Raw genomic sequence first — 54679 nt, 5'->3', positions numbered from 1 at the left:
TCGGCGACCTGACGGGTTTCGTCTGCAGCCAGAACTGGTTCGGCTTCGACCCGTTCGACGCATCGGCGAATTCGCAGGCGGTGTTCTGGTCGCCCGCCGACTGGGCCTGGACCGGTGGCCTGATGGACGCGCTGCTGCCCACGCTGTACTTCGGCCGGCCCATCGTCGGCTTCAACGGCCGCTTCGCGCCGCAGACCGCGTTCGAGCTGATGCAGCGCCACGGCGTCACCCACACCTTCCTCTTCCCCACCGCGCTCAAGGCCATGATGAAAGCCTTCCCGACGCCGCGCGAACAGTTCACGCTGAAGCTCGAAGCCATCATGAGTGCGGGCGAGGCGGTGGGCGACGCGGTGTTCGCCTACTGCCGCGAGCAGCTGGGCGTGACCGTCAACGAGATGTTCGGCCAGACCGAGATCAACTACATCGTCGGCAACTGCGCGCGCCTGTACCCCGCGAAGCCGGGCAGCATGGGCAAGGGCTACCCGGGCCACCGCGTGGCGGTGATCGACGAGGAGGGCCGCGAGTGCCCGGTCGGCGTGCCTGGCGATGTGGCGGTGCACCGGCTCGACATCCATGGCGACCCGGACCCGATCTTCTTTCTGGGCTACTGGAAGAACGATGCCGCCACAAAGGCCAAGTTCACTGGGGAAGAGACCAACTCATGGTGCCGCACCGGCGACCTTGCGGTGCGCGACGCCGACGGCTACCTCTGGTACCAGGGCCGAAGCGACGACGTGTTCAAGGCTGCGGGCTACCGTATCGGCCCCAGCGAGATCGAGAACTGTCTGGTCAAGCATCCCGCCGTGGCCAATGCCGCGGTGGTGCCCAAGCCCGATGCCGAGCGCGGTGCGGTCGTCAAGGCCTACGTGGTGCTGACCCCGGGCACCACCGGAGACGAGCCGCTGATTGCCAGCCTGCAGGCCCACGTCAAGGGCAAGCTCGCGCCCTACGAGTACCCCAAGGAGATCGAATTCGTCGACGCCCTGCCCATGACCACCACCGGCAAGGTGCAGCGCCGCGTGCTGCGCCTGCAGGAGGAGGAACGCGCGCGGGAACGTGCAGGACAGCGTGGGCTTTGATTCGCTTCTAAACTCGCCGGCTGTCTCGCGTTTCCATCCTTTCCAGAACCATTCATGAAACACGTCACCCTCGGCCAGAGCGGCCTGTCTGTCACCCCCATCTGCCTGGGCACCATGACCTTCGGCGAGCAGGTGAACGAGGCCGATGCCCACGCCATCCTCGACCGCTCGCTCGCCCGCGGCGTCAACTTCATCGACGCCGCCGAGATGTACTCGGTGCCGGCCAGGGCCGAGACCTGCGGCTCCACCGAAACCATCATCGGGAACTGGTTCGCGAAGAACCCCGGCGCCCGGAAGAAGGTGGTGCTGGCCACCAAGGTGGCCGGTCCGGCGCGCGGCATGCCCTGGATACGCGGCGAAGTCAGCAAGGCCGGGATCATCGAAGCCTGCGAGGGCAGCCTCAAGCGCCTGCAGACCGACGTGATCGACCTCTACCAGATCCACTGGCCCGCGCGCAATACGCCGGTGTTCGGTGCGATCTACTTCGACGCGGCCAAGGACAAAGCCATGCCGTCCATCGAGGTGCAGCTTGAAGCGCTGGCCGAGCTGGTCAAGGCCGGCAAGGTGCGCGCCATCGGCCTGTCCAACGAGTCGCCCTACGGCGTACACGAGTTCGTGCGCATCGCCGAGCAGATGGGCCTGCCGCGCGTGGCGACGGTGCAGAACCCGTATTGCCTGATCAACCGCGCCTACGAGAACGGGCTGGACGAAACCTGCCACCGCCTGGGCGTGTCGCTGCTGGCGTACTCGCCGCTGGGTTTCGGTCTGCTGACCGGCAAGTACGACGAGACCGGTCTGGTCGGCGATCAAGGCCGCATGGCGCTGTACGACAGCATGAAGGCGCAGCGCTGGGGCCGGCCTGAGGCGCTGGTCGCCGCGAAACGCTACAACGCGCTGGCGCGCGAACACGGCCTGACGCCGGCCCAGCTGGCGCTGGCCTTCTGCTACCACCACCCCAAGGTGGCCAGCACCATCATCGGCGTGACCTCGATGGCGCAGCTGGAGCAGTGCCTGGACGCGTGGGATACGACGCTGTCGCCTGAGCTGATCAAGGCCATCGACGCGATCCGCTGGGAGTTGCGCGACCCGGCCCAGTGATGGCGAAGAAGAGTCACGTCAGCGAAACGCCCGCCACCGCCTGGCTCAAGGCGCATGGCGTGGTGTTCACCGAGCATCCTTACGAGTACCCGGAGCACGGCGGCGCGCAGCACAGTGCGGCGGTGCTGGGTTTCGACCCGTTCGCGGTGGTCAAGACGCTGATCATGCAGGACGAGGCGGCGAAGCCGCTGGCCATCCTGATGCACGGCAACCGCACCGTCTCCACCAAGAACCTGGCGCGGCAGATCGGCGCCAAGTCGGTCGAGCCCTGCAAGCCCGAGGTGGCCAACCGCCACAGTGGCTACCTGGTGGGCGGTACCTCGCCGTTCGGCCTGAAGCGCGACATGCCGGTCTTCGTCGAGTCGACCGTGCTCGAGTTGCCGAAGATCTGGATCAACGGCGGTCGGCGTGGCTTTCTGGTCGGCATCGATCCCGCCGTGCTCGCGGGGCCGCTGGGCGCGAAGCCGGTGCAGTGCGCGCTGGCAGAATAGTCGCCCGCGCCGCCGCCGTGCGGCGTCAACAAGGACGTCGAACGTGGAATTCCTGACCCCCGCCATCGCCACCGTCGTGGCCTACCTGATCGGATCGCTGTCGTTTGCCGTGGTCGTCAGCCGCCTTATGGGGCTGCAAGACCCCCGCACCTATGGCAGCAAGAACCCTGGCGCCACCAACGTGCTGCGCTCGGGCAGCAAGAAGGCGGCCATCCTCACGCTGCTGCTGGACGCGCTCAAGGGCTGGGTGCCGGTGGTGGCCGTGAAATGGTGGGGCGAGGCCTGGGGCCTGGGCGATGGCACGGTAGCCCTGGTCGGGCTGGCGGCCTTCCTGGGCCACCTCTGGCCGGTGTTCTTCCGTTTCGTGGGCGGCAAGGGCGTGGCCACCGCGGCCGGCGTGATCATCGGCTTCAACCCCTGGCTGGGGCTGGCATCGCTGCTGACCTGGGTGATCGTGGCCTATGCGTTCCGCTATTCGTCGCTGGCGTCCATGGTCACAGCCATCTTCGCGCCCGCGTTCTTCCTGTTCGGCAACCACGTGGCCTGGACCGCCCCGTCGACCCAGGTGCTGGCGCTGGCAGTCATGGCTCTGCTGCTGATCTGGCGGCACGCGGAGAACATCAACCGCCTGCTTGCAGGCAAGGAAAGCAAGCTGGGAGCCAAGAAATCATGAGCCACGACACCACCCGAGACATTCAGCGCCACGGCATGGCCGCGCGCTACAGCGAAGCGGCCGTGTTCAACGGCGTGGTCTATCTCGCCGGCATGGTGCCGGAATGCGAGGCCACCGACATCCGCAGCCAGACCGCCGACGTGCTGGCACAGGTCGAGCAACGGCTCAAGGAAGCAGGCAGCGACAAGTCGCGCATCCTGCGCACGCAGATCTACCTGACCGACATCCGCGAGATCGGGGTCATGAACGAGGTCTGGGACGCCTGGGTGGTGCCGGGCACCGCGCCACCGCGGGCGACGGTGCAGGCCGCGCTGGCCGATCCGGCCTGGAAGATCGAGATCGTCGTGACCGCTGCGCAGGTCTAGAAACGTTTCTCCAGCGTCAGCTGGTCGTTGTTCTTCTGCATCTGGAAGCGGTTGAGAAAGCTGTTGCCCAGCAGCACGAAGGGCATGGGCTGTGGCGAGACCACGGCGTCCACGTCGTAGGCCACGACATCGCCCACCCGCACCGAGGCCAGACGGATCAGGTAGCCGGTGGACAGGCCATTGGCGGTGCTCATCTGGATGCGCCGCCCGTGGTCGTACTTCAGGTTGATGCGCTGCGCCTCAGCGGCCCCCAGGGCCACCGTGGTGGCGCCCGTGTCCACCATGAACTTCACCGACTTGCCGTTGATCTGGCCGTCGGGGAGAAAGTGGCCGCTGGAGTCGGCGGTCAGCACGATGCGCTGCCCCCCGCCGTCCGAGCGCCCTTTGCCCACGCTCACCGGTGCCGCGCCCACCTGCAGCACATGCCGCTGCCCCTGGATGTCCACAGTGGCCGAGTCGCCGTCCACCGACAGCAGCTTCACGCCCTGGTGGGTCTGTCCCGCAGCCAGGAACTTCGGTGCAGCGCCGTCGACCACGAGCAAGGCCTTCTGCCCGGACACGCCAGACAGTGCCACCTGTGGAGAGGTCTGGGCAATTGCCTGACCCGCGAGCAGGGCCAGGAGCAGGGCGGTCGACACGGCGTGAAAGGCTGGCTTCATCGACATGTGTCCCTGTGAGGTGTGTGTCACCGGCCGCTGCCGACCGCCGAATAGATGTCGGTGTGGCGGTTGTTCAGGAAGGAGCGAAGCTTGACAGGCGCGCTCTTGCAGTTGTCGGTGTTGCGCGCTGCATCGTTGCCGGCCCGCGTTTGAAGGGACTGCTCCAGCAAGGCAACGATGTCACTGACGCCATCGGTGCGCTCGCGCGTGGTGGTGTACTTCTCGATCAGCCGGTCGGCGGTGCCGATCACGACCGCGTGCTGCTGGCGCCACTCGCTGTAGACCTGCTCGATGCCGGCCACATGCGTGGCTGCGTTGGTCTTGCAGAACTCGATGCCTTTGCGCATGCCCAGATCAAGCCCCGCGATCTTGAGCGCCGCCATCAGGCGGTCCTTTTCCTCGGGGGTCTTGAAGCGCTTGTCCAGAGGCTGGGTCAAATCGACTGGGGCGCTGTTGCCAGCCTTCGGCGCCTGCAGCGGCTGGCTGCCGGGACCACATTCGCTGTCCTGGAAAACCGTGGTGCCATCCGGGCCCTTGCACTTGAACACGCCGGCGATGGCCGGACCGCCGAGCACAAGTTGGAGCGCCAGGACCAGCGCCGGGACAGGACGGAAGAGGCTGCGCATGGGACGAGGGTGCCGGTGCCGCTCAGTCGCGGAAGTTGTTGAAGCCCAGCGGCAGTTCCTTGAGCTCACTGCGGATCAGGGCCATCGCAGCCTGCAGGTCGTCGCGCTTGGCGCCGGTCACGCGCACCGCGTCGCCCTGGATCGCGGCCTGCACCTTCATCTTGCTGTTCTTGATGGTCTGCTGGATCTTCTTGGCGTCTTCGCTGGCGATGCCATTGCGCACCTTGATGACCTGCTTGACTTTGTCACCGCCGATCTTCTCGACCTTGCCGATGTCCAGGAAGCGCACGTCGACGTTGCGCTTGGTCATCTTGTTGCGCAGGATGTCCTCAACCTGCTGGAGCTGGAAGTCGGCGTCGCCGAACAAGGTGATTTCCTTGTCCTTCTCCTTGAGCTCGATGCCGGCGCTGGTGCCCTTGAAATCGAAGCGCGTGCCAATCTCCTTGGCCACCTGGTCGACCGCGTTTTTCACTTCCACGAAATCGGCTTCAAGAACGGTGTCGAAAGAGGGCATGAGTGGTACTCCCGGATGCGTGAATGAGACAATCCGTGGATGTTAGTCGAGAACAATGTCGCCCTCCAGCCGATGAACACCTTCGGCATCGCCGCGCGTGCGCAACGCCTCGTTCGTCTGCGCTCCGTCGATGACCTGCTGGGTCTCATGGCCAGTGCCGACTGGCAGCAGCCGTCGGCGGAACACCCGGTGTTCGTTCTGGGCGGCGGGAGCAACCTGGTGCTGACCGGCGACCTCAAGGCCCTGGTGCTCAAGGTGGAGATTGGTGGGCGGCGGCTGGTCGAAGAAACGGACAAGGGCTGGCTGGTGGAGGCCGGCGGCGGAGAGGGCTGGCACGACTTCGTGCACTGGACGCTGGAGCAGGGCTGGCCGGGGCTGGAGAACATGGCGCTGATCCCGGGGACGGTGGGGGCCGCGCCGGTGCAGAACATTGGCGCCTATGGCGTCGAGCTGCAGGACCGGTTCCACTCGCTGGACGCGATGGACCTGGAGACCGGGCGGATGTTTTCGCTGGATGCGGCCCAGTGCGGTTTCGGTTACCGCGATTCGGTGTTCAAACACGCGCCCTCTGACGAGCGCAGCTTGGGACTGAAAGGCCGGGCACTCATCGCACGGGTGCGCTTCTGGTTGCCCAAACCCTGGAAGCCGGTGCTGGGCTACCTGGACCTGGAACGCAAGATGGACGAGACGGGCATCCGCCAGCCCGATGCGCGCCAGATCTTCGACTGGGTGGTCGCCATCCGCCGCGCCAAGCTGCCCGACCCGGCCGTCATCGGTAACGCCGGCAGCTTCTTCAAGAACCCGACGGTGACGCCCGAGCAGTGTGCCGACATCATCGCGCGCGATCCGAAAGTGGTGCACTACCCTATGGACGACGGCAGCATCAAGCTGGCCGCCGGCTGGCTGATCGACGCCTGCGGCTGGAAGGGCAAGACCATGGGCCATGCGGGGGTGTACGAGAAGCAGGCGCTGGTGCTGGTCAACAAGGGCGACGCCGAGCATCCCTGCACCGGCGGCGAGGTGATGACCCTGGCCAAGGCCATCCAGACCAGTGTCTACGAGCGCTTTGGCATCCGGCTGGAGCCGGAGCCGGTCGTCATCTGACGCCAAGCGAAAGCGGCGCAACACCCGGGTGGGCGCTGCGCCGCTCATGTCCCCCGGTGGCCTGCGGCCACCTCCTCCTTTACTTCGCTCTGCAGCACCCACCCGGGCGCCGCACCGCTTTCACTTCCCGCCTTCGAGCTTGAAGATCTCGGACGTGCCATCGCCCATCGACAGCAGGCCGGTGTGGGCGTAGATGCCCAGCTTGGCTCGCGTGTCGGTGATGTCCAGGTTGCGCATGGTCAGCTGGCCGATACGGTCCAGCGGACTGAACGGGGCGTCCTCCACCTTCTCCATCGACAGACGCTCGGGCGCATAGGTCAGGTTGGGCGACTCGGTGTTGAGGATGGAGTAGTCGTTGCCGCGGCGCAGTTCCAGCGTCACTTCGCCGGTCACGGCGCGGGCCACCCAGCGCTGGGCGGTTTCGCGCAGCATGATGGACTGCGGGTCGAACCAGCGGCCCTGGTACAGCAGACGACCGAGCTTGAGGCCGTTGATGCGGTACTGCTCAATCGTGTCTTCGTTGTGGATGCCGGTGACCAGTCGCTCGTAGGCGATGTGCAGCAGCGCCATGCCGGGGGCTTCGTAGATGCCGCGGCTCTTGGCTTCGATGATGCGGTTCTCGATCTGGTCGCTCATGCCCAGGCCGTGGCGGCCACCGATCTCGTTGGCCCTGAGGAACAGCTCGACCGGCGAGGCGAAGGTCTGGCCGTTGAGGGCGACCGGCTGGCCTTCCTCGAAGCGGATCGTGACTTCCTCGGCCTTGACTTCGACCTCGGGCTTCCAGAACGCCACGCCCATGATGGGGTTGACGATGCGGATACCGGAGTTCAGGTGTTCCAGGTCCTTGGCTTCGTGCGTTGCACCGAGCATGTTGCTGTCGGTGCTGTAGGCCTTCTCGACCGACATCTTGTAGTCGAAGCCGTTGGCGATCAGGAACTCGCTCATTTCCTTGCGGCCGCCCAGCTCGTCGATGAAACGCTGGTCCAGCCAGGGCTTGTAGATCTTCAGGCTCGGGTTGGTCAGCAGGCCGTAGCGGTAGAAACGCTCGATGTCGTTGCCCTTGAAGGTCGAGCCGTCGCCCCAGATGTGGACGTCGTCTTCCTTCATGGCGGCCACCAGCATGGTGCCGGTCACCGCGCGGCCCAGCGGGGTGGTGTTGAAGTAGGTGATGCCGCCAGTGCTGATGTGGAAGGCGCCGCACTGGATGGCGGCAATGCCTTCGTGCGCCAGCTGCAGGCGGCAGTCCACCAGGCGGGCTTTTTCAGCGCCGTAGGCCATGGCCTTGCGCGGGATCTCTTCGTAGTCGCTCTCGTCGGGCTGGCCGAGGTTGGCGGTGTAGGCGTAGGGCAGGGCGCCCTTCTGCTTCATCCACAGCAGGGCGGCGGAGGTGTCCAGGCCGCCGGAGAAGGCGATGCCGACTTTCTGCTGGGCGGGCAGGTTCTGAAGAATGGTGGCCATGTGTGTGCTCTCTTGGGGATCGGCTGCGGATCAACCGAAATGGCAGATGTAGTGGTAGGTCTCGGTCACGCGAATCTCGAAGCTGCTGTTGCCGGGCACGCTGAACCTGTCGCCCGGGCCGGACTTGATCCAGGCGTCGGTGCCGGCCAGCTTGTATTCGCAGCCACCGGCCACGCATTCCATGATCTCGGGCGCGCCGGTGTTGAAGGTCAGGGTGGCGGGCAACACCACGCCGACCGACTTCTTGGTGCCGTCGGGAAAGGTGATGCCATGGCTGACGCACTTGCCGTCGAAGTAGACATTGGCCTGGGTGGTGACGGCAACGCCGTCGATGCGCGAGGTGGTCATGAGGAAGATCCGGAAAAAGAAACGGGCGCCGAACGGCGCCCGGGCAACCCGCGATTTTAGTGGACCGCGCTCAGCACGCCTGCCGTGTCGCCGGCTGGACGAATCAGCCGGTATTCTGTCCAGCTCGCCCCAACCAAGGCACCAGCGCATGAACAACACCATCGTGATCATCGGCTCCGGCCACATGGGCGCCGGCATTGCCGCCATCTTCAGTGCCGCTGGCCACCCCGTGGTGCTGCTCGGCCGCGATGTGCCCAAACTGCAAACGCGCTTGCCTGTCATCGACGCATTGGCCGTCACACTGCCAGCGGCCCAGCCGTCTGGCTCTTTGGTGGCCGCCGATGTAGCCACCTGGAACGACTGGGACGGCGTGGCACTGGTCATCGAAACCATCAGCGAAGACCTGGCCGCCAAGCGCGCCCTGTTGGCCGAACTCGACCACCGCGTGCCATCGCACATCCCCATCGGCAGCAACAGCTCCGGGCATGGCATCGACGAGATGACTGAAGGTCTGGGCAGCACCGAGCGCATGCTCAACGTGCACTATTCCATGCCCGCGCACATCGTGCCCATGGTGGAAGTGGCACTGGGTTCCAGGACGAGCCTGCCGCTGGCCGAAGGCGTGTGCCGCCTCATCCAGGCCACCGGCAAGAAGACCACGCTCATCAAGCAGTACATCCCCGGCCTGCTCATCACGCGCCTGCAACATGCGCTGATGCGCGAAGCCCTGTCGCTGGTGGACCAGGGCATCGTCACCCCGCAAGACATCGACGACGCGGTTCGCTTCGGCTTCGGTTTCCGCTTCGCCGCGCTCGGCCCCATGGCGCAGAAGGAAATGTCCGGCTGGGACACCCACGTCGCCTCCGGCGCGTCGGTCTACCCCAGCCTGTCCAACATCGACACGCCGCCGGCCTGCGTGGCTGATCTCGTGAAACAGGGGCGCACCGGCATGAAGAGCGGGGCGGGGTTTGCGGACTGGACGCCGGAGGAAGTCTCGGCGTTCAAGCGGCGGTACGAAGAGCGCCTGCAGGCGGCGTTTGCTGTGTTGTCGGTCGCGCCGGATTGAGGGCGCCCGAACAGTTGTTCGGCGAAAATTTGGTGTGTTTCTGAAAACCGACCGCATTAAAGTCGAGTTTTCGCGGCGCGACAAAAGACATCTACAGGGGGGTGTATGACAGCTACAAAAAACATACTGGAACTGGATCTCAGCACCAAGTTGCAGATCACGATTAACAACGAGCGCCCCATCGTTCTTGTTGATCTGACGATGGCGTTGCTGGGCGTCAGTCAGCAGTTTGAGAGATTCATTGAGTCGGAGACAGATGAACAGCATCAGCTTGGCAGCGAGCTCTACATCAAGGAGGTTCGTTCAGGGTCGGTGATCGTTGAACTCGTTGCTCAGGTTGCACCAGTAGTCCCGTTGCTCTGGGCGGGAGGGAGTCTCAAAGAGTGGGTTGACTATGCAAAGTCCACCCTCGAATGGTTGACAGGGAAGCTCAAAGATCCGCCGAAGGAGGTTAGCAAGCAGGACTTGAAGCAGTGGCACAACATTCTCGAACCTGTTGCTAAGGACAACGGGTCACAAATGAACTTTTCCGTCTCAGACGGAGGTGTGGTCATCAACCAGTACTTCGTGAACTCTGTTGAAGCCAACGCAGCGCAGAACCGTATCTCGCGCGAGCTTGAGAGGATGGAGGAGCCTGACGATCATGTGCAGCGCAAACGAGTCATGACCTGGCATCAAACACGATTTGTTGAAGATCCTCTGTCGGGGGACAAAGCGGTGATCGAGAGCATCTCGAAAAGGCCGATCAAGGTTTTGTTTGAAAACAATGCAGTTAAACGAGCCATGCTCAATGGCGATCCACGTCTTGGAAAACCGTGGCACGAGCTCGCTTACGTGGTTGACGTTCGTGTGCAAACGATAAACGGTGTTCCCAAGGCCTACACGATCCTCGACTTGCACGAGGAAGAAACGTTTGACCCGGCAGAGTAAGTTATGCAGGAGTTTATTTTTACCGTTCGGGTGATGGGATCATTGCTCTTGGGTTCGGGTGCTGCGGTGTGTATTTACTTTGGCCTTTTTGGGCTCATTGGTCGACTGGTTGGTCCAAGTTTGGGATTGGTTTTTTTTGCAGCACCAATCAGTTTGGTTGCCGCCATTTACCTTGCCGGAAAAACGGCAGGGTTTTTTTGGAGGGCATGTGACTTGTGGGAGCGCCGACTTTCAGAGAGAAAGTCGGTTTTGTAGGTTGCAAAGGCGTTCGTCCTTTGGGGATCGACCGCCTTGGGGCAATCACGCGCTGCGCGCGCGCCCTCCTTTTTCCGCCCAAGTCCGCGTCCACCGCACCTGCATCTTCCTCATCACGCCCAGCATCAGCAGCGAGAACACGGCCAGCACGATGAAGCCGGTGAGGAAGCTGTCGGTGTTCTGTTTGGACTGGCCCATGAGCATGGGCACCAGGCCGCCGCCGAGGGCGCCGATCTCGCCGATCATGGAGCCGGCCACGGCGGTGGAGGTGGGCCAGCGCAGCGGCACCAGCTGAAACAGCGCACCGTTGCCGGCGCCCAGCGCGGCAAAGCAGACGATGAGCAGCAGCGTGGTGAGCACGATGGACTGGGACGACAGGCCCACGCCCACCAGCGCCACGGCCACCACCACCAGCACCACGGTCAGGGTGTTGACACCACCCCAGTGGTCCGAAATCCAGCCGCCGAACACGCGCACTGCGGCGCCCATGAAGGCGGCGAGCATGGTGAGCTGGCCGGCCTGCACCTTGCTCACGCCGAACTGGTCGTAGTAGTAGGTGGGCAGAAAGGTGGTGATGCCGATGAAGCCACCGAAGGTGACGACGTAGATCAGGCTGAACACCCAGCCGTCTTTTTCCAGCAGGCAGGCCAGGTGGTCCTTGAGGTTGGCGTGTTCGTCGCGGTCGGGCGGCTCCTTGGCCATGAACAGCACCACCAGCATGGGCACGAAGGAGGCGAGGGCGGCGAAGCCGTACACCGTCTGCCAGCCGAACTTCTGCGCCAGCGGTGGTGCGAGCAGCGCGGCCACGGCCGTGCCCACGTTGCCCGCACCGACCAGGCCCATGGCCAGGCCTTTGTACTTGGGCGGGTACCAGCCCGCACCCAGCGACATGGCGACGCCGAAGCTGGCACCGGCCACGCCGAGCAACAGGGCCATCTTCAGCAGGTCGTCGTAGCTGTGCACGAAGAAGTAGCCGAAGGCCATGGTCAGGGTGATCAGGCTCAGCTCGACCAGCGTGGCGGTCTTGCGGCCCACGTACTGCGCCAGCAGGCCCAGGGGGAAACGCATGATGGCGCCGGCCACGATGGGGATGGACAGCAGCAGGCCCTTCTGTGCGGCGGTGAGGTTGAACTCCTCGCTGATGAAGGGCGCCATGGCGCCGTTCATCACCCAGATGACGAAGGAGAACATCAGGTAGAAGAAGGCGGCGAACAGCGTGGGCGTGTGGCCACTTTGGAGGAACGAGCGGAATCCGGCCATGGTGGTGGTCTGGTGTGGGCAGTCGGGGAAGGAAATCACTGCATCCGCGGGTCGCCGGCGCTGGCGTGTGCGGAAGCGGTGGTGCCGGGCAGCCGCTGGCGCGGCGGGCACTGAGGGGGAAGGCCTTCGTCAGCCTTCGACGTGGGGTCTTGCAAGCTCTGTGCCCGCGGCTGCCCCGACCCGATGCACCAGACTGGTGAGATTGGCGCAGACAAAAGGGGCATGCGCCGCCGCATGCCCCTTCTTGGTCACTTGCCAAACGCCGCCGCGGCGCTACGCCATGCGCATGTCGAAGGCGTTCAGGGTCATGGCCACCAGGCTGTAGTAGCCCACGATGCCGACCAGCTCGACCATGCCGCGCACACCCAGTTCGCGCACGCCTTCTTCATAGGGACCGTCACCGATGCGGTTGCTCTCCAGCAGCTCCTCCGCCAGGGCGTGGATCATCTCCAGCCTTGCGGTGGCCAGGCGCACCGGACGCTGTTCGCGGATGGCCGCGATCTGGTCGGCCGACAGGCCCGCCTGCTCGGCGATGGGCTCGTGGATCTGCTGTTCACCGATGCAGCGGAAGCGGGCCGCCACGATCAGGATCAGCATCTCGGATTCCACCAGCGCGAACCCGGTCTGGTAGCGGCAGAAAGCGCCGAGCTTCTCGGCGTGCGAGGCGAGCTCGGGGCTGTGCATCCAGGCCAGGAACGGGCCACTGAGGTTGCCGCGGGTGGCCATGATGGACTGGTACACCGCCTGCTGCGGAGGGTCCAGCCGGTTAACGTCCGGCAGGGGAAGGCGTGATTTCATGCGTCAGGTGGTGGAGGCGGTGAAGTTGAACGATTTGACGATGGGGCGCCACTTGTCGAGGTCGGCCTTGAGCCGGGTGGCGAGGTCGCCGGGGATTGTCCACCGCAGCTCCAGGCCGCGTTCCTCCATGGCCTTGATCAGCGCCGGGTTGGCCAGGGCCGACTTGAGCGCGGCGTTCAGCGCCTCCACCCGCGCAGGCGGTGTGCCGGCCGGGAGGAAGAAGCCGAACCAGTCGTCGAGCACGACCTCCTTGAAGCCCTGTTCCAGAAACGTGGCCACCGTGGGGGCAAAGCGGCTGCGCTTCTCGCCGGTGGTGGCCAGCAGGCGGCACTTGCCACCGGCCACGAAGGGGAGGAAGTCGCCCAGGGGCGCGCACACCGCAGCGATCTGGCCACCGACCATGTCCTGGATCGCAGGCAGGGTGCCGCGAAAGGGCACGTGGGTGAGCTCAGCGCCGGCCGAGCGGGCGGCCATGCTGCCGGCGAAGTGCGGCGTGGAGCCCGCGGCGGGGGAACCGAAATTGGCCGCGCCGGGGTTCTGCTTGCACCACTTGAAGAAGTCGGCCATGGTGGTGACGCTGGCCGGCACCATGGGGCCGACCGCGAACGCCAGGTCGAACACCCCGCCCATGGACACCGGAACGAAGTCGGCCACCGGGTCGTAGGGCAGCTTGGGGTAGGTGTGGGGAAAGATGCCCATCATGGGCATGGGCGTCATCAGGATGGTGTTGCCGTCCGCGGCGGCGGCCTTCACCGTGGACACGGCGATCTGGCTGGCAGCCCCCACCTTGTTCTCGACCAGCACGGTGCGCGCATAGCCCGGCGCGATGGCTTCGGCCACCCGTCGCGCGAACAAGTCGACCAGGGTGCCGGGCGGTGGGCCGACGACGATCTTCGCCAGCTCCGACGGCGCTGCGGCGCCCTGCGCCCGCGCCCAGGGCAGGCCACTGGCCGAAGCCAGTGCGGCCGCGCTCAGCTGCAGGCAGCGTCGGCGGGAAAAGGTGTGAGGCTGTGTCATGGTGGTCTCCGTTGGCATTGTGGTGAAACAGGGGCTACAGCGATTGCGAGAGAAAGGCGCCCACGGTTTCCGTGAACGCCAGGGGGCATTGCACGTTGCCGATGTGGCCGGTCTCGGGCAACGTGGCCAGCGTGGCGGCGGGCAGGCGCTCGGCCATCAGCCGGGCCAGAGACGGCGGGGCGGCCGCGTCCAGCTCGCCGGCCACCACCAGGGTGGGGGCGGTGATGCGGTGCAACCGGTCCAGGTGGTCCAGCCGCTGGATGGCGCCGATGGCCGCGGCGTAGCCGGCGAGCGGGGTGGAGGCGATCTGTGCCGCAACCCATTGAAGCGTCATGGGTGCCGACGCCGAGAAGGCTGGCGGGAACCAGCGCCCCAGGATGGACGGCACCTGGGCCGCCATGCCTTCGTCGTTGGCCTGCTGCAGGCGGGAGGCCCAGAGGTCTCGGACGGCGGGTTCGGTGCGGGCGCTGGTGTGCGCCAGCACCAGCGCGCGGGTGCGTTCGGGCCAGGCCAGCGCAAAGGCCTGCGCGACCATGCCGCCCAGCGAGAGCCCGACGAGAGCCGCCTGGTCCACGCCCAGGGAGTCCAGCACCTGCCGGACTTCCGCGGCGTACTCATGCAGGGTGGTCACCTCGGGCAGCACCGGGCTGCGCCCGTGGCCGGGCAGATCGACGCAGACCACCTGGAAACGGCTGGACCACGCGGGCAGCTGCGGTCGCCAGAGGGCGCTGTGGGTTGCCAGGGGGTGCAGCAGCACGACCACGGGCGCGCCGTCGGGCCCGTGCACGCTGTGGAACAGGCGGGCGGTGCTCACTCGACCGCCCCGGTGCGCCAGCGGCCCAATCCGATGCCGGTGTACCAGGCCGGCACGGCCTTGTAGTACAGCGTGTCGAAAGCGGCGCCGTCGGCCACGCCGTGCGCGATCAGCCAGGTGCGCACTTCTTCTGCGCCGTTGCCCGCCGCGTGCACCTGGTGGGTGGCGTGGTCCAGCAGGCGGGCCTCGTCGCCCGCGGCCAGCAGGCGCAGGAACTCGCGGTCGAAGGCCTCGTTCACCAGGCCCATGCGGGGGGTGGCGATGTCGTGGCTGAGTCCGCCGGTGGCCAGCACCGACACCCGTTCACAACCGCCATAGCTGCGCAGCGCCTGGCCGAGCAGGCGGCCCCACTGCAGCGCGCGCCGCATCGGCGGCAGCGGGGGCTGCACGCAGTTGATCAGCACCGGCACCACCACCACCTCGCGGGCGATGCCGGCCAGGTGCAGGGGCGCGAGGGTGCCGTGGTCCAGCGTCAGTTCCATCGAGAAGGCGGGGTCGAACCCGCCTTCCAGCGCGCTGGTGATGAGGTGGCCGCCCAGCTGCACGTCGCCCCGCAGTTCGTGCGGATCGATCTTGAGCCAGTGCTCGACCGGCGACTTCCAGCTGGCGGCGGCACCGATACAGACCGCCGGCAGGTTGTCGAGGAAGAAGTTGTGGACGTGGTCGTCCGAGACCACGACCACCGCGTCCGGGCGGGCCTGGCGGATCTCTTCGCCCACCTGGCGAAAGCCGGCAAAGATGCGCTCGCGGTCTTCGTCCGGGATGGCGCCGGGGAAGTTGATCATCACCGGCGTGTGGCTGGTGGCGTGCACCGAGACGATCTCAGCCATGGTCCGGCTCCCCGGCCAGGGCCTGGCCCGCCGCGCGCAGAGAGGCCACGAAGGTGGCCTCGGGTATCTGCAGGCCCAGGCAGTGCGCGCGCAGCAGCAGCGGGTTGACGCCGGCGAGGTACATGGCGCCGATGTCGTTGTCGCGGATGGCGGCCTTCATGCCATCGGCCAGCGGGATGTGGGCCATGTAGGCGTCGGGGTCGGCCTTGTAGCGCTGCAGGTCGCTGTGAATGTGGTGGATGTCGTAGAGCACGCGGTTCATCCAGTAGGCCTCGGCCGACGGCATGGTCTGGCGCCAGTTGCTCTGCGTCATGTGTTGCCTCGCTGGCGCAGCTGGCGTACGAGCCAGTCCACGATGGTCGGCAGGGTGGTGGGGGTCAGGCCCATGTGCCCGCCGGGGAACATGCGCACCGACTTGGGCCAGCCGTGGTCGAGCAGCAGGTGGATGTCGGCCACCGGGCACTGCTTGTCCTCCTTGCCGTTGACCAGCAGCAGCGGTGCGCAGGGTCGGTCCAGCAGGCCCTGGTCGAGCAGCGAGAGCCGGCCGAAGCCGGCGACGTACTCGTCGTCGTTGGTGGCGCCCAGCATGCGGCTGCGGGTTTCGACCAGCTCCATCAGGTAGCTGTCCGGGTAGCGCGAGGCCTGCACCCAGGACGGCTGGAACATGTGGTGCACGCCGCCGCCCCAGTTGACCGCGCCGGCCAGGCCGTCGGGCAGCAGGTGCGCCAGTTTGGTGGCCCAGTAGCCGCCGAAGGAGCGGCCCAGAACAGCGGGCCGGGCACCGTCGAGATCGGCCTGCGCAGCGATCCACTGCAGCGCGGTGATGAACTGGCGCTCGGCGTCCGGCACGCCCTTGACGGGCGACTCGCCGGTGCCGGCGTTGTCCATGGCCACTGTGGCCACGCCCTGGGCCAGCAGGGCGTCGGATGCGGCGGTCATCTGCTCCTTGCAGGCGTCCACGCCGCCCCACATCAGCACCACGGGCGGTCGGGTTGCGCCGGCCGGGCGGCGCACCAGCACCACCACCTGCGATCCCTCGCCGTCGCGGCCAGCGAAGGGAATCGCCACCCGTTCGATGGGTTCGCGCCAGTGGCGGCTGCCGGACAGGTAGGTCTCGCGCTCGGCCACCGCGCAGCGCTCCTTGGCGGGGTGGTTGGGGCAGGGGAACCGGCCCATGAAGAACAGTCCGCTGGCCTTCTGGTACAGGGCGGCCGCCCGCGCGCTGTCACCGGCGGCTTCGGCGCGCACGGCCTCGGCGCGCCACTGCTCGCCCAGCGCGTACCAGTAGCCACCCCAGGTGGCGCCGTCGAGTCCAGGCAGTCCGTCGATGAAGCCGGGGCCGTCGTCCAGGTCCAGCGCGTTCATCGGGTGGAAGCGCGCGCGCAGGCGCTGGTGCATCCACTGCTTGGACTCTTCAAGGGTCTTGGGGCGGTCGGCGATCTCGGCGACCGGTGCGGCTGGGCTCAAGGCGGGAACTCCGGTGAAGGGCGGTGGCGGGAAGGTGTGGGACGGATCGTAGGAAAAAGGGCGCCGCCTTGTTGTTCTGTCCGTGTAGCGCCATTTGACTGGGCCTGCGATGCGTTTTGCCTCGGCCGGCGACAGGCCCGCTGCCGCATTGACGCCCCTCGTGCGCCCCACGCCTAATGCCCTTCAGGGCCTCCATTCGGGGGGCCGCAGCCACTTTTTTTTGCATCCACCTCACGCACACCATGGGCACCTCCTCCTCACGCAGGGCATTGATCGTCGGCGGCGGCATCGCGGGCATGTCCACCGCCATCACGCTCGGCAAGATCGGCATGGCAGTGGACCTCATCGACCTGGACCCGCAATGGCGGGTGTACGGCGCGGGCATCTCGATCACCGGGCCCACTCTGCGCGCTTTCGGGGCGCTGGGCATTCTGGATGCCGTGCGGCGCGAAGGCTTCACCGGCGACGGCATCCAGGTCTGCGACGCGCAGGGCGTGCCCTCGCACGTGGTGCCCACACCCATCGTGGCCGACGGCGATGTGCCGGGCTCGGGCGGGATCATGCGGCCGGTGCTGCACCGCATCCTGTCCGAGAAGACCCTGGCCAGCGGCGCGCAGGTGCGCCTGGGCCTGACGGTGGACGCGCTGCATTCGGACGCCGAGGGCGTGACGGCCCTGATGTCCGACGGGACATCGCACCGTTACGACCTGGTGGTGGGCGCGGACGGCGTGTTCTCCAAGGTCCGGCGCCTGCTGTTTCCCGAGGCGCCCGGGCCGGTCTACACCGGCCAGTGCGTCTGGCGCGTGACCGTGCCGCGCCCGCCCGAGGTGGAGCGCCGCATGTTCTTTCTGGGCGGGCCGGTGAAGGTGGGTCTGACACCGGTGTCGCGCGACGAGATGTACATGTTCTTGCTTGAGACGGGGCCCAAGCGCCCCTCCATGCCGGACGAGCAGTTGCCGGGCGAACTGCAGCGCCTGCTGGCGGGTTACGGCGGCGTGCTGCGGGACGTGCGCGAGGGCCTGAATCCGTCGTCCCATGTGGTGCTCCGGCCGCTGGAGGGATTTCTGCTGCCCCGGCCCTGGGAGAAGGGGCGGGCCATTCTGATCGGCGACGCGGCCCACCCCACCACGCCGCACCTGGCCTCGGGCGCGGGCATGGCGGTGGAGGACGCCCTGGTGCTGGGCGAAGAACTGGCGCGGCACGCCACGGTGGAGGCGGCCTTCGCCGGCTTCATGAACCGGCGCTACGAGCGCTGCCGCCTGGTGGTGGAGAACTCGCTGGAGATCGGGCGGCGCGAGCAGTCTCGTGCGCCGATGCACGCGCAGGCTGAGCTGGTGGAACGCTCGCTGCGGATCCTGGCCGAGCCGATCTGAGGAACGTCCCCGTTCAGTGCGGCCCCGCCGGTCCCAGCGCCGCCAGCTCCTGGGCGCGGCGGAACTCGCGCGGTCCGGTGCCGAACTCGGCCTTGAAGGCGCGGCTGAAGTGCGAGACGTTGCTGAAGCCCCAGGCGTAGGCGATTTCGCCGATCGAGCGCGAGCGCATCGCGGGCGTCATCAGGTCGCGGCGGCACAGGGCCAGGCGCTGTTTCCACACCGACTTCATCAGCGTGTGGCCGCCCTGCTCGTCGAAGAGTTCGTACACATGGCGCGGCGACAGGCCGACACCCTGGGCGATGGACAGCGCGCTGAGCTGGCTGTCCCAGAGGTGGTCGCGCACATAGGCCAGGATGCGCTGGCGGTGCAGCGCCTGCAGGCGCGAGGAGGAGGCGCCCGTCTCGTCCTGCAGCGTGCGCAGTGCCGGCGCCAGCAGGTGCGGCAAGGCCTCCGCGATGTTGTCGGCGGTCTCCTCGCCGATGTCGGGCGACATCGCGAACAGCTGGTCCATCAACCCGGTGAACAGCGCGGCGGACTTCACGTCGGGGCGGATGGCGCGGGCGGTGAGCATGTCCCAGTGGGGCAGCACCGTGCGCAGCGCCTGGGGCTCCAGGTACACCGAGTGCACCTCGCTGTCGGTGGTCTGGATGTGGAAGGGCCGGGCCGGATCGATCAGGAAGAAGTCGCCGGCTTCGACGCGGCTCTCGCGCCCGCCCTGCGTCACCACCGCCGCCCCCTGCCGGTGGCAGGACACCAGCAGCCGGGATTCGCTGGCGTGGCGGGTGCGGGTGGATGCCGTGGAATGGGCCGAGAACCGCAGCGCCGCAAAGCGCAACCTGCGTCCGAAGTAGCCCCGCACCTCCGCCGTCAACGGCGTGGCCGGGGGGCTGCTGATGGCCAGGTGCATGGCGAAGGTGGAGCGCATCTCCTGCTGGAACAGCTCGGCCCTGAGGCGTTCAGGGGTTGCGTCCATCGTGAAATGGCAGGCCTTGCCGGGCGTGGCGTGGGCGGTTGGCATGTTGTCTCCGTCTCGTTGTTCTGCGGCTCTTGTGTGCCGGTAGGGCATTAGAGCCGATCAGAAAAACCAGACGGAGCGGTGGGTTGTACCCTGCCTCAGGCGGCTTTTTCGACGTGCGCCTGGCGCGTGTAGAGGAAGTCGATCACGGCCTTGCGGTAGTGCTGGTACTGCGGGTCGTCGGCCAGGGCCACGCGGTTGCGCGGGCGCGGCAGTTCCACGCTCAGCACCTCGCCGATGGTGGCGGCGGGCCCATTGGTCATCATCACGATCTTGTCGGACAGCAGCACCGCCTCGTCCACATCGTGCGTGACCATGACCACGGTGGCCTGGGTCTTGGCGACGATCTCCAGCAGCTCGTCCTGCAGCTTGGCGCGGGTCAGGGCGTCGAGCGCGCCGAAGGGCTCGTCCATCAGCAGCACCTTGGGCTCCATCGACAGGGCGCGGGCGATGCCCACGCGCTGCTTCATGCCGCCCGAGATTTCGCCCGGGCGCTTCTGCGCGGCGGCGGTCAGGCCCACCAGGGCCAGCGCATCGTTGGTGCGTGCCTTCAGCTGGGCCTTGCTTTCGGTGCCTGCGAACACGCGCTCGACCGCCAGGTAGATGTTCTCGAAGCAGGTCAGCCAGGGCAGCAGCGAGTGGTTCTGGAACACCACGGCGCGCTCGGGGCCGGGGCCGGCGATTTCCTTGTCGGCGCAGAGCAGCACGCCATTGGTGGGCGTGGTCAGACCGGCGATCAGGTTGAGCAGTGTGGACTTGCCGCAGCCCGAGTGGCCGATCAGCGCCACGAACTCGCCCTTGGCCACCGTGAGGTTGATGTCGCGCAGCGCAGGGAAGTTGCCCTTCTTGGTCTTGAAGGTCTGCTCGACGCCCTGGATGTCGATGTACTTCGTGTGGACAGCGGTGTTCATGCCTTCACCTCTTCATAGGTAAACAGGGAAGCCAGCTTGATGAGCGCGAACTCCAGCAGCAGGCCGACGATGCCGATCACGAAGATGGCGATGATGATGCTGGACACGTTGAGGTTGTTCCACTCGTCCCAGACCCAGAAGCCGATGCCCACGCCGCCGGTCAGCATCTCCGCCGCCACGATCACCAGCCAGGCCGTGCCCACGGCCAGGCGCACGCCGGTCAGGAGGTAGGGCAGCACGGCGGGGAACAGGATCTTGGTGAAGATCTTCCATTCGCTGAGGTTGAGCACGCGGGCCACATTCATGTAGTCCTGCGGCACGCGCTGCACGCCCACCGCGGTGTTGATGACCATGGGCCAGATCGAGCAGATGAAGATGGTCCAGATGGCGGCCGGGTTGGCGCCCTTGAACACCAGCAGGCCGATCGGCAGCCAGGCCAGCGGCGAGACCGGGCGCAGCAGGCTGATGAGCGGGTTGAACATGCGGCCGAGGAACACCGAGCGGCCGATGGCAAAGCCGGCCGGGATGCCGACCAGCGCCGCCATGCCGAAGCCGATGGCCACGCGCTGCAGCGAGGCCAGCACGTTCCAGCCCACGCCCTGGTCGTTGGGGCCGTTGCTGTAGAACGGGTCGGAGAACACCTGCACCGCCTGCGCCCAGGTCTCGGCCGGTTTGGGGATGCCGCTGTTGGAGGTGGACGCGATCGCTTGCCAGATCAGCACGAGCACCGCCAGACCCAGCACCGGCGGCAGCACGGCCATCCAGAAGCTGCGCAGATCGACCGCAGGCTTTTTCGGAGCGGGGGACGCTGCGGCGGGCTTGGCTTGCGAGGCGGTCATGGCTTTGGCGATGGGCGAGGTGGTGGGGCTGGCGGCGGGCGGGGCCGAAGCCTCCAGCGGCATGTGAAAAACAGCGGCAACCATGGTGGTTCTCCTTGTGAAGGGTCAGGCCTTGATGGCGAAGCCGTCGGCGTACTTGGCCGGGTCCTTGCCGTCCCAGGCGATGCCGTCCATCAGCTTGCTGCTGCGCATCGGGTCCTTGGGCACGCTGATGCCCATGGCGCTGGCGACCGACTTGTACAGATCGATCTGGTTGACCTGCTTGGCGATGGCGAGGTAGTCGGGGTGGCTCTTGATCAGGCCCCAGCGCTTGTGCTGGGTGAGGAACCACATGCCGTCGGACAGGTACGGGAAGTTGACCTTGCCGTCGTTGAAGAACTTCATGTGGTTCGGGTCGTCCCAGGTCTTGCCCAGGCCGTTCTGGTAGCGGCCCAGGATGCGCTGGTTGATCGCGTCGACGCCGGTGTTGATGTAGGCCTTCTGTGCCACGGTCTCGGCCATCTTCAGCTTGTTCTGCAGGCCGGCGTCGATCCACTTGCTGGCTTCGAGCACGGCCATCATCACGGCGCGTGTGGTGTTGGGGTACTTCTTGGTGAACTCGGCCGTGGTGCCCAGCACCTTCTCGGGGTGGTCTTTCCAGAGGTCCTGCGTGGTGTTGGCCGTGATGCCGATGCCGTCCATGATGGCGCGGTGGTTCCAGGGCTCGCCCACACAGAAGCCGTCCATGTTGCCCACCCGCATGTTGGCCACCATCTGCGGCGGCGGCACAGTGATCAGCTTGGCGCCCGAGAGCGGGTTGATGCCGGCGGCGGCCAGCCAGTAGTGCATCCACATGGCGTGGGTGCCGGTCGGGAAGGTGCCCGCGAAGGTGTACTCGCGCTTGTTGGCGGCCATGAACTTGGCCAGGGACGGGCCGTCCACCGCGCCCTTGTCGGCCAGCGCCTTGGACAGCGTGATCGCCTGGCCGTTGTTGTTCAGGCTCATGAGCACGGCCATGTCCTTCTTGGGGCCGGCCGTGCCCATGTGCACGCCGTAGACCAGGCCGTAGAGCACGTGGGCGAAGTCGAGTTCGCCGTTGACCAGCTTGTCGCGTACGCCGGCCCAGCTCGCTTCCTTGGTGGGCACGATGGTCACGCCGTACTTCTTGTCAAAGCCCAGCACGCTGGCCATCACCACGCTGGCGCAGTCGGTCAGCGGGATGAAGCCGATCTTGACCTCGGTCTTCTCCGGTGCGTCGGAGCCGGCGGCCCAGACGCCGCTGTGGCCCAGGGTGGAGAAGAAGGTGGCGGCGGCCGCACCCTTCTTGATGAAGTCGCGGCGCGAGCCACTGTCGGCGGCGGGCGCGGCGGCGGTCTCGGGTGTCGTGGCGCGGTGGTCGTTCATGCTCAACTCCTGTGAAGAAAAAAACCGAAAACTGAAGCCGGAAAAACAAAACGGCGCCCATTCCAGGCCCCCCTGTCGGGGGCGAGAAATGGACGCCGTTGTCCTGAGTGTCCTGAGACTGCCGGGAGGGTGTGCCGCCATTGGCACGTCCCGTTGACCATCCTTCAGCACGGACCGTGCCAGCCTGGGTGTCTGCGCTTTGGTGACCGCCTAAGTTGTTGAATTGGCTGTATTTTTCCGGTGGTGGTGGTGGGTAGAAGGGCCGCAGAGGGCGCCGGGGAAGGCTTCAAACTGGTGCGCTGTTGTGGTGCGGCACAGCTTTTGTGCGCCGCAGCAGGGCGGCTCAGCGCAGGCCCGGCGGCAGGATCTCGGCCATGGCCAGCACCGCCTGCGCCACGTCCACCAGGCGCCGGTTCTGGTTCATCGCCATCTGGCGCAGGGTCTTGTGCGCCTCGTGTTCGCTGAGCTGGCGGTGCGCCATCAGCAGGCCCTTGGCGCGCTCGACGATCTTGCGTTCATTCAGGCTGGCGCGGACCATGTCCAGCTCGTCGCCCATCTGCTGCAGGCGCAGCGCCTGCTCGTGCACCAGTTCGAGGATCGAGCGCTCGACCTGCGGGCCGTAGGCCTGCACCGGGTGCGCCAGATTCACCGGTGGCGCGGGGGCGGCCTGTCCCTCGTCGAAGAAGTCGCCGTGTTCGGGCAGGTCTTCGCCCAGGGATTCGGCGCGCTGCCACTTCTGGAAGTCGGCCAGGTCGCGGTCGGCGGCGGCCAGGCGCTGGCGGCACAGGGCCTCCAGCTCGGCGGCCAGTGCGTCCTCCACCGTCTTCATGGTGTCCATGCGGGCGGTGCAGGCGTCGAACCAGATCTGGCTCAGTCCGGTGTCCAGCGGACCGCCGGGCAGCGAGGTGGCCAGGATGCGGCGCAGCCGTTCCAGCGAGGCCTGCGTGTCGTGCCGCTGCACGGCGGCCCAGGCCTCGCGCAGCGGCTCGCTGGCGAAGTCGGCGAACACCTGCAGGCAGCGTTCCTGCGAATCGATCAGGTGCAGCAGGCGCTGCTGGCCGTCGGCCTGCGCGCAGCCCGCCGCAAACAGGGCCGAGCCGGTGGCGCGCTCTTGGCCGGCGAACTCCTTGCCCTGGATGAAGTTGAATAGCGCCACCAGGCGGCGCGAGATGTCGGGGTCCGACGCGCTGTCGGCGGCCTCGAACACCACCGCCAGCAGGCCGTTGATCAGGCGGATGAAACCGGTCGTGGCGCGGGCCGCGCTCCATTGCTGCGTCTGCACCCGCTGGCGCAGCAGGGGCAGGGCGTCCAGGCCCTGCAGCACGTAGGCGATGCGGCTGAAAAGGCGGGCGCCGTTGCCGGCGCGCGGGGTCTCGGTGTCCAGGGTGTCGAAGGCGGCGCGCACCTCGGCCTGCAACTCGTCGCAGCGCGCCACCTGCGCCAGCCGCTCGTCAGCCCAGTGCTGGCCCTGCGAGGCCAGGTAGAGGTTGGACAGGCCGCGCTCGCGCTGCAGCGCGTGGATGAAACGGCCGGTGGCGTTGACCAGGGCGCTGGTCAGCGCGAGCTGTTGCAGGCCGGCGATTTCACAGCGCTTGGCGGCAATGAGGAAACAGAAGGCCGATTTCATGCCCCGGGGTGGCAGCAACATTCGTGCCGCCGCGCGGTGTGTGGAATGCACCGACTGGTGGGTGAAACGGCGCCGCCCGTCAGCCCGGCGTGCCGCAGCCGGACGACGGCGGGGGATTCGGGTCCAATTCCGGGTTCGTACGTTTTTGGAAGCAGAGGGTGTCCATGGTGTGGTTGAAGCAAGGTGTGGCGTGGGCGGTGTTGTCCGCGGGTCTTCTGACCGCCTGTGGTGGTGGCCAGCCAGACCAGGAGGGCAGTGCCCGGCAGGAGGCAGCAGGCACAGACGTGGTCGCCAAGGCAGCGTCTTCAACCAGCGGCGCAGAGGCGGTGCCTGTCTCCTTCGAGGCGGCAGGCGTGCGCAAGGCCGATGCGGGCCGGGTGGCGGTCTTCCGCTTCTACAACACCGGCACGGGCGCGCACTTCTACACCACGAGCATCAACGAGCGCGAGGCGGTGTACCGCACCGCGCCACAGATGAGTCCAGAGGGGGAGGCCTTTTACGCCGCCGGCGCCGCAGGGGCAGGGCTGAGCCCGGTCCACCGCTTTTTCAATACCCAGACCGGCGTCCACTTCTACACCATCAGCGAGGCCGAGCGGGCCAATGTCGCGGCCAACCTGCCTCAGTTCACCTATGAGGGCGTCGCGTACCACGCCAGCCAGACGCCGGCGGCCGGGTTCACGCCGCTCTACCGCTTCCTCGTGGTGCAGCAAGGGGTGCACTTCTACACCGCCAGCGAAGAGGAAAGCCTGCGCGTGCAGGCCACCATGGCGGCGACGCACCGCTACGAAGGCGTCGGGTATTACGTGATGACCTCGGCCTGCGCCAGCCCGCCATGCGGCCCGACCGGCCCCAACCGGCCCCGGGTCTTCATTTCCTTGCATGGCAACAACCAGCTGGCCGACAACGCCGCGCTGGACGCACAGTGGACCTACGTGCGCCAGAACGCGCATGGTATCTGGGGCAACAACGCCAACATCTCGGATGCCCAGAGTGCCAGCCTCATCCGCAAGATGACCACGCGCAACCTGATCACCGAATTCCCGGTGCCTTCGGGCACGTCCGCGTGGCTGCCGCTCAGCGCATTCAACAACCTCCAGGTGCTCTACCCGGACATGGACCAGAGCCTCAACCCCGAGGCCATCGCTTTCTACACCAGCGACACCAGCCGCTGGAACGTTCGCTCCGTGGCCCAGGCCGAAGCGATCTACACCGACCCCACCGCGCCAGCGACACGCCGCTACGGGGCCGTCTACACCGGCTGGCAGCCGCAGAACTTCGACCCCACAAACCCCAGGTACATCTACGCCAACGCCAACGCGCTGCTGGCCTTCCGCAGCAGCAAGGGCACCTTCATCGAGTGTCCGCTGGGCGCCTGCACCAGCGGGAAGCTCGGCGAGGCGTTCCGCCGGGCGATCCGTGAGACCCACGTGCGCGGCCGGCCCTTCATCTGGTTTGCCAGCAACAGCGGCTCTCCCGGTTGGCTGGCCGCCTTCCAGGCGACCTACAACGCGATTGCGGCCGAAGGCCTGTGGCGGTCCGAGGACGTGATCGCCATCGTGAACTACAGCGGCAGGTATCCCACGGTTCCGGAGTCGCTGGGCGGTGGCGTCGCCGCCGACACGTCGATGGGCCTGGCCTACTGGGCGCTCCAGCAGCGCGCCGCCGCTACCCCCTGACCACGCCGTGCCCGGGTGGCGACCGAGGTCGGGCTCAGGCCGGCGTCATGCCGTGCCGTTGTTTGAGTTCCGCGGTCTGCGGGCTGGCCAGGAACGCCAGGAAGCCTTGCACCGCTCCGGTCTGCGCACTCACCGTGGCGCGCGCCGCCGAGAAGGTGGTGACGATCTGCACCGCTTCGGGCAGGCCGCCGATCACGTCGATGCCCTGAACCCCCGTCATTTCGCTGAGCTGCTGGAAGCCCAGCGCAACCTCGCCCTTGGCAACCAGCGAACCCACCGAGGTGCCCGGCGGCGGCGTGACGATGCGTGGCGCGATCTCCTGCGCAATGCCCCAGCGCTCGAACAGCTTCGCCAGCTGCACGCCGCTGGGGCCGGTCGAGTAGCCCAGCGTGGGCGCGGCCAGCACGGCGGCCCGGAGCGCGGCTTCGGTGGAGATGTCGGGTCGCGGGGTGCCGGCCGGCACGGCGACCGCCACGGCCGAATGGACCATGTCGGTTCGGCTGTCCCCGGCCACTTGGCCGCTGGCGGCCAGCTTCTCGATGGCGTCCGAGGCCAGGGCCACGATGTCGAAGGCCTCGCCGGCCACGACGCGCTTGGCCGCGTCGACGCCGCCGACCGAGGTGACGGCCACCGCCACCTCCGGGTGCTGCGCCGAATACGCGGCCACCAGGTCGGCCAGCAGGGCCTTGGTGGCCATGGAAGAGATCAGGGTCAGGGTGGTGGTCGGCATGGCGGCAGAGGGCGGGTGGACGGAGCCCGCCAGCGTATCAAAGCCGCCGCCGCCTGGCCCCTGGCGGCACGTTCTTTCTGATATCAGGCCGCGGCATGGATCGGCGCCGCCGCCGCAGCGACCGGGGGCGTGGCCGGCACCAGCTGCGCGCGCACCGACACCACCCCGCCGACCATGATCAGCGCCGGTGGCCGCACCTGGTGGCGCAGCGCCAGCGCGGGCAGTTCGGCCAGCGTGCCGGTGATGCAGCGTTCGTCCGGCAGGGTGGCCTTCTCGACCAGCGCGGCCGGCGTCTGCGGCGACAGGCCATGGGCGATCAGCTGACGGCAGATCTCGGGCAGGTTGTTCACGCCCATGTAGAGCACCACGGTCTGGCGCGGGCGCGCGAGCATGGCCCAGTCCATGTCCAGCCCCTGGCCGTCGCGCAGGTGGCCGGTGGCCAGCACCAGCGAGCAGGCGTGGTCGCGGTGGGTGAGCGGAATGCCGACCGAGGCCGCCGCGCCCTGCGCGGCCGTGAGGCCGGGCACCACGGTGAACGGGATGCCCTCGGCGGCCAGGGCCTGCGCCTCTTCGCCGCCGCGGCCGAAGATGTATCCGTCGCCGCCTTTGAGCCGCAGCAGCGAGCGCCCGCTGCGCGCCAGCTGCACCATGAGTTCGATGATCGAGGCCTGGGGCAGGGTGTGGCGCGAGCTTTCCTTGCCCACATAGATGCGCTCGGCGTCGGGGCTCAGGTGCTCCAGCACCGCCGGGCTGACCAGGTGGTCGTACAGCACCAGCCGCGCCGCCTGCAGCGCTTTCACCGCCTTCACCGTCAGCAGATCCGGGTCGCCCGGGCCCGCGCCCACCAGCGTCACTGTGCCCGGAGGCGCTGCGCAGCCATCGGTGGCGGTGGTGCGCGCGGGGGTGATCAGGTTGACCAGGTTCATGACTCGCTCCGTCGTGGGGTGGGGACCCGGCTGCACCGCCGGGCCGTCCGTTGTTGTGAAGCCCATTGTTCGGACGCCACGCGCAGCCGTCCTTGAACCAGTTCAAGGACAAGGCCTGCGGCCGGGCAGAGCATGTGCCTGCTCGCACCGGCCATGGACAGCAGCCTGGCGAGCGGGCACAGCGCCCTTGCAGGGACGGCCACTTCAAACGCTGATCCACGACGGAGAGAGAACACCATGAGATCCCGCACCACGATTCGCCTGACGATGCTGGCGATGGCGGCACTGATCGGCACCGGCGCGTTCGCGCAGGCGCCTGCAGACAAGAAGCTCAGCCCGGCGGAAGCCAACTACCAGGCGGGTGGCTCGCCCCTGGCGGGCGAGCCGATGTACCAGTCGACCAACCCCAAGGCCCCGCCGATGACGCAGGCCGAGTTCGACGTCGCGCGCAAGATCTACTTCGAGCGCTGCGCCGGTTGCCACGGCGTGCTGCGCAAGGGCGCCACCGGCAAGCCGCTGACGCCCGACATCACCCAGAGCAAGGGCACGGACTACCTCAAGGTCTTCATCGCCTACGGCTCGCCGGCCGGCATGCCCAACTGGCAGACCAGCGGCGAGATGAGCGAGAAGGAAGTGGACCTGATGGCGCGCTACATCCAGCACGACGCGCCCACGCCGCCCGAATACAGCCTGGACGACATGAAGGCGACCTGGAAGGTCATCGTCCCGCCGGAGAAGCGGCCGACGAAGAAGATGAACAACTACAACATCACCAACATCTTCAGCACCACGCTGCGGGACACCGGTGAGGTGGCGCTGATCGATGGCGACACCAAGCAGATCATCAACATCGTCAAGACCGGCTACGCGGTGCACATCTCGCGCCTGTCGGCCTCGGGGCGCTACCTGTTCGTGATCGGCCGCGACGCCAAGATCAACATGATCGACCTGTGGATGGAGAAGCCCGACAACGTGGCCGAGATCCGCACCGGCCTGGAAGCGCGCTCGGTGGAGACCAGCAAATTCAAGGGCTTTGAAGACAAGTACGCGATCGCCGGTTCCTACTGGCCGCCCCAGTTCGTGATCATGAACGGCGACACGCTGGAGCCGCTGAAGATCATCTCCACCCGTGGCAACACGGTGGACAAGCAGGAGTACCACCCCGAGCCGCGCGTGGCCTCCATCGTGGGCAGCCACTACAAGCCCGAGTTCGTTGTGAACGTCAAGGAAACCGGCCAGACCCTGCTGGTGGACTACTCCAACATCGACGCGCTCAAGGTCACGACGATTGGCACCGCGCGCTTCCTGCACGACGGCGGTCTGGACTCGACCAAGCGCTACTTCATGGTGGCGGCCAACAACAGCAACAAGATCGCGGCGGTGGACCTGAAGGAAGGCAAGCTGACCAAGCTGATCGACGTGGGCAAGATCCCGCACCCGGGCCGCGGCGCCAACTTCGTGCACCCGACCTACGGGCCCGTGTGGTCCACCGGCCACCTGGGCGACGACAGCATCTCGCTGATCGGCACCGACCCGGTCAAGCACCCCAAGAACGCCTGGAAGGTGGTGCAGACGCTGACCGGCCAGGGCGGCGGCGCGCTGTTCATCAAGAGCCACCCGAAGAGCAAGCACCTGTATTCGGACTCGCCGCTCAACCCCGATCCGAAGATCTCGCAATCGGTCGCGGTGTACGACATCGACAACCTGGCCAAGGGCTACACCGTGCTGCCGATCGCCGAGTGGGCGGGCATCAAGGACGACGGCGCCAAACGCGTCGTGCAGCCCGAGTTCAACAAGGCCGGTGACGAGGTCTGGTTCTCGGTGTGGAGCGCCAAGAACAAGGAAAGCGCGCTGGTGATCGTGGACGACAAGACGCTCAAGCTCAAGGCCGTGATCAAGGACCCGCGCCTGATCACGCCGACGGGGCACTTCAACGTGCACAACACCCAACACGATGTCTATTGAGGGCACCCCCCTGCGCCGCTGACGCGGCTTCCCCCCTCCGTGGCGCGCCTGCGGCGCTTCGAGGGGGGACGGCCCCTGTGGCCCGGCGAAGCCGGTTCCACGGGGCCCCTGGGTGAAGTCACTTCGTCTTCGTTGCGTTTTTTCTGGAGAACTTCATGAGAGTGTTTGTTTCTGCTGTGGCGGCTGCTGTGCTCGCCCTGGGTTCCGGCGCTGCCTTCGCTGATGGCGAGGCGGCCTTGAACAAGGCTGGCTGCATGGCCTGCCATGCCAAGGACAAGAAGCTGGTCGGTCCTTCGTTCAAGGACATCGCGACCAAGTACAAGGGCCAGGATGTGGCGGCCAAGCTGTTCGACAAGGTGCGCAAGGGCGGGTCGGGCACCTTTGGGCCGATTCCCATGTCGCCCAACGGTCTGGACAAGATCGCCGACCAGGACCTCAAGGACGCCATCGCGGTGATCCTCAAGTCCTGATCCGGGAGGCCTGCCGTGCTGCGTGTCGCTGTCCTCCTGTCTGCGCTGCTGCTGGGGCCCTTGCTGGCCTTCGCTCAGTCCGCACCCGATGCCGCTCCCGATGCCTCGCGTTCTCGCGAGCTGGTGCGCATGGTGCGGCAGGACTGCGGTTCGTGCCACGGCATGCGACTGACCGGCGGCCTGGGTCCCGCGCTCACACGCGAGGCCCTCGCCGAGTTTCCCCTCGACAGCCTGGCCGCCGTGATCTTTCACGGCCGGCCCGGCACCCCCATGCCGCCCTGGAAGGCGATGCTCAGCGAGCCCGAGGCCCGCTGGATCGCCGTTCGCCTTCAGCAGGGCTTTCCTGAAGAAGTGGTGAAAACGCCATGAAGCGCCGTGAATGGCTGGCCGCCGCGGCCACCCTCTCGTCCATCGCCGCCGTGGGCAGCCTCACCGGTTGCGCCGCGCCCGTGCTGCGCGGCACCGGCGACCTGGGTGTGGTCATCGGCCGCGCCAATGGCACGCTCTACCTGGTGGACACCTCAACTCGCACCCTGATCGGCGAGGTGCCCGGCCTGGGCGATCTCTCGCACGCCTCGGTGGTGTTCTCGCGCGATGGTCGTTACGCCTACGTGTTCGGGCGCGACGGCGCGCTCACCATGGTCGACCTGCTGACGCAGCGCATCACCCGCCGCGTGATGCAGGCTGGCAACTCCATCGGCGGCGCCATCAGCGCCGACGGCACCCTGGTGGCAGCGCAGAACTACACGCCCGGCGGCGTGAAGGTGTTCGATGCGCGCACGCTGGAACTCGTCGCCGACATTCCGGCCGAATACGCTCCGGGCAAGCTGTCCCGTGTGGTGGGTCTCGTCGACCTGCCGGGCCGGCGTTTCGCCTACAGCCTTTTCGACGCCGACGCGATCTGGGTCACCGACTGTTCGGACCCGAAGAGGGTCACCACACAGACATTCGACGGCATCGGCCGCCAGCCCTACGACGCGCTGGTCACGCCCGATGGCCGCCACTACATCGCCGGGCTGTTCGGTGAAGACGGTTTGGCGATGATCGACCTCTGGTCTGACAAGCCCACCGTGCGCCGCATCCTCGGCGGTTACGGCAAGGGCCAGGAGCCGCTGCCGGTCTACAAGATGCCGCACCTGCGCGGCTGGGCCGTGGCCGGGCGCCGCGCCTACCTGCCCGCCATCGGCCGGCACGAGGTGCTGGTGGTCGACACCGACAGCTGGCAGAAAGTCGGCCGCATCCCGGTCGCCGGCCAGCCGGTGTTCGTGATGGCGCGGCCCGACGGCCGCCAGGTCTGGGTCAACTTCGCCGTGCCCGACTACCACCGCGTGCAGGTCATCGACACCCAGCGCCAGCAGATCGTGCAGACCATCGAGCCGGGCAAGGCCGTGCTGCACATGGAGTTCACGCCGCGCGGCGACACCGTGTGGATCAGCAGCCGCGACGAGAACCGCGTGAGCGTGGTGGACACGCAGAGCTTCGCCATCCGCGCGCGGCTTCAGGTTCCCGCGCCCAGCGGCATCTTCTTCACCTCGCGCGCCGCGCGCATGGGGTTCTGAGCCATGGATGCCCGCACGCGCTCCGACCTTCGCCTGCTCAACGACTGGCAGCACGGCTTTCCGCTGTGCCGCGATCCCTTTGGTGTGCTCGCGGCGCAGACCAGGCTGGACCTGGAAGAGGTGCTGGCGCAGCTGCAGGCTGCTCAGGACGACGGTCGCATCAGCCGCATCGGCGGCGTGTTCGCCCACGGCAGCGGGGGCGACGCGGTGCTGGCCGCCATGGCCGTGCCGCCGCACCGCATCGAGGCCGTGGCCGCCGCCGTGTCGGCCCACCCGGGTGTGAACCACAACTACCTGCGCGAGCACCACCACAACCTCTGGTTCGTGATGACCGGGGCCGACCGGTACGCCGTCGAAACGGGCGTGAGCGGGCTGGAACACGCCACCGGGCTGCCCGCCATGCGGCTGCGCATGGTCCGGCCCTACCGCATCGACCTGGGCTTCGACCTGGGCGGCGACACCGCGCACCAGCCCATGCGCGCCACCGCCGCCGTGGCCTCGCTCGCGCCGTTGCCCTCCAGCCAGTGGCCGCTCGCGCGCCGCGTCGAGGCCGGCCTGCCGCTGGTGGAGCGGCCCTATGCGCAGTGGGCCGACGAACTCGGTGTCGACGAGGACGGTGTGACCGAGTGCATCGGGCAGTGGCTGGCCGAGGGCCGGCTCAAGCGCTTCGGTGTCGTGGTGCGCCACCACGAGCTGGGCTTCGCGGCCAATGCCATGACGGTGTTCGACGTGCCCGATGAGCGCGTGGACGCCTGCGGCCAGGCGCTGGCCGAACAGGCGGGCGTGACCCTGGCCTACCGCCGCACGCGCGCCGAGGGCTGGCCCTACAACCTCTACGCGATGGTGCACGGCACCCACCGTGAGGCGGTGAGGGCCGTGATCGAGCGCGTGACCCACGCCGCCGGCCTCGCGCCATTCCCGCGCGAGGTGCTGTTCTCCACCCGCCGCTTCAAGCAGACCGGCGCGCGCCGCTTTCGCGGCTGGAGCGCCGTCCCCGCTGCGGTCCCTATGACGGAGGTGCCCCATGGCGTCGCCCGATGACCTGCGCCTGATCGACCGCCTGCACGGCGGCTTTCCGCTGAGCGACCGGCCCTTTGCCGAGGTGGCGGCCACGCTGGGCTGCACCGAGGACATGCTGATCGACCGCCTGCAGCGTCTGCTGGCGCACAGCGACCTCACACGCTTCGGCCCGCTGTTCCAGATCGAGCGCGCCGGGGGCCGCTTCGTGCTGGCCGCCATGGCCGTGCCCGAGGAACGCTTCGAGGCCGTCGCCGCGCAGCTGGGCGCCATGACCGAGATCGCCCACAACTACCGCCGCGAGTCGGCCCACCCCGACCAGCCCGGCGCCACGCCGCTGAACATGTGGTTCGTGATCGCGGTCGAACGCGCCGACCAGGTGGACCGCGTGACCCAGGACATCGAGACCCTGACCGGCCTGCCGGTCTACGCCTTTCCCAAAGAGCGCGAGTTCTTCGTCGAACTGCGCCTGCCCCTGCTGCCCGGAGGCCACCATGTCCCTGGATGAACTGGACCGCCGCATCATCCGCGCCACCCAGTCGGGCCTGCCGCTGGTGCCCCGCCCCTACGAGGCGGTGGGCGCGTCGCTGGGCATCGGCGGCGAACAGGTGCGCGAGCGCCTGCAGGCCATGCTGGAAGAAGGCCTGGTCCGCCGCATCGGCGCCGTGCCCAACCACTACCGGCTGGGCTTCACCGCCAACGGCATGAGCGTGTGGGACGTGGCCGACGAACGCGTCGACGAACTCGGCGAACGCATCGGCCAGCTGCCGTTCGTGAGCCACTGCTACCGCCGCCCTAGAAGGCCGCCGGTCTGGCCATACAACCTGTTCGCCATGCTGCACGGCCGCTCGCGCGACGAGGTCGAGGCCCAGGCGCTGCAGGTCGCGGCCCTGCTCGGTGACGCCTGCCGCGCGCACGACATCCTTTACTCGACAGCCATCTTGAAAAAGACCGGGCTTCGCATTTCCGAAAGCTGAGAACCATGTTCCGCATCAGCCAGTACATGCGCGAGCTCGCGCAAGCCGAACAGACCTTGCAGTGGCCCGCCGCCAGCCGCCGTGGGTCGGGCACACTGCCCGGACCCGTCGTGATCTGGAACCTCATCAGGCGCTGCAACCTCACCTGCAAACACTGCTACGCCCTGTCCGCCGACCACGACTACACCGGTGAACTGAGCGGCGACGAGGTGGCCACGGTGATGGACGACCTCAAGGCCTTCCGCGTGCCGGTGCTCATCCTCTCCGGGGGCGAACCGCTGATGCGGCCGGACATTTTCGACATCGCCGAGCGGGCCAAGGGCATGGGCTTCTACACCGGTCTGTCCACCAACGGCACCCTGATCGACGCGCCCATGGCCGACCGCATCGCCGCCCAGGGTTTCGACTACGTGGGCATCAGTCTGGACGGTCTGAGCGAGACGCACGACAAGTTCCGTCGCCTCGACGGCGCCTTCGACCGCAGCCTGGCGGCGGTGCGCCTGCTGCGCGAGCGCGGCGTCAAGGTCGGTCTGCGCTACACCATGACCGCGATGAACGCGCACGACTTCGCGCCGCTGCTCGACCTGATGCGCGCCGAGCGGGTCAACAAGTTCTATTTCTCGCACCTGAACTACGCCGGTCGCGGCAACATCCACCGCGGCAAGGACGCGCAGTTCCAGTCCACCCGCGACGCGCTGGACCGGTTGTACGAACGCGCCTGGCAGGCCGCCCGCGACGGGCTGGACGAGGAGTACGTGACCGGCAACAACGACGCCGACGGCCCCTATCTGCTGCAATGGGTGGCGCAGCGCTTCCCGCGCTGGACTGAGGCCCTGCGCGAACGCCTGGTGGCCTGGGGCGGCAACGCCAGCGGCGTCAACGTGGCCAACATCGACAACCTCGGCGAGGTCCACCCCGACACCATGTGGTGGCACCACGCGCTGGGCAATGTGCGCCAGCGCCCGTTCTCGCAGATCTGGATGGACACGTCCGATCCGCTGATGGCCGGCCTCAAGGCCAGCCCGCGCCCGGTGGAAGGCCGCTGCGCGCAGTGCCAGCACTTCGCCATCTGCGGCGGCAACACCCGCACGCGGGCGCAGCAGCTGACCGGCAACGCCTGGGCCGAGGACCCGGGCTGTTACCTGACGGACGAAGAGATCGGTCTGCTGGCCGGTGACGCCACGGCGTCCACCCGCCGCACGACCATCCTGATGAAGGAGGTGGACCATGTCTGAACCCGCGAACCGCTGGACCGAACGCCTGGCCAACACCGCGCGCGCCGCGCTGGTGCTGGGCCTGTGCTGGATGGGCGTGGACATGGCTGGCGCGCAGACCATCGACGCCAAGGCCCTGTACCAGCAGAACTGCGCCGCCTGCCACGGCGAGCAGCGCACCGGCGCCATGGGCCCGGCCCTGCTGCCCGAAAGTCTGGAGCGCCTGCGCCCGGCCGAGGCGCTCAAGGTCATCCAGCAAGGCCGCCCCGCGACGCAGATGCCAGGCTTCGCCCAGCAACTGAGCGCAGAGGAAATCAACGCGCTGGCGGCCCACATCCGCACCCCGGTGCTGCCCGCGCCGCGCTGGACCGAGGCCGACATCCGTGCCTCGCGCACCTTCAACGAAGCGCCCAAGGGCGAGCCGGCGAAGCCGCTGTGGTCCGCCGACCCGATGAACCTGTTCGTGGTCGTCGAGGGTGGCGACCACCACATCAGCCTGCTCGACGGCGACAAGTTCGAAGTCATCACCCGCTTTGCCAGCCGCTTCGCGCTGCACGGCGGCCCCAAGTTCACGCCTGACGGCCGCTACGTGTTCTTCGGATCGCGCGACGGCTGGATCACCAAGTACGACCTCTGGCGCCTGCGCGTGGTGGCCGAGGTGCGCGCCGGCCTGAACATGCGCAACGTGGCCGTGAGCGGCGACGGGAAGTGGGTCATGGCCGCCAACTACCTGCCGCACAGCGTGGTGCTGTTCGACGCCGACCTGAACCTGCAGAAAACCTACGCCGCCGCCACGCTGGACGGCAAGGCCACTTCGCGCGTCTCGGCGGTGTACGACGCCACGCCGCGCAACAGCTTCGTGGTCGCGCTCAAGGACATTCCGGAGCTCTGGGAAATCTCCTACGACCCCAAGGCCGCGCCGATCTACGACGGCCTGGTGCACGACTACAAGATGGGCGAGGCGATCGCCAAACCCGGCTTCCTGGGCGTGCGCCGCACGCCGCTGGACGAGCCGCTGGACGACTTCTTCTTCGACCAGAGCTACCGCCATGTGCTGGGGGCCACACGGCCGAAAACCGGCGACGGCGCGGCCACCGCGCAGGTGGTCAACCTCGACGTGCGCCGCAAGATCGCCGACCTGCCCATCGCCGGCATGCCGCACCTGGGTTCGGGTATCACCTTCGCGTGGAACGGCAGCACCGTGCTGGCGTCTCCGAATTTGAAAGGCGGCGCCATCGACGTGATCGACATGAAGACCTGGAAGCCGGTCGCCACCATCCCCACGCCCGGCCCCGGCTTCTTCATGCGCAGCCACGAGAACAGCCGCTACGCCTGGACCGACTCGATGATGAGCCCGACCGCCAAGGACACCATGACCCTCATCGACAAGACCACGCTGCAGCCCGTGGCCACGGTGAAGGAACCCGGCAAGACCCTGGCCCACATCGAGTTCACCAAGGACGGCAAATACGCGCTGGCCAGCGTCTGGGAAATGGACGGGGCGCTCATCGTCTACGACGCGACCACGCTCAAGGAGGTCAAGCGCCTGCCCATGAGCAAGCCGGTGGGCAAGTACAACGTGTGGAACAAGATCACCAGATCCGAGGGAACCTCCCACTGATGGCGGTCGCTCATGAGGAGCCGCGCCTCGCAGGCGACGGCGTGGTCTGGCTGCTGGTGCTGGCCGAGCTGCTGACCTTCGGCCTGCTGTTCATCTCGTTCGCGGTCACCCGCCACCTGCAGCCCGAGGTGTTCGCGCCCGGCCAGGCCGCGCTGAGCCTGCACACGGGTGCGCTCAACACCCTGCTGCTGGTCGCGGCCAGCTGGGCCGCCGTGCGCGCGGTGCGCTGTTTCGAGTCGGACCAGGGCCGGGCGGGCGCGCACTGGCTGCTCGCCGCGCTGGCCGGCGCGGTCGGCTTCCTGGTGGTCAAGAGCCACGAGTTCGCGAGCAAGGTGCAGGCCGGTTTCGACTGGGCCACCGATGCGTTCACGCTGCTCTACACCCTGCTCACCGGCTTCCATTTTCTGCACGTGGTCGTGGGCGCCATCGTGTTCACCGTGCTCTGGTTCAAGGCCCGTGCCGGCGCCTACGGACGGGCCAACCACATGGCCCCGGCGTCTGGCGCCGTGTTCTGGCACATGGTCGACCTGCTGTGGATGGTGCTGTTCCCGCTGGTCTACGTCATTCGCTGAAGTCAGGGCCCGTCATGCGATTCAACAAGGCCGACACCATCTTCGCACTGCTCGCGCTCGCCACGCTCGCGAGCTGGTGGCTGGGGGAGGGCGCCGCCGTCAGCGGCCAGCACATGGGCACCGTCGCCACCCTGGCAGTGCTGGCGCTGTCGGCCGTCAAAGGCGCGCTGATTGCACTGGACTACATGGAACTGCGCCAGGCCCCTGCGCTGTGGCGGCGCGCGGTGATGGGCTGGCTGGCGGTGGTGCTGGGGATGGTCGTGGTGTTCAGCGTGGGGCTCTGACGCGCCTTCAAACACCCGCAGAGCACGGCAAAGCTGCCGCTACATCGCGGAACGCCACCAGCGCCGCCTCCAGGTGGTCAATGATTTCCTGCTGCAGCACATCCGGCGGTGGCAGGTCGGCCAGGTTGTTCAGGCTGTCGTCCTTGAGCCAGAAAACATCCAGACTGGCCTTGTCGCGCGCCAGCAGGTCGGCCACTGGGTAGTGCTTGAAGCGCTCTGTCTCGGTGCGCTGGTGCCGGCTCTCCGGGTGATAGCAGGTGACAAAGTCCTGCAGGTCTGACACCCCCAGCGTGCGCGTCTTCAGCGTGAAGTGCTTGTTTGTGCGCAGGTCGTAGAACCACACGCCTTTTGTATGAGTGCGACCGTCTTTCGGCGCGGCGTCGAAAAACACCACATTGGCCTTCACCCCTTGTGCGTAGAAGATGCCCGTGGGCAGCCGCAGGATGGTGTGCACGTCGCAGGTCTCCAGCCACTTGCGGCGAATCTTCTCGCCGGCACCGCCTTCAAACAGCACGTTGTCGGGCAACACCACCGCTGCCTTGCCCGTCACCTTCAGCATGCTCACGATGTGCTGCAGAAAGTTCAGCTGCTTGTTGCTGGTGGTGGTCCAGAAATCCTGCCGCTCGTAGGTCAGCGCATCGCGGTCTTCTTCACCCTCTTCGTTGGTGAAGGTCATGCTGCTCTTTTTGCCAAACGGCGGATTGGCCAACACGTAGTCAAAGTGCTGCGATGGCTCGCTGATCAGCGCGTCGGCCCGCTGCACCAGCGGCTCTTCCACCATGTCGCCCACGTTGTGCAGGAACAGGTTCATCAGGCACAGCCGCCGCGTGCTCGCCACGATCTCGTTGCCGTGAAAGGTCTTGTCCTTCAAGAACGCCGCCTGCTTCTTGTTCAGCGTCTGGCCTGGCCGCGTCAGCCACTGGTGCACGCCCAGAAAAAAGCCGCCCGTGCCACAGGCCGGGTCCGCCACCGTCTTCATGGGCTCGGGGCGCACGCATTCCACCATCGCCTGAATCACCGCGCGCGGCGTGAAGTACTGGCCCGCGCCGCTCTTGGTGTCTTCCGCGTTCTTCTGCAGCAGGCCCTCGTACAGGTCGCCCTTGGTGTCGGCGTCCATGCCCACCCAGCTCTCGGCGTCGATCATCTGCACCAGGCGGCTGAGCTTGGCCGGGTCCTGGATCTTGTTCTGCGCCTTGAAGAAGATCGCGCCCAGCATGCCCGGCTCGTGGCCCAGGCGCTGCAGGATCGTCAGGTAGTGCGCCTCCAGCGGCTCACCCGTCTTCTTGCGCAGGCTCGCCCAGTCGCAACTCTTGGGCACATGTGTCTGCCGGTTGTAGGGCTCCTGCGTGTACTCGTGCGCCATCTTCAGGAACAGCAGGTAGGTCAGTTGCTCCAGGTAGTCGCCATAGCCCACGCCGTCGTCCTTGAGCGTGTGGCAGAAATTCCAGACCTTCTGGATCAGGGTTGATGTGTTCATGAAACCTTGTGTTGTCTTGTGTCGTCGTGCACCCGGCTCACAGGCCCAGCGCGTCCAGCCAGGCGCGCACCTGGCGGTGGGCGTCCACCTGCACCTGTTCGGGGGTCATGTCGCCCAGCGCTGCCGAGTCCTGCAGAAAGCGCCGCACCGTCACCGGGCCAAAGCCGTCTTCGCGTGCGAATTTCTGCGCAATGTGCTGGTAGCCCTGCCGGGCCACCGGGTCGGCCAGCAAGGGGCGGCAGGCCTCGGCCAAGGCCAGCGGCCCGCCCGCCGCCTGGCGCACGGTGAAATAGATGTCGTAGCAGTCCTTGTGCTTGTCGCGCCCGTTGGCGGCGTAGCCCTTCATCACCAGAAACGCCGGCAGGCTTGCCACGCGCAGGTCCACCGTGTTGGGGCGGCCATCGGGCATGGTGCCGTCCAGCCGGTGCAGCACGTGTGACGTCATCGCCACGCCCGCACCATCGGCCTTTTGCACCGCAAAGTTCGCCAGCAGAGGCGGCTTGTGCCGGTCAATCTGCGCCTCGCGCGGCATCAGCAGGTCCACGATCACGGCCACCGGCCCCAAGCCGTCCAGGTTCACCGTGCGGCGCAGCTGGAACAGGCGCATGTCGGGCGCCGCCCGCTCGTAGCCCGCAGCTTCCAGCGCCTGCACCAGCCCCACGTATTCGTCGTCCCGCAGCGCGGCGGCGTCCAGGCTCAGGTCCACGTCCAGCGTGCCAATGTGGCGCGGGTCGGCGTGTGGCAGCAGCAGCCAGGGCACCGAGCCACCGATCACCACGAACTTGTCGCGGTACGCGCCCAGCACCTGCCCCATTTCCAGCAGCACGGCGTACACCGCCTGGGCGCCGCGGTCGTCGTATTCATTGGCCGAAGTGGGCTCGGTCATGCGGTCTCCCAAAGCTTGTGGATCGTCTCGGCGCGCCAGTGTTCGGCCGCCTCGCGGCTGCGTTCGCCGCCGGCAAACAGGTCCAGGTAGGTCTGCACCGGCCCCGTGCCTACCAGCCCCTCAGTGCCGAGCGGCGTGCGTTCTTGCCACAGACCGTCGTCGGCCGCTGCGTAGACCGTCACGTTCGCGCCCGTGGGCGCGCGCTGCGGCTGCAAGTGGTTTTGCAAGATGGCCAGCCCTGCCGCATCGGCATAGAAGAACTCGCCCGCCACGCGCAGGAACGGCGCCACCCGCCGCGCCACCGAATGCGAGGCCAGCAGCAAGCGCGCACCGCTTTTTTCCGCGTCCGCAAACGCCGCCAACAACGCCGACTGCAACGCGGCACCAGTCAACAGCGTGTAGCCCGGCAGCTGCACCGTTGGGGGTTTTTCGCCCGCGTCGCGCCAGGCGTCGAGCAAGGCCCCGGCTTGCACCAGGCGCAGGCCCTCGGCCGCGTCGGCCACGGCCCACTCGCGCTCTGTCAGGGCCTGGCGCACATTGCTCACCTGCCCCACGCTCACGCCCGCCGCTTCGGCCAGCTCGGCCACGCGCCACGAACGGCCCGGGTGCGCCAGCAGCAGCTTCAGCAGCCGGGCCGATTTTGGGTAGAACAGCGAGCGCTGCACCCGCTTGGTGGCCCAAGGGTCGCGTTCGGTCTTGTTGATTTCCACATGCAGGCGCGGGAAGTTGATGCGCGCATTGCCCGCCAGATCGAGCCAGCCCATGCCCGCTTCGGCCAATATCGCCCGCGACGCAGGCGACACAAACGGCGCCACCAGCAGCCCCTGGCAAGGCACGGGCGAGCGCTCCACCTCGCGCGCCAGCTGGGCCACCGCGCCGCGCACCTGCCGCGGCTGGGCCGCCAGCTGGCACTCGATCACCAGCCGGTGTGGCTCACCCGCGATCAGGCAGTCGGCCAGCCCATCGGGGCGCGTGCCGGCGTGCGGGGGAGGCTCCACCTGCACCGCCAGGCCCTGCACGATGGGCACGCCGTGCAGCGCCTGGCGCAGCCGCTCGGGCCAGGCTCGCGCCAGTTCGGATTCGTTCATGAGATTCACTTGAAACAATGATTTCAACGTCTGCTGAATGTATTGATTTCAGTGAAATTAGGCAAGAATTCATTTGAAACAATGTTTTCAGCATGTACTGAAAACAACATTTACAGTGAATTCAGGCGCTGACCCGGGTTCGCCGTGCTGCTTTGGGTGCTGCGGTGGTCGCGGCCCGTTCGGTGCGGATGCGTGCCAGCAGCGCGCTGGCCGGTTCGTCCGCCGGGTCTTGCGGGACCAGCTGGCCGGAGAAGGCGGCGCGCAGGATGTTCTGGCGTTGGGCGGCGGCTTGTTTGAGGGCTACCTCTGTTGGATGCTCAAGCTCACGGATGGCCACCAGACGCTCTTCCAACTCCGCCATCACCGCGTCTTGTTCTGCAAGGGGCGCCAGAGGAACGGGGGTCTTTTTCAGGTCTACCCCAGAGATACCAGTTTGACCTGCAGTGGTCTTTACGCGCGACACGAGATGTGCACGAGACATGCCCACATTGCCGCAAACCTCCATCCAGGCGCCCAACTTCAAGCCCAGTACGGGTCTCATGCGAATGAGCTTGTCGGGGTGCAAGGTCCTTACTGGGACTTGTTTGACCATCCCAAAAACACCCAACAGATCAACACTTCCGTTGTAGCGAGTCGCCAGTACATCGCCCGCATCTACCCAATAGTCTGTTGCTTCTTCTTCATCAATTTCTATGTGCTTGATCGCATTGAAGTTCACAGCCATAGGTCGAACAGCGTTGATCTTGAAGATTGGAAATCCGAGTCCCTGGGTATTCGGCGTCCTCGAAAGACCGTTCCGAACCGAATCGGACAACTGATCAACACTCGACCAAACCCAGCCGTTCGGCAGGGTCGGCAAACCCTTGATATCAGGCGGAACGGGTTCCGGGTATTTACTCTGCCAACCCTTGGGCGGTGTCTTGCCCTGGGCTTTGAACTTGTCGAGTTGCCGGGCTTCCCAGCGGGCGCGGCGCTCTTGCAGGATGCGCGCGAGCAGCGCCTCGCCACTTTCCTTCGGCGGGTGTGCGGCGCGCCAGTCGGCGGTGAGCGCGCCTTCTACGGCGGCCTTCAGCAGCGACTGGCGGTACTGCGCCAGCTTTTTCTGCGCGGCCTGGAGTTCGGCCACGCCGGCATCGAGTTCGGTGAACAGTTCGTCGAGCTTTTTGACGATGCGCTTCTGCTCCCTGCCCGGTGGAAGCCAGATGGGCAAAGAACCCAGCTTCGTCAGGCTGATGGACGCGAGATTGGTGGTCTGCGAACCCTGTTCGGCGAAGTACGCCTGCCCCATCGAATTGGTGAAATGGGCGATGTACAGCGGATCAATGTCTGGGCTCAGCAACCGAGCGCGAAAGACGTGGTTCTGATGGATGCACAGGGGAAGCTGACCCTGCCAGACCCAGCCCCGCCCGAGCTTGTCCCGGTCTCCGCCTTCGTTCAAAAGGATGTCGCCGGGCAGTAGCTTTAACTTCTGAATGTCGGATTCAGAAGCCGAAATCAACTTCACTTCCGTCAGGTCGAGTCGCCCCCGCTGAACATTGGCGACCCGCAAATACGGGACCTCACGAAAGCCCTGACCCAAGGAATTTTTGGCGTCCTTGGTCACCCCGCCCACGACCTCTGCGATCTCACGCAAGGTAGCGCTGTGCCAACCATGAGGCATTTCGTCTGGAACATCACTCACGCCACCAATTCCTCGTTCATTTCACTCATCAACCCATCCAACGAAGCCCCAAACACACCCCAGGCTTTCTGCAGCCCGCCATGGTTGGCCAGCGCACCGGCGTCAAAGTCATCGCGGGCGATGCAGCAGCTCGCGGCGATGTGGTCTTTGATGAGGCGCAGCCAGTCGGTCTGCTCGGGGGTGAAGGCGGTGCCGCGCTGGGCGTTGTGCCGGAAGATCCAGGCCTGAAAGCGTTTGTCCACCTCGTCCTGGAACGGGCGCAACTCTACCGCAGCGGCGGCGTCGCCCTCTGCGCCTTCGAGCTGGATGGCAAAGCGCACCATGGACACCAGATCGGTCAGCTGGCGCTGGCGGTTGCCGCCCTTGACCTGGCTCTCGCGCACGCGGGCGTAGGCGGCCCAGAGGCGCTCGGTGGTGAGCATGAGCGGCGGGCGTTGCAGGCGTTCGTGCAGGTCTTCGATCATTTCCAGCGTGAGCGCGCGGCGCTGGTAGGGCTGCTGATAGAAGAAGGCGAGCGCTTCGATGTCTTGCTTGTGGGCCTGGATGAAGGCGGCAAAACCGGCCACGTCTTGGACGGCCTGGTCTTGCAGTTGCGGGCTGTAGCCGGAACTGGTGACACGGTCGAGGTTGAGGTGGTCGATCACCTGTTCGCGTTCACGGCGGGCGGTGTCGATTTCGTCGCGCAGCGCGGGCGCGTCGAACGGCGCGCAGGCGGCGTTGACGCGTTCGGCGCGTGCCTGGGCCAGCTCGTCGGGTGTGAGGCTGTCGAGATGGCGGGTGATGCCGCTGGCCCGCGCGGTGGCGAGCGCGGCTTCGGCGATCTGGTCGGGGTCGAGCGCATTGATGAGGGCTTTGCCCAGCTCGTTCAACGGCACGCCGCCCGCAGCCTTTTCAATGCGGGCGCGGGCCTTGTCGTCCAGCTGCGTGCCCAGGCGCACCAGACGGTTGGCCAGGCTGAGGCAGGTGTCGTCGTCGCGCTGGCCGATGTGCACCTGGAGCATCAGGTCTTTCAGCGGCACGGTGGGCTTTTTCTCCAGCGGGCGGCTTTCGGTCTTGAGCGACTTTTCCACGCCCACGGCGTCGATCAGCACGAAGCGGTCTTTGGCGCCGGGGGCGCTGTTGCTGACGCGTTGCAGGCCGTCGGCGCTGAGGCTGCGCACGCCGCGGCCTTTCATCTGCTCGTAGTAGCCCTTGCTGCGCACGTCGCGCATGAAGAGCAGCACCTCCAGCGGTTTCACGTCGGTGCCGGTAGCGATCATGTCCACGGTGACGGCGATGCGGGGGTGGTGGTCGTTGCGGAAGCTGCTCAAGACGCCATCGGCGTCTTTCTCGCTGTAGGTGACCTTGCGGCAAAACGCGTTGCCCTGGCCGTAGACCTCGCGCACGGTGTTGACGATGTCATCGGCGTGGCTGTCGGTCTTGGCGAAGATGAGGGTCTTGGGGGTTTCCTTGCGCTCGGGAAAGATCTGCGTTTCCACCGCGCGCTTCATGGCGAGGATGACCTGGCGGATCTGGCTTAAGTTGACGACCGAGCGGTCCAGCTGCTGGCCGGTGTAAGTGACTTCTTCTTCGGTTTCACCCCAGCGCTTTTTGCGGGTGGCGCGGTCGCGGTGGTCCACCCACACCTGGGCTTGCAGCGTGCCGCCTTTCTTGGTGACTTCGGTGTTGATCTCCCACACGTCGTAGCCGACGTTCACACCGTCGGCCACGGACTGTTCGTAGCTGTATTCGGCGACGATGTTTTCGCTGAAGAAGCCGAAGGTGCGTTTGTCGGGCGTGGCGGTGAGGCCGATGAGGAAGGCGTCGAAGTAATCGAGCACCTGCTTCCACAGGTTGTAGATGCTGCGGTGGCATTCGTCGATGACGATGAAATCAAACGCCTCCACCGGCACGGCGGCGTTGTAGCGCACGGGCCTGGGCGCCTTGGCGGCGGGCATCACCTCGTTGAGCGAGACGTCTTCGGCGGCTTCGTCGATGGGCACGCCACTGAGCACCGAGTACATGCGCTGGATGGTGCAGATGCAGACCTGGGCATGCGGGTCGATGGTGGCGCTGGCCAGGCGCTGCACGTTGTACAGCTCGGTGAACTTGCGGCCGTCGTCGGGCGGCGTGTAGGCCATGAACTCCTGGTGCGCCTGTTTGCCCAGGTTGCGCGTGTCCACCAGAAACAGCACGCGCTTGGCACCCCCGAACTTGAGCAGGCGGTACACCGCGGTGATGGCGGTGAAGGTCTTGCCGGCGCCGGTGGCCATGTGGATGAGCGCGCGCGGGCGGTTGGCGGCCAGCGATGCTTCGAGTCCGGTGACGGCGCTGGTCTGGCAGTCGCGCAGGTTCTGCTGCGGCAGCGGCGGCATGGCGCTGGCCAGCCGGGTGCGCAGGCTGTTGGGCTGGGCCAGCCATTCGACCAGTTGCTCGGGGCGGAAGAAGTGGAAAACTTCGCGCGAGCGAGGGGCCGGGTCGCGCCCGTCGGTGAAGCGGATGATCTCGCCCGTGGCTTCAAACAGGAAGGGCAGCGGGGTCTTGTCTTGGCGCCACCTGAGCGTGGCGTTGGCGTAGCGCTCGGTCTGGGCTTCGGTGGCGGTGAGGTTGGCGCCCGCGTCGTTGCGCTTGGCTTCGATGATGCCCACCGGCAGGCGGTTGACGAAGAGTGCGTAGTCGGCGGGGCCGCTGTCGGTGGGGTACTCGCGCACAGCCACACCCAAGGCAGCGCCCAGGTTGAGCGCTTTCAGGTCTTGCACCACCCAGCCGGCAGCGGCAAGTTTGTCGTCGATGGTTTGGCGCGCTTTGGCTTCGGGTGTCATGGCGGGTACAGCCCTTCCCTGGGTGCCGGCCCACTCTTGCTGGCAGACCGTTCTGGTGTGCTGGCAGTATGCCTTTGTTCAGGCTCAGCTCTTGGCGTCAGCGCCCCCGCCGCACCGCCCGCACCATCACCGCCCCGAACATCACAAAGGCCAGCGCGTGGCCAACCCCGGCTGCTGCCAGCCCATCCGCCCAGCCCGTGACCGACGCCCCCACCCGCAGCGCCAGGCTCACCCCCAGCACACCCAGCGGCAGCAGCGCCCAGCGTGCGGGTTCGGGTCGCCAGCCGGCCAGGGCGGGCAGCATGATGGGTGCGTGGCCGAAGACCATGGCCATGACGAAACCCAGCCAGAGTGCGTGCCAGGCGATGGTCTGGCCCAGCAGCCCGAGCAGCGACCCCGCCGCGAGCCAGACGTAGCCGACGACGAGGCAGATGGCGGTGTGGCCGGCCCAGCCTTTGGCGCGCCACTGGCGCGTGGCCACGTCCCAGCGCAGCAGCCAGGCGGCCAGCAGCGCCATGGTGACCCACCAGAGCACGACGGCCAGATCCGGCCGCCACAGCGCCACCAGCACGGCCGCCACTGCGCCGGCCCAGACCAGCAGGAAGGCTTTCGAGGCCCAGTCGGGCAGCTTCACCAGCCGCGTGAGTTCGCGCCGTTCGCCCGAGATGGTCAGCACCAGGAAGGCACTCCAGCCGATGCGGGCGGCGTCGGCCTGGCCCAGGGTGAAGGCGGCGTTGGCCACCAGCAGGGCCAGCGCACCCGAGGCCTCCACCGCCAGCGGCAGCGACATCGCGCGGTGCGATCCGGCCCAGGCGTAGAGCCACACCAGCCCGGCGGCCGAGGCCACCCACAGCACGCCCGCAGCGGTCCACTGGCCCGCGCCCCAGCCCAGCCAGCCGCCGAAGGCCGCCAGCACCGGCACCCACAGGCCACGCCGCAGCGCGACCACGCGTTCGAGCGCGATGAGCGCGCCGAAGAAGCCGGCCATCATCACCGCGCCGTGGGCGCCGATGGCGTGCGCGCCGGTGGGGCCGAAGCCCTGTGCGGGCAGGCTGCCCAGTCGCACCAGGCCGCCGCCGACGGCGCCCAGCAGGTTGAGGATGGCCATGACAGCGGCCGCGCCGATGGCCCAGCGGGGCAGGGGTGGCGGTTCGACCGGACGCGCCGGGCGGGGTGGCTTGGGGGTCGGGTTCACCATCCGAAGCGTGCCCGCAGCGCCGGTGCCAGCCGCTCGGGCGACCACTCGGTGTCCCAGTCCATCTGCACATCCACCGCGGTGCCGGGCGGGCAGGCGCGCTGCACGGCGCTCAGGGCGTCGTCCACCATCACGTCGGCCATGGGGCAGGTGGCGCTGGTGGGGATGAGCGTGACGGCGACCGAGGCGCCGTCGATGCGGACCTCGCCGACCACGCCCAGGTCCACCAGGTTCTCACCCATCTCGGGGTCGTCCACGGTGGCCAGGGCGGCCATGACAGCGGTGTGCAGATCGGTGTCCGGTGCGTTCGTGTCGGTCTGTGTGTCCATGGGGCCTCACTGTGAACGGGCCTTCTGCACCCATCCTTGAACCAGTTCAAGGACGATACCCGAGCAAAAAAGGAGGATACGCCCCATCAACCAGTGATGGAGGGCTTCATGAGCCAGACGCAAAGCGGGTTCACCAAACAGACCGCCCGCAACATGTTCTACGGTGGCAGCGTGTTTTTCGCGCTGCTGTTCGCGGTGATCGTGTTCGACACCGAGCAACGCATCCCTGAGCGCTCCAACGCGCAGGCGATCACACCCGCCGTCGTGGCGGGCAAGAAGATCTGGGAGACGCGCAACTGCATCGGCTGCCACACGCTGCTGGGCGAGGGCGCGTACTTCGCCCCCGAGCTGGGCAACGTCTACAAGCGCCGCGGCGGCGACTTCATCAAGGGCTGGATGAAGGCCATGCCCACGGGCGCGCCGCACCGCCGCCAGATGCCGCAGTTCGACCTGAACGAGCAGCAGCTCAACGACCTGGTCGAGTTCCTCAAGTGGACCGGCGAGATCAACACCCAGAAGTGGCCGCCCAACATCGAAGGCTGACCGGAGCAACACCATGACCATCGCAACACTCAAGTACCAGAGCCAGTCGGTCTCCAGGAACTACTTCATCGCCGCCATGGTGCTGTTCGCCGGGCAGGTGATCTTCGGCATCACCCTCGGCCTGCAGTACGTGATCGGAGACCTGTTCTTCCCCTACATCCCCTTCAACGTGGCCCGTATGGTCCACACCAACCTGCTCATCGTGTGGCTGCTGTTCGGCTTCATGGGCGCGGCCTACTACATGGTGCCGGAGGAATCCGAAACCGAGCTGTTCAGTCCCTTGCTCGCGAAGATCCTGTTCTGGGTCTTCCTGGCGGCCGGTGCGCTGACCATCGTCGGCTACCTCACGCTGCCCTATGCCAAGCTGGCCGAGCTCACCGGCAACGACATGCTGCAGACCATGGGCCGCGAGTTCCTGGAGCAGCCGCTGCCGACCAAGATCGGCATCGTGGTCGTGGCGCTGGCCTTCCTGTTCAACATCACCATGACCGTGCTCAAGGGCCGCAAGACGGCCATCACGGTGGTGCTGCTGATGGGCCTGTGGGGTCTGGCGCTGTTCTTCCTGTTCAGCTTCGTCAACCCGCACAACCTGGTGCGCGACAAGATGTACTGGTGGTTCGTCGTCCACCTCTGGGTGGAAGGCGTGTGGGAACTGATTCTGGGCGCGCTGCTGGCCTATGTGCTGGTCAAGACCACCGGTGTGGACCGTGAGGTGATCGACAAGTGGCTGTACGTGATCATCGCCTTCGCGCTGATGACCGGCATCCTGGGCACGGGCCACCACTTCTTCTTCATCGGCCTGCCCGGCTACTGGCAGTGGATCGGCTCGATCTTCTCGGCCATGGAACCGATTCCCTTCTTCATGATGACGGTGTTCGCCTTCAACATGGTGCAGCGCCGCCGCCGTGAACACCCGAACCAGGCCGCCGTGCTGTGGGCCGTGGGCACATCGGTCATGGGCTTCCTGGGCGCCGGCCTGTGGGGCTTCATCCACACGCTCAGCCCGGTCAACTACTACACCCACGGTTCGCAGATCACGGCCGCCCACGGCCACCTGGCCTTCTATGGCGCCTATGTGCTGGTGGTGATCACGCTGATCAGCTACGCCATGCCCACGCTGCGCGGGCGCATCGCCAACAGCCAGAAGGCCCAGGCCGCCGAGATGTGGAGCTTCTGGGTCATGACCATCGGCATGTCGGTGATGGTGCTGGCCCTGACCGGCGCAGGCATCCTGCAGGTGTGGCTGCAACGCATGCCCACCGAAGGCGCCATGGGCTTCATGGCCACGCAGGACCAGCTGGCCTTCTTCTACTGGACCCGCGTCGCCGGTGGCGTGATCTTCCTGCTCGGCCAGTTCCTGTACTTCGCCAGCTTCTTCATCGGCGGCGAGCCGGTGCGCGCCGACACCGTGAAGACCAGCGCAGGTGGCGGCGTGCTCGGAGTCCGCCCCGCACAGCGCGCCTGATGAAACAAGGACACGGTCATGGACCACAGTGAACAGCAGCATCTGGTGAACGCCCCGTTCTACGCCGAACAGGCCGGCGAGGTCGCGCTCTTCGAGCACGCCTTCCGCCAGCGCCTGCCGGTGCTGATCAAGGGCCCCACCGGCTGCGGCAAGACCCGCTTCGTGGAGCACATGGCCGCGCGCCTGGGCCGGCCGCTGATCACCGTGAGCTGCCACGACGACCTGAGCGCGGCCGACCTGGTGGGACGCCATTTGATTGGCGCGGATGGCACCGTCTGGCAGGACGGGCCGCTGGCCCGCGCGGTGCGCAGCGGCGCCATCTGCTACCTCGACGAAGTGGTGGAAGCCCGCAAGGACACCACCGTGGTGCTGCACCCGCTGGCCGACGACCGCCGCGTGCTGCCCATCGAACGCACCGGCGAACAGCTGGTGGCGCCACCGGGCTTCATGCTGGTGGTCAGCTACAACCCCGGCTACCAGAACCTGCTCAAGAGCCTCAAGCCCAGCACGCGCCAGCGCTTCGTGGCGCTGACCTTCGGCTACCCCGCGCCCGGCGTGGAGCGCGGCATCGTGGTGGCCGAAGCGGGCGTCGAGCCGGCGCTGGCCGAGCGCCTGGTGACCCTGGCGCAGGCGCTGCGGCGCCTGACCGACCACGACCTGGAAGAAACCGTGAGCACGCGCCTGCTGGTGATGGCGGCGCGCCTGGTCGCCAGCGGCCTGCCGCTGCACGTGGCCTGCCGCTCGGCCATCGTCGACGCGCTGACCGACGACTTCGAGACCGCCGCCGCGCTCGACGAGGTGGTGGTCGCCATCCTCGGAACCCGCACCTGAATTCCGTTTGCAGCGGCGGCGCTGTGCTTTCCTCCTCGTTTGCCACACAAACATGCAGCGCCGCCGCCTCTTCTTCCAGCTCGGCTTCTTCGCCCTGTTCCTGCTGGCCCCCGCACTGAACCTGCTGCGCTTCGACCTGCACGAGGCCCAGCTCTGGGTGCTGGGGCAGCGCTGGTCGCTTGGTATCGACGCCTTCCGCGCCGGCGAGATCAGCGCCAACCAGGCCGCGATCCAGATCTTCGTCAGGGCCTTCCTGCCCGCCATCGTGCTGATCGTCGCCTTCCTGGCTGTGGCCTGGAAGTACGGCCGCCTCTACTGCGGCTGGCTCTGCCCGCACTTCACGCTGGTGGAAACGCTCAACACCGCACTGCACCGCGCCTGCGGCAAGCTCAGCATCTGGGACCAGCACCGCACCCGGCGCGCCGGCGTCCAGCCCTCGGCCCGCTGGTGGCCGGTGTTCTTCATGCTTTGCGCGGTGTTCGGTTTCCTGTGGGCCATCACGCTGCTGACCTACCTGCTGCCACCGGCCGAGATCTGGGGCGGGCTGTTCAGCGGCGCGCTCACGCCCAACCAGGCGCGTTTCCTGGGCGCCGGCTCGCTCATCTTCACGCTGGAATTTGCCTTCGCCCGCCACCTGTTCTGCCGCTTCGGCTGCGCGGTGGGTCTGTTCCAGAGCCTGGTGTGGATGGCCAACCCCAAGGGCATGGTGGTGGCCTTTGACCGAGACGGCGCGCGCTACTGCCGCACCTGCACGACAGCGACGTATCCGCAGGGTTCGGCCTGCGACAACGGCTGCCCCATGCGCCTGCACCCGCGCAACATCAAACGCATGATGTTCTCGTGCGTGCAGTGCGGTCAGTGCCTCGATTCGTGTGAAGAGACTCGCAGCGCGCAGGCACGCGAACCGCTGCTGGAATGGAAGGTCGGCGCCGACGCGGTGCGCGAAACACTGCGCCAACGCAAGGCAGAACGCGAAGCGGCCGCCGTCCTCGAAAGGAAAGTCTGATGGAAGAGTGGGTCGGCAAACAGTGGGACCGTTTCATCCGCCGTGCGGCCCACCGCCAGCACGATGCGGCCGCGGTCACCCTCGGCGACATGCAGCGCACCCTGCACCTGATGTTCCGCGCCGCCGGCGGCGCGCCGGCGGTGCGGGTGGCGCCCGCCGCCGAAACCCGCGTGGGCGGTGCCCGCGACTGGCTGCAGCGCGTGGCTGGCACCGGCACCCACGCGGCCACCGGCCGGCTGGAGCCCGAGGCCCTGTCGCTGCCGCCGGTGATCACGGTGCACGCCGACCCGGCACTCAACCGCGCGCTCTATCTGTGGCTGGCGGCGCTGGCCGCCCACATCGAACCCAGCGGCGACTGGATCGCCGACAACCGGCGCGCCACACGGCGCGCGCTGGCCACCTTTCCCGGCCTCGCCGAACGCCACCGGCAACTGCTGGAAGCCGAGATCGCGCTGCGGCCCGAGCCCTCGCGCCTGCGCGGGCGCGCGGCCGAGGCCGAACACCAGGTGCAGCAGGCGCTGGCCGGGCAAGGCGCTGAAACCGTGGGGGATGTGCCGGTGAGCGAGGTGCGGCCCGACGAGGTGGCGCCGGTCTGGCTCTGGCTGGACACCACGGCCGCAGCCACCGCCGCACCGGTGGCCCGCGACCAGGACCCCGATGCGGCGGACGCCGGGCGCCCACCCGCCACCCAGGATGCGCGCCGCCGCCGCGCCCAGACCGTGGCCGACGAGCGCGACAAGGCGCCGCTGATGATGTTCTTCCGCGCCGAGTCCATCCTGTCCTGGGGCGAGTTCGTTAAGGTCAACCGCGCCAGCGACGATGACGACGACGGCAACGCGCTGGCCGCGGCCAACGACATGGACGTGCTGGCCATCGCGCCCGACGGACAGACCACGGCCTCGCGAGTGAAGTTCGACCTGGACCTGCCCAGCGCCGCCGCCGACGACCGGCCGCTGGGCCCCGGCATCCGCCTGCCCGAGTGGGACTGGCGCAAAGGACAACTGATCGAAGACCACTGCGCGCTGCAGACCCTGGTCACGGCCGAACCGCCGGTCTTTGCGCCACCGCCGGCGTTGAAGGTCACGGCCCGCCGCGTGCGCCGCCGCATGGAGGTGCTGCGCGGGGGCATGGGCCGCCTGCATGCCCAGCCCGAGGGCGACGAAATCGATCTGGATGCCTGGATCCGCCACCACGTTGACGCCGCCAGCGCACCGCGCAGCGAGTCGCCCGCGGTCTTCAGCCGCCGCGTGCGCAGCGAACGCAGCCTGGCCACGCTGCTGCTCGCCGACCTCTCGCTGTCCACGGACGCCTATGCCACGCAGACCGCGCGCGTGATCGACGTGATCCGCGACGCGCTCTATGTGTTCGGCGAGGCGCTCTCCGCCAGCGGTGACCCGTTCGAGATGCTGGGCTTCTCGTCGGTGCGGCGGCAGAACGTGCGCATCCACCAGCTCAAGGGCTTCGACGAGGCCTGGGGCCCGCGCCCGCGCGACCGCGTCGGTGCCATCAAGCCCGGCTACTACACGCGCATGGGTGCGGCCGTCCGCCACGCCACGGCGCGGCTGGCGCAGCGCCCCGAACGCCAGCGCCTGCTGCTGCTGCTGACCGATGGCAAGCCCAACGACCTGGACGTGTACGAAGGCCGCTACGGCCTGGAGGACACGCGCCACGCGGTGCAGGCCGCGCGCGCCGCCGGGCTGCTGCCGTTCTGCATCACCATCGACGAGGCCGCGCACGACTACCTGCCCATGCTGTTCGGGGAACAGGGGTATGCGATGGTGCGGCGTCCGCAGGACCTGGTGAACCGCCTCTCGTCCGTGCACCAGCGCTTCATGGCCCGGGCGGCCTGAGGGACTGTCTTGGGTCCGCCGCCGTTCGCGGCTACAGTCGGCGCTTTTGCCGCCTCCGCATCCATGGACCTGTCCCGCTTCGACCTGCCGCGCTACCTTTCGATGCTGCCCCTGTTCCAGGAGATGCGGCCGCCCGAGTTGCAGCGGCTGTCCGAGGGCAGCCGGCTGCGCCAGTTCGCGCGCGGCGACGACGTGTTCCGCATCGGCGACCCCTGCGACGAGTTCCACGTCACCGTCTCGGGCCAGGTCAAGCTGTTCGCCATCTCGCCGGCCGGGCAGGAAAAGATCATCGAACTCGTGGGGCCGGGCAACAGCTTCGCCGAGGCGCTGATGTTCATGCAGCGGCCCTACATCATCAACGCACAGGCCCTGACCGACACCCTGCTGCTGAGCGTGTCGCGCGCGGCGGTGATGCACGAGATCCAGGGCGACGCGCAGTTCTGCATGCGCATGCTCGCCGGCCTCTCGCGCCGCCTGCACGGGCTGGTCAACGACGTGCAGGCCTATTCGCTGCACAGCGGTGTCGAGCGCGTGATCGGCTACCTGATGCGAGACCTGCCCGAAGAGGGCAGCGAGGCCGCGGCCAGCGTGCTGCTGCCGGTGAGCAAGGCTTCCATCGCCTCGCGCCTGTCGATGACACCCGAATACTTCTCCAAGGTGCTGCGCGAGCTGGAAGACCAGGGGCTGATCGAGGTCGACAAGCGCGAGATCCGGCTGCTGGACACGCAGCGCTTGAGCCGCTACCCCTTGCGTTGAACGGGGGCCTACACTCGCCGCCCTATGTTGATTCTCGGATTCGAATCTTCCTGCGACGAAACTGGCGTCGCCCTGGTCGACGCCAGCGGCGACGCCACGCCGCGCCTGCTCGGCCACGCGCTGCACAGCCAGATCGAGATGCACCAGGCCTATGGCGGCGTGGTGCCCGAGCTGGCCAGCCGCGACCACATCCGCCGCGTGTTGCCGCTGACCGACGCCGTCATGGCGCAGGCCGGTCTGCCGTTGTCGGCGGTGGACGCCATCGCCCACACGCGCGGCCCCGGCCTGGCTGGCGCGCTGCTGGTCGGTTCGGGCGTGGCCTGCGCCCTCGGCATGGCGCTGGGCAAGCCGGTGATCGGCGTGCACCACCTGGAGGGCCATCTGCTCTCGCCCTTTCTGAGCGCCGACCCGCCGCAGTTTCCCTTCGTCGCGCTGCTGGTCTCGGGCGGCCACACCCAGCTGATGCGGGTAGACGGGGTGGGGCGCTACGAGATGCTGGGCGAAACCATCGACGACGCCGCGGGCGAGGCCTTCGACAAGTCCGCCAAGCTGCTGGGCCTGGGCTACCCGGGCGGGCCGGCGCTGTCGAAGCTGGCGCAGCAGGGTGACCCAGCGGCCTACAAGCTGCCACGGCCGCTGCTGCACAGCGGCGATCTGGACTTCTCCTTTGCTGGCCTCAAGACGGCGGTGCTCACCCAGGTCAAGCGCCTGGCGCAGGCGCACCCGGATGGCCCGGCCACCAGCCACCTGGCCGACCCGCTGACGGCGCAGCAGAAGGCCGACGTGGCCGCCAGCGCGCAGGCCGCCATCGTGGACGTGCTGGTGAAGAAGTCGCTCGCGGCGCTCGACCAGACCGGCCTGCAGCGCCTGGTGGTGGCCGGCGGCGTGGGCGCCAACAGCCGGCTGCGCGAGCAGCTCAACGCCGCCTGCGCCCGGCGCAAGGTCCGCGTGCACTACCCCGAGCTGCACCTGTGCACCGACAACGGCGCCATGATCGCCCTGGCCGCCGGCCTGCGGGTGCAGGCCGGGCTGGCGGATCTGACGCTGGGCGGCTACCACTTCGACGTGCGCCCGCGCTGGCCGCTGGCCGAGTTGTCGGCCGACCCCGCCATCTGATCCTTCCGCCCGAACTCGCGCCATACCGGGGTGGGGTAGTCTCTGTAATTATGAATTAGACTCCCGGCAAGCTGTCGCGCAGGTGACTCCTGGCGGCGGTGAACCACGGAGCCCACCAGCATGCAACTCACTGAACACCTCACGCGCCGCGGCGCCCTGGCCGCCCTGTTCGCGGCGTCCCTGTCCTGCGCCAGCGCCTGGGCGCAGCCTGCCACCGAGCCCATCCGCATCGGCATGATCGAAGGCCTTTCGGGCCCGGTGGGCAACGCCGGCGAGGCGGTCTACCGCAACCTGGTCTGGGCCACCGAGCGCGTCAACGCCCGCGGCGGCGTGAAGCTGCCGGCCTCGCAAGGGGGCAACCGGCCGCTGGAGGTGGTGCGCTTCGACAGCAAGGGCCAGACCGAAGAGGCGCTCTCGGGCCTGCGCTCGGCCGTCGACAAGGGCATCACCATCGTCGCGCAGGGCAATTCGTCGGCCGCGGCGGCCGGTCTGATCGACGCCATCAACAAGCACAACGAGCGCGAGCCCGCGCGCCAGGTGGTGTTCCTCAACTACTCGGCGGTCGACCCGCTGCTGACCAACGCCAAGTGCAGCTACTGGCACTTCCGGTTCGATGCCCACGCCGACATGCGCATGAGTGCGCT

General features: G+C 67.3%; 55 protein-coding genes (2 of these 55 running past the window's edge). 29 read left to right on the top strand and 26 right to left on the bottom strand.

Going from position 1 to position 54679, the window contains the following annotated elements:
- The 5 genes in view from HFL01S_RS03845 to HFL01S_RS03825 are tightly spaced (at most 54 nt apart) and all read left to right on the top strand, a layout consistent with a single transcriptional unit that may run on beyond the window.
- On the top strand, nucleotides 1–1079 hold the 3' portion of the coding sequence (locus HFL01S_RS03845; RefSeq protein ID WP_066254925.1) for an acetate--CoA ligase. Its footprint begins 670 nt before the window's first position; the window shows 1079 of its 1749 coding nt (coding positions 671–1749); its start codon lies off the left edge, out of view; its stop codon occupies nucleotides 1077–1079.
- A 54-nt stretch (nucleotides 1080–1133) separates the two neighbouring features.
- Nucleotides 1134–2177, top strand: coding sequence for an aldo/keto reductase (locus HFL01S_RS03840; protein WP_066254924.1), 1044 nt, complete (start codon nucleotides 1134–1136; stop codon nucleotides 2175–2177).
- Nucleotides 2177–2668 (top strand): aminoacyl-tRNA deacylase, encoded by a 492-nt coding sequence (locus tag HFL01S_RS03835; RefSeq protein WP_066254921.1) that lies wholly within the window; start codon nucleotides 2177–2179, stop codon nucleotides 2666–2668. Before HFL01S_RS03840 ends, HFL01S_RS03835 begins: the two co-directional genes overlap by 1 nt.
- Before the next feature lie 43 nt (nucleotides 2669–2711).
- Nucleotides 2712–3341 carry a glycerol-3-phosphate 1-O-acyltransferase PlsY gene (gene plsY, locus HFL01S_RS03830; RefSeq protein ID WP_066254917.1) on the top strand — a complete coding sequence of 210 codons (630 nt, stop codon included), beginning with the start codon at nucleotides 2712–2714 and terminating at the stop codon, nucleotides 3339–3341.
- Entirely contained in the window at nucleotides 3338–3706 is a 369-nt protein-coding gene (locus tag HFL01S_RS03825; RefSeq protein WP_066254915.1) for a RidA family protein, read from the top strand. The genes plsY and HFL01S_RS03825 overlap by 4 nt, the downstream gene beginning before the upstream one ends.
- On the opposite strand, the gene HFL01S_RS03820 is transcribed toward HFL01S_RS03825, so the two are convergent.
- Genes HFL01S_RS03820 through HFL01S_RS03810 form a run of 3 tightly spaced genes read right to left on the bottom strand, consistent with a single transcriptional unit; the run spans nucleotide 3703 to nucleotide 5505 of the window.
- Nucleotides 3703–4365, bottom strand: a complete 663-nt coding sequence (locus tag HFL01S_RS03820) for a retropepsin-like aspartic protease family protein (protein WP_066255463.1) — start codon at nucleotides 4363–4365, stop codon at nucleotides 3703–3705. The genes HFL01S_RS03825 and HFL01S_RS03820 overlap by 4 nt on opposite strands.
- 26 nt (nucleotides 4366–4391) lie before the next feature.
- On the bottom strand, nucleotides 4392–4991 hold the full coding sequence (locus tag HFL01S_RS03815) for a DUF4124 domain-containing protein (RefSeq protein ID WP_066254913.1): 600 nt from the start codon (nucleotides 4989–4991) through the stop codon (nucleotides 4392–4394).
- Nucleotides 4992–5013: 22 nt separating this feature from the next.
- Nucleotides 5014–5505, bottom strand: a complete 492-nt coding sequence (locus HFL01S_RS03810; RefSeq protein WP_066254910.1) for a YajQ family cyclic di-GMP-binding protein — start codon at nucleotides 5503–5505, stop codon at nucleotides 5014–5016.
- A gap of 39 nt (nucleotides 5506–5544) precedes the next feature.
- On the opposite strand from HFL01S_RS03810, the gene murB reads away from it, so the two are divergent.
- Entirely contained in the window at nucleotides 5545–6609 is a 1065-nt protein-coding gene (gene murB / locus HFL01S_RS03805; RefSeq protein ID WP_066254907.1) for a UDP-N-acetylmuramate dehydrogenase, read from the top strand.
- A 120-nt stretch (nucleotides 6610–6729) separates the two neighbouring features.
- Here the strand turns inward: murB and argG are convergent, their stop codons facing one another.
- Together argG and ppnP are read right to left on the bottom strand one after the other, a co-directional pair.
- Nucleotides 6730–8067 (bottom strand): argininosuccinate synthase, encoded by a 1338-nt coding sequence (gene argG / locus HFL01S_RS03800; RefSeq protein WP_066254905.1) that lies wholly within the window; start codon nucleotides 8065–8067, stop codon nucleotides 6730–6732.
- A gap of 30 nt (nucleotides 8068–8097) precedes the next feature.
- Nucleotides 8098–8415: a pyrimidine/purine nucleoside phosphorylase gene (gene ppnP, locus HFL01S_RS03795; protein WP_066254902.1), complete on the bottom strand. Its 318-nt coding sequence runs from the start codon at nucleotides 8413–8415 to the stop codon at nucleotides 8098–8100.
- 148 nt (nucleotides 8416–8563) lie between these two features.
- On the opposite strand from ppnP, the gene HFL01S_RS03790 reads away from it, so the two are divergent.
- Together HFL01S_RS03790 and HFL01S_RS03785 are read left to right on the top strand one after the other, a co-directional pair.
- On the top strand, nucleotides 8564–9481 hold the full coding sequence (locus HFL01S_RS03790) for a 3-hydroxyacyl-CoA dehydrogenase NAD-binding domain-containing protein (RefSeq protein ID WP_066254900.1): 918 nt from the start codon (nucleotides 8564–8566) through the stop codon (nucleotides 9479–9481).
- Between the two features lie 105 nt (nucleotides 9482–9586).
- Nucleotides 9587–10411 carry a hypothetical protein gene (locus tag HFL01S_RS03785; protein WP_066254897.1) on the top strand — a complete coding sequence of 275 codons (825 nt, stop codon included), beginning with the start codon at nucleotides 9587–9589 and terminating at the stop codon, nucleotides 10409–10411.
- A gap of 300 nt (nucleotides 10412–10711) precedes the next feature.
- Here the strand turns inward: HFL01S_RS03785 and HFL01S_RS03780 are convergent, their stop codons facing one another.
- The 7 genes from HFL01S_RS03780 to HFL01S_RS03750 form a co-directional block, all read right to left on the bottom strand.
- Nucleotides 10712–11926 carry an MFS transporter gene (locus HFL01S_RS03780; protein WP_066255461.1) on the bottom strand — a complete coding sequence of 405 codons (1215 nt, stop codon included), beginning with the start codon at nucleotides 11924–11926 and terminating at the stop codon, nucleotides 10712–10714.
- A 273-nt stretch (nucleotides 11927–12199) separates the two neighbouring features.
- Nucleotides 12200–12724 carry a carboxymuconolactone decarboxylase family protein gene (locus HFL01S_RS03775; RefSeq protein ID WP_066254894.1) on the bottom strand — a complete coding sequence of 175 codons (525 nt, stop codon included), beginning with the start codon at nucleotides 12722–12724 and terminating at the stop codon, nucleotides 12200–12202.
- Nucleotides 12725–12727: 3 nt separating this feature from the next.
- Nucleotides 12728–13741 carry a Bug family tripartite tricarboxylate transporter substrate binding protein gene (locus HFL01S_RS03770; RefSeq protein ID WP_066254891.1) on the bottom strand — a complete coding sequence of 338 codons (1014 nt, stop codon included), beginning with the start codon at nucleotides 13739–13741 and terminating at the stop codon, nucleotides 12728–12730.
- A 34-nt stretch (nucleotides 13742–13775) separates the two neighbouring features.
- Nucleotides 13776–14555, bottom strand: a complete 780-nt coding sequence (locus HFL01S_RS03765) for an alpha/beta fold hydrolase (RefSeq protein ID WP_066254888.1) — start codon at nucleotides 14553–14555, stop codon at nucleotides 13776–13778.
- Nucleotides 14552–15385, bottom strand: coding sequence for a DODA-type extradiol aromatic ring-opening family dioxygenase (locus HFL01S_RS03760; protein ID WP_066254886.1), 834 nt, complete (start codon nucleotides 15383–15385; stop codon nucleotides 14552–14554). Before HFL01S_RS03760 ends, HFL01S_RS03765 begins: the two co-directional genes overlap by 4 nt.
- Nucleotides 15378–15698, bottom strand: a complete 321-nt coding sequence (locus HFL01S_RS03755; protein WP_066254883.1) for a subunit of meta cleavage enzyme — start codon at nucleotides 15696–15698, stop codon at nucleotides 15378–15380. The genes HFL01S_RS03760 and HFL01S_RS03755 overlap by 8 nt, the downstream gene beginning before the upstream one ends.
- A complete protein-coding gene (locus tag HFL01S_RS03750) occupies nucleotides 15695–16852 on the bottom strand; it encodes an alpha/beta hydrolase family protein (RefSeq protein ID WP_066254880.1) in 1158 nt (385 codons plus the stop codon). The genes HFL01S_RS03755 and HFL01S_RS03750 overlap by 4 nt, the downstream gene beginning before the upstream one ends.
- Nucleotides 16853–17094: 242 nt before the next feature.
- Between HFL01S_RS03750 and HFL01S_RS03745 the strand changes: the two genes are divergently transcribed.
- Nucleotides 17095–18225, top strand: a complete 1131-nt coding sequence (locus HFL01S_RS03745; protein ID WP_066254877.1) for an FAD-dependent oxidoreductase — start codon at nucleotides 17095–17097, stop codon at nucleotides 18223–18225.
- Nucleotides 18226–18238: 13 nt separating this feature from the next.
- Here the strand turns inward: HFL01S_RS03745 and HFL01S_RS03740 are convergent, their stop codons facing one another.
- The 5 genes from HFL01S_RS03740 to HFL01S_RS03720 all read right to left on the bottom strand — a co-directional run bounded on the left by HFL01S_RS03740 (nucleotide 18239) and on the right by HFL01S_RS03720 (nucleotide 24000).
- A complete protein-coding gene (locus HFL01S_RS03740) occupies nucleotides 18239–19243 on the bottom strand; it encodes a helix-turn-helix domain-containing protein (RefSeq protein WP_066254874.1) in 1005 nt (334 codons plus the stop codon).
- 95 nt (nucleotides 19244–19338) lie between these two features.
- The gene (locus HFL01S_RS03735; protein ID WP_066254870.1) at nucleotides 19339–20151 is read right to left on the bottom strand and encodes an ABC transporter ATP-binding protein; all 813 of its coding nucleotides are present in this window, start codon (nucleotides 20149–20151) and stop codon (nucleotides 19339–19341) included.
- Nucleotides 20148–21074 carry a nitrate ABC transporter permease gene (ntrB, locus tag HFL01S_RS03730; protein WP_066254867.1) on the bottom strand — a complete coding sequence of 309 codons (927 nt, stop codon included), beginning with the start codon at nucleotides 21072–21074 and terminating at the stop codon, nucleotides 20148–20150. The genes HFL01S_RS03735 and ntrB overlap by 4 nt, the downstream gene beginning before the upstream one ends.
- A 21-nt stretch (nucleotides 21075–21095) precedes the next feature.
- Nucleotides 21096–22373 (bottom strand): CmpA/NrtA family ABC transporter substrate-binding protein, encoded by a 1278-nt coding sequence (locus HFL01S_RS03725; protein WP_066254864.1) that lies wholly within the window; start codon nucleotides 22371–22373, stop codon nucleotides 21096–21098.
- A 343-nt stretch (nucleotides 22374–22716) separates the two neighbouring features.
- Nucleotides 22717–24000: a nitrate regulatory protein gene (locus tag HFL01S_RS03720; protein WP_066254862.1), complete on the bottom strand. Its 1284-nt coding sequence runs from the start codon at nucleotides 23998–24000 to the stop codon at nucleotides 22717–22719.
- A 164-nt stretch (nucleotides 24001–24164) separates the two neighbouring features.
- Between HFL01S_RS03720 and HFL01S_RS03715 the strand changes: the two genes are divergently transcribed.
- On the top strand, nucleotides 24165–25676 hold the full coding sequence (locus HFL01S_RS03715) for a hypothetical protein (RefSeq protein WP_066254859.1): 1512 nt from the start codon (nucleotides 24165–24167) through the stop codon (nucleotides 25674–25676).
- 34 nt (nucleotides 25677–25710) lie between these two features.
- On the opposite strand, the gene HFL01S_RS03710 is transcribed toward HFL01S_RS03715, so the two are convergent.
- Both HFL01S_RS03710 and cobA read right to left on the bottom strand, forming a co-directional pair.
- A complete protein-coding gene (locus tag HFL01S_RS03710) occupies nucleotides 25711–26406 on the bottom strand; it encodes a substrate-binding domain-containing protein (RefSeq protein WP_084383078.1) in 696 nt (231 codons plus the stop codon).
- An 83-nt stretch (nucleotides 26407–26489) separates the two neighbouring features.
- Nucleotides 26490–27332 (bottom strand): uroporphyrinogen-III C-methyltransferase, encoded by an 843-nt coding sequence (gene cobA, locus HFL01S_RS03705; RefSeq protein ID WP_066254857.1) that lies wholly within the window; start codon nucleotides 27330–27332, stop codon nucleotides 26490–26492.
- Between the two features lie 267 nt (nucleotides 27333–27599).
- Here cobA and HFL01S_RS03700 point away from each other — a divergent pair, with 267 nt between their 5' ends.
- The 11 genes from HFL01S_RS03700 to HFL01S_RS03650 all read left to right on the top strand — a co-directional run bounded on the left by HFL01S_RS03700 (nucleotide 27600) and on the right by HFL01S_RS03650 (nucleotide 37011).
- Nucleotides 27600–29297, top strand: a complete 1698-nt coding sequence (locus HFL01S_RS03700; RefSeq protein ID WP_500778577.1) for a cytochrome D1 domain-containing protein — start codon at nucleotides 27600–27602, stop codon at nucleotides 29295–29297.
- A gap of 155 nt (nucleotides 29298–29452) precedes the next feature.
- The gene (locus HFL01S_RS03695) at nucleotides 29453–29767 is read left to right on the top strand and encodes a c-type cytochrome (RefSeq protein WP_066254851.1); all 315 of its coding nucleotides are present in this window, start codon (nucleotides 29453–29455) and stop codon (nucleotides 29765–29767) included.
- Nucleotides 29768–29782: 15 nt separating this feature from the next.
- Nucleotides 29783–30136, top strand: a complete 354-nt coding sequence (locus HFL01S_RS03690; protein ID WP_066254848.1) for a c-type cytochrome — start codon at nucleotides 29783–29785, stop codon at nucleotides 30134–30136.
- Complete coding sequence (locus tag HFL01S_RS03685; protein WP_066254844.1) at nucleotides 30133–31326, top strand: cytochrome D1 domain-containing protein; 1194 nt, start codon at nucleotides 30133–30135, stop codon at nucleotides 31324–31326. The genes HFL01S_RS03690 and HFL01S_RS03685 overlap by 4 nt, the downstream gene beginning before the upstream one ends.
- Before the next feature lie 3 nt (nucleotides 31327–31329).
- On the top strand, nucleotides 31330–32367 hold the full coding sequence (gene ahbB, locus HFL01S_RS03680) for a siroheme decarboxylase subunit beta (RefSeq protein WP_169802308.1): 1038 nt from the start codon (nucleotides 31330–31332) through the stop codon (nucleotides 32365–32367).
- Complete coding sequence (locus HFL01S_RS03675; RefSeq protein ID WP_066254841.1) at nucleotides 32351–32851, top strand: Lrp/AsnC family transcriptional regulator; 501 nt, start codon at nucleotides 32351–32353, stop codon at nucleotides 32849–32851. The genes ahbB (HFL01S_RS03680) and HFL01S_RS03675 overlap by 17 nt, the downstream gene beginning before the upstream one ends.
- Complete coding sequence (gene ahbB / locus HFL01S_RS03670) at nucleotides 32838–33320, top strand: siroheme decarboxylase subunit beta (RefSeq protein WP_066254840.1); 483 nt, start codon at nucleotides 32838–32840, stop codon at nucleotides 33318–33320. Before HFL01S_RS03675 ends, ahbB (HFL01S_RS03670) begins: the two co-directional genes overlap by 14 nt.
- A 5-nt stretch (nucleotides 33321–33325) precedes the next feature.
- The gene (nirJ, locus tag HFL01S_RS03665; RefSeq protein WP_066254837.1) at nucleotides 33326–34555 is read left to right on the top strand and encodes a heme d1 biosynthesis radical SAM protein NirJ; all 1230 of its coding nucleotides are present in this window, start codon (nucleotides 33326–33328) and stop codon (nucleotides 34553–34555) included.
- A 70-nt stretch (nucleotides 34556–34625) separates the two neighbouring features.
- Nucleotides 34626–36155, top strand: a complete 1530-nt coding sequence (locus tag HFL01S_RS03660; protein WP_245644733.1) for a nitrite reductase — start codon at nucleotides 34626–34628, stop codon at nucleotides 36153–36155.
- Nucleotides 36155–36727 (top strand): cytochrome c oxidase subunit 3, encoded by a 573-nt coding sequence (locus tag HFL01S_RS03655; RefSeq protein ID WP_066254831.1) that lies wholly within the window; start codon nucleotides 36155–36157, stop codon nucleotides 36725–36727. The genes HFL01S_RS03660 and HFL01S_RS03655 overlap by 1 nt, the downstream gene beginning before the upstream one ends.
- Before the next feature lie 14 nt (nucleotides 36728–36741).
- Nucleotides 36742–37011, top strand: a complete 270-nt coding sequence (locus HFL01S_RS03650) for a cytochrome C oxidase subunit IV family protein (RefSeq protein WP_066254828.1) — start codon at nucleotides 36742–36744, stop codon at nucleotides 37009–37011.
- Between the two features lie 7 nt (nucleotides 37012–37018).
- Here HFL01S_RS03650 and HFL01S_RS03645 read toward each other — a convergent pair whose 3' ends face one another.
- The 7 genes from HFL01S_RS03645 to HFL01S_RS03615 form a co-directional block, all read right to left on the bottom strand.
- Entirely contained in the window at nucleotides 37019–38488 is a 1470-nt protein-coding gene (locus tag HFL01S_RS03645) for a class I SAM-dependent DNA methyltransferase (protein ID WP_066254826.1), read from the bottom strand.
- Nucleotides 38489–38525: 37 nt separating this feature from the next.
- Entirely contained in the window at nucleotides 38526–39374 is an 849-nt protein-coding gene (locus HFL01S_RS03640; RefSeq protein WP_066254823.1) for a hypothetical protein, read from the bottom strand.
- Complete coding sequence (locus HFL01S_RS03635) at nucleotides 39371–40462, bottom strand: hypothetical protein (RefSeq protein WP_066254820.1); 1092 nt, start codon at nucleotides 40460–40462, stop codon at nucleotides 39371–39373. Before HFL01S_RS03635 ends, HFL01S_RS03640 begins: the two co-directional genes overlap by 4 nt.
- Before the next feature lie 121 nt (nucleotides 40463–40583).
- Nucleotides 40584–42143, bottom strand: a complete 1560-nt coding sequence (locus HFL01S_RS03630) for a restriction endonuclease subunit S (RefSeq protein WP_157538755.1) — start codon at nucleotides 42141–42143, stop codon at nucleotides 40584–40586.
- Nucleotides 42140–44944 (bottom strand): type I restriction endonuclease subunit R, encoded by a 2805-nt coding sequence (locus tag HFL01S_RS03625; protein WP_066254817.1) that lies wholly within the window; start codon nucleotides 44942–44944, stop codon nucleotides 42140–42142. The genes HFL01S_RS03630 and HFL01S_RS03625 overlap by 4 nt, the downstream gene beginning before the upstream one ends.
- Before the next feature lie 97 nt (nucleotides 44945–45041).
- Nucleotides 45042–46142, bottom strand: coding sequence for a DUF8744 domain-containing protein (locus tag HFL01S_RS03620; protein ID WP_084383077.1), 1101 nt, complete (start codon nucleotides 46140–46142; stop codon nucleotides 45042–45044).
- Nucleotides 46136–46468, bottom strand: coding sequence for a metal-sulfur cluster assembly factor (locus HFL01S_RS03615; RefSeq protein WP_066254814.1), 333 nt, complete (start codon nucleotides 46466–46468; stop codon nucleotides 46136–46138). The genes HFL01S_RS03620 and HFL01S_RS03615 overlap by 7 nt, the downstream gene beginning before the upstream one ends.
- Nucleotides 46469–46576: 108 nt before the next feature.
- Between HFL01S_RS03615 and HFL01S_RS03610 the strand changes: the two genes are divergently transcribed.
- From HFL01S_RS03610 to HFL01S_RS03575, 8 genes are all read left to right on the top strand, one after another.
- A complete protein-coding gene (locus HFL01S_RS03610) occupies nucleotides 46577–47011 on the top strand; it encodes a c-type cytochrome (RefSeq protein ID WP_066255452.1) in 435 nt (144 codons plus the stop codon).
- 13 nt (nucleotides 47012–47024) lie between these two features.
- On the top strand, nucleotides 47025–48476 hold the full coding sequence (locus HFL01S_RS03605; RefSeq protein WP_066254813.1) for a cbb3-type cytochrome c oxidase subunit I: 1452 nt from the start codon (nucleotides 47025–47027) through the stop codon (nucleotides 48474–48476).
- A gap of 18 nt (nucleotides 48477–48494) precedes the next feature.
- Nucleotides 48495–49307: a CbbQ/NirQ/NorQ/GpvN family protein gene (locus tag HFL01S_RS03600; RefSeq protein ID WP_066254809.1), complete on the top strand. Its 813-nt coding sequence runs from the start codon at nucleotides 48495–48497 to the stop codon at nucleotides 49305–49307.
- Between the two features lie 52 nt (nucleotides 49308–49359).
- Nucleotides 49360–50313: a 4Fe-4S binding protein gene (locus tag HFL01S_RS03595; RefSeq protein ID WP_066254807.1), complete on the top strand. Its 954-nt coding sequence runs from the start codon at nucleotides 49360–49362 to the stop codon at nucleotides 50311–50313.
- Nucleotides 50313–52163, top strand: coding sequence for a nitric oxide reductase activation protein NorD (locus HFL01S_RS03590; RefSeq protein ID WP_066254804.1), 1851 nt, complete (start codon nucleotides 50313–50315; stop codon nucleotides 52161–52163). Before HFL01S_RS03595 ends, HFL01S_RS03590 begins: the two co-directional genes overlap by 1 nt.
- Nucleotides 52164–52226: 63 nt before the next feature.
- Complete coding sequence (locus HFL01S_RS03585; protein ID WP_066254802.1) at nucleotides 52227–52919, top strand: Crp/Fnr family transcriptional regulator; 693 nt, start codon at nucleotides 52227–52229, stop codon at nucleotides 52917–52919.
- Between the two features lie 24 nt (nucleotides 52920–52943).
- A complete protein-coding gene (gene tsaD / locus HFL01S_RS03580; RefSeq protein ID WP_066254800.1) occupies nucleotides 52944–54035 on the top strand; it encodes a tRNA (adenosine(37)-N6)-threonylcarbamoyltransferase complex transferase subunit TsaD in 1092 nt (363 codons plus the stop codon).
- Between the two features lie 120 nt (nucleotides 54036–54155).
- Nucleotides 54156–54679: the start of a branched-chain amino acid ABC transporter substrate-binding protein gene (locus HFL01S_RS03575; RefSeq protein ID WP_066254797.1), read on the top strand. It continues 766 nt past the right edge of the window; 524 of the gene's 1290 nt are visible here — the first part of the coding sequence; the start codon lies at nucleotides 54156–54158; its stop codon lies off the right edge, out of view.

It is taken from the genome of Hydrogenophaga flava NBRC 102514, from assembly GCF_001571145.1.
GTDB classification, from domain to species: domain Bacteria; phylum Pseudomonadota; class Gammaproteobacteria; order Burkholderiales; family Burkholderiaceae_C; genus Hydrogenophaga; species Hydrogenophaga flava.
Note: the sequence above shows the minus strand (reverse complement) of the source record. Positions and strands in the feature narration are given on the sequence as shown.

What these genes read in the sequence shown, in the direction of transcription:
- HFL01S_RS03840 (WP_066254924.1), top strand. Translation starts at nt 1,134, where the DNA reads ATGAAACACGTCACCCTCGGCCAGAGCGGCCTGTCTGTCACCCCCATC.
- HFL01S_RS03835 (WP_066254921.1), top strand. Translation starts at nt 2,177, where the DNA reads ATGGCGAAGAAGAGTCACGTCAGCGAAACGCCCGCCACCGCCTGGCTC.
- HFL01S_RS03825 (WP_066254915.1), top strand. Translation starts at nt 3,338, where the DNA reads ATGAGCCACGACACCACCCGAGACATTCAGCGCCACGGCATGGCCGCG.
- HFL01S_RS03820 (WP_066255463.1), bottom strand. Translation starts at nt 4,365, where the DNA reads ATGAAGCCAGCCTTTCACGCCGTGTCGACCGCCCTGCTCCTGGCCCTG.
- HFL01S_RS03815 (WP_066254913.1), bottom strand. Translation starts at nt 4,991, where the DNA reads ATGCGCAGCCTCTTCCGTCCTGTCCCGGCGCTGGTCCTGGCGCTCCAA.
- HFL01S_RS03810 (WP_066254910.1), bottom strand. Translation starts at nt 5,505, where the DNA reads ATGCCCTCTTTCGACACCGTTCTTGAAGCCGATTTCGTGGAAGTGAAA.
- murB (WP_066254907.1), top strand. Translation starts at nt 5,545, where the DNA reads ATGTTAGTCGAGAACAATGTCGCCCTCCAGCCGATGAACACCTTCGGC.
- argG (WP_066254905.1), bottom strand. Translation starts at nt 8,067, where the DNA reads ATGGCCACCATTCTTCAGAACCTGCCCGCCCAGCAGAAAGTCGGCATC.
- ppnP (WP_066254902.1), bottom strand. Translation starts at nt 8,415, where the DNA reads ATGACCACCTCGCGCATCGACGGCGTTGCCGTCACCACCCAGGCCAAT.
- HFL01S_RS03790 (WP_066254900.1), top strand. Translation starts at nt 8,564, where the DNA reads ATGAACAACACCATCGTGATCATCGGCTCCGGCCACATGGGCGCCGGC.
- HFL01S_RS03785 (WP_066254897.1), top strand. Translation starts at nt 9,587, where the DNA reads ATGACAGCTACAAAAAACATACTGGAACTGGATCTCAGCACCAAGTTG.
- HFL01S_RS03780 (WP_066255461.1), bottom strand. Translation starts at nt 11,926, where the DNA reads ATGGCCGGATTCCGCTCGTTCCTCCAAAGTGGCCACACGCCCACGCTG.
- HFL01S_RS03775 (WP_066254894.1), bottom strand. Translation starts at nt 12,724, where the DNA reads ATGAAATCACGCCTTCCCCTGCCGGACGTTAACCGGCTGGACCCTCCG.
- HFL01S_RS03770 (WP_066254891.1), bottom strand. Translation starts at nt 13,741, where the DNA reads ATGACACAGCCTCACACCTTTTCCCGCCGACGCTGCCTGCAGCTGAGC.
- HFL01S_RS03760 (WP_066254886.1), bottom strand. Translation starts at nt 15,385, where the DNA reads ATGGCTGAGATCGTCTCGGTGCACGCCACCAGCCACACGCCGGTGATG.
- HFL01S_RS03755 (WP_066254883.1), bottom strand. Translation starts at nt 15,698, where the DNA reads ATGACGCAGAGCAACTGGCGCCAGACCATGCCGTCGGCCGAGGCCTAC.
- HFL01S_RS03745 (WP_066254877.1), top strand. Translation starts at nt 17,095, where the DNA reads ATGGGCACCTCCTCCTCACGCAGGGCATTGATCGTCGGCGGCGGCATC.
- HFL01S_RS03740 (WP_066254874.1), bottom strand. Translation starts at nt 19,243, where the DNA reads ATGCCAACCGCCCACGCCACGCCCGGCAAGGCCTGCCATTTCACGATG.
- HFL01S_RS03735 (WP_066254870.1), bottom strand. Translation starts at nt 20,151, where the DNA reads ATGAACACCGCTGTCCACACGAAGTACATCGACATCCAGGGCGTCGAG.
- ntrB (WP_066254867.1), bottom strand. Translation starts at nt 21,074, where the DNA reads ATGGTTGCCGCTGTTTTTCACATGCCGCTGGAGGCTTCGGCCCCGCCC.
- HFL01S_RS03725 (WP_066254864.1), bottom strand. Translation starts at nt 22,373, where the DNA reads ATGAACGACCACCGCGCCACGACACCCGAGACCGCCGCCGCGCCCGCC.
- HFL01S_RS03720 (WP_066254862.1), bottom strand. Translation starts at nt 24,000, where the DNA reads ATGAAATCGGCCTTCTGTTTCCTCATTGCCGCCAAGCGCTGTGAAATC.
- HFL01S_RS03715 (WP_066254859.1), top strand. Translation starts at nt 24,165, where the DNA reads ATGGTGTGGTTGAAGCAAGGTGTGGCGTGGGCGGTGTTGTCCGCGGGT.
- HFL01S_RS03710 (WP_084383078.1), bottom strand. Translation starts at nt 26,406, where the DNA reads ATGCCGACCACCACCCTGACCCTGATCTCTTCCATGGCCACCAAGGCC.
- cobA (WP_066254857.1), bottom strand. Translation starts at nt 27,332, where the DNA reads ATGAACCTGGTCAACCTGATCACCCCCGCGCGCACCACCGCCACCGAT.
- HFL01S_RS03700 (WP_500778577.1), top strand. Translation starts at nt 27,600, where the DNA reads ATGCTGGCGATGGCGGCACTGATCGGCACCGGCGCGTTCGCGCAGGCG.
- HFL01S_RS03695 (WP_066254851.1), top strand. Translation starts at nt 29,453, where the DNA reads ATGAGAGTGTTTGTTTCTGCTGTGGCGGCTGCTGTGCTCGCCCTGGGT.
- HFL01S_RS03685 (WP_066254844.1), top strand. Translation starts at nt 30,133, where the DNA reads ATGAAGCGCCGTGAATGGCTGGCCGCCGCGGCCACCCTCTCGTCCATC.
- ahbB (WP_169802308.1), top strand. Translation starts at nt 31,330, where the DNA reads ATGGATGCCCGCACGCGCTCCGACCTTCGCCTGCTCAACGACTGGCAG.
- HFL01S_RS03675 (WP_066254841.1), top strand. Translation starts at nt 32,351, where the DNA reads ATGGCGTCGCCCGATGACCTGCGCCTGATCGACCGCCTGCACGGCGGC.
- ahbB (WP_066254840.1), top strand. Translation starts at nt 32,838, where the DNA reads ATGTCCCTGGATGAACTGGACCGCCGCATCATCCGCGCCACCCAGTCG.
- nirJ (WP_066254837.1), top strand. Translation starts at nt 33,326, where the DNA reads ATGTTCCGCATCAGCCAGTACATGCGCGAGCTCGCGCAAGCCGAACAG.
- HFL01S_RS03660 (WP_245644733.1), top strand. Translation starts at nt 34,626, where the DNA reads ATGGGCGTGGACATGGCTGGCGCGCAGACCATCGACGCCAAGGCCCTG.
- HFL01S_RS03655 (WP_066254831.1), top strand. Translation starts at nt 36,155, where the DNA reads ATGGCGGTCGCTCATGAGGAGCCGCGCCTCGCAGGCGACGGCGTGGTC.
- HFL01S_RS03650 (WP_066254828.1), top strand. Translation starts at nt 36,742, where the DNA reads ATGCGATTCAACAAGGCCGACACCATCTTCGCACTGCTCGCGCTCGCC.
- HFL01S_RS03645 (WP_066254826.1), bottom strand. Translation starts at nt 38,488, where the DNA reads ATGAACACATCAACCCTGATCCAGAAGGTCTGGAATTTCTGCCACACG.
- HFL01S_RS03640 (WP_066254823.1), bottom strand. Translation starts at nt 39,374, where the DNA reads ATGACCGAGCCCACTTCGGCCAATGAATACGACGACCGCGGCGCCCAG.
- HFL01S_RS03635 (WP_066254820.1), bottom strand. Translation starts at nt 40,462, where the DNA reads ATGAACGAATCCGAACTGGCGCGAGCCTGGCCCGAGCGGCTGCGCCAG.
- HFL01S_RS03625 (WP_066254817.1), bottom strand. Translation starts at nt 44,944, where the DNA reads ATGACACCCGAAGCCAAAGCGCGCCAAACCATCGACGACAAACTTGCC.
- HFL01S_RS03620 (WP_084383077.1), bottom strand. Translation starts at nt 46,142, where the DNA reads ATGGTGAACCCGACCCCCAAGCCACCCCGCCCGGCGCGTCCGGTCGAA.
- HFL01S_RS03615 (WP_066254814.1), bottom strand. Translation starts at nt 46,468, where the DNA reads ATGGACACACAGACCGACACGAACGCACCGGACACCGATCTGCACACC.
- HFL01S_RS03610 (WP_066255452.1), top strand. Translation starts at nt 46,577, where the DNA reads ATGAGCCAGACGCAAAGCGGGTTCACCAAACAGACCGCCCGCAACATG.
- HFL01S_RS03605 (WP_066254813.1), top strand. Translation starts at nt 47,025, where the DNA reads ATGACCATCGCAACACTCAAGTACCAGAGCCAGTCGGTCTCCAGGAAC.
- HFL01S_RS03600 (WP_066254809.1), top strand. Translation starts at nt 48,495, where the DNA reads ATGGACCACAGTGAACAGCAGCATCTGGTGAACGCCCCGTTCTACGCC.
- HFL01S_RS03595 (WP_066254807.1), top strand. Translation starts at nt 49,360, where the DNA reads ATGCAGCGCCGCCGCCTCTTCTTCCAGCTCGGCTTCTTCGCCCTGTTC.
- HFL01S_RS03590 (WP_066254804.1), top strand. Translation starts at nt 50,313, where the DNA reads ATGGAAGAGTGGGTCGGCAAACAGTGGGACCGTTTCATCCGCCGTGCG.
- HFL01S_RS03585 (WP_066254802.1), top strand. Translation starts at nt 52,227, where the DNA reads ATGGACCTGTCCCGCTTCGACCTGCCGCGCTACCTTTCGATGCTGCCC.
- tsaD (WP_066254800.1), top strand. Translation starts at nt 52,944, where the DNA reads ATGTTGATTCTCGGATTCGAATCTTCCTGCGACGAAACTGGCGTCGCC.